The sequence below is a fragment of the Actinomadura rudentiformis genome (genome assembly GCF_008923185.1).
Taxonomy (GTDB): domain Bacteria; phylum Actinomycetota; class Actinomycetes; order Streptosporangiales; family Streptosporangiaceae; genus Spirillospora; species Spirillospora rudentiformis.
Map to the genome: position 1 here is coordinate 223,286 of NZ_WBMT01000012.1, position 54,665 is coordinate 277,950.

Genomic DNA, 54,665 nt, shown 5'->3' on the forward strand with positions numbered 1-54,665 from the left:
GCGCAACCACTCGGCGGCCATCGGGTGCGGGACCGCGGCGGTGCTCCTGCCGCTGATGTCCGAGCGTTCGACCCCGGGGAACGCGCTGCTCCTCGGCCTCCTCGTCGCCGGAGTCACCGCGCTGATCGCCTCGATCGACGTGTGGGCGGACCCGTCCTCACCGGCCGTCCTCGGCGCGCTGGTCGTGCCCGCGGTCCTCGGCGGGCACGGCCTGCTGACCGCCAAGGGCGACACCGGCACCCGCGATCGGGTCACCGAGCCGCTCGAAAACCTCTGGGTCTATGTCGCCCTGCTCCTGCTCGCCGCAGCCTCGATGGCCGTGCTGGCATTTCTGGAGACCAGGGCCCGGGCTCGCCCGACTTCCGTCCCGGCCTGATCCGGCGGCGCGTCCGGCAGGACGGCTCTAGGCTGCGGTCATGGGGGATGAGACGGAGCTGCTCGAAGCGGGACGCCGTGGCGATGAGGAGGCGTTCGGCCGGCTCGTGGCGCCCTACCGGTCCGAGCTCCACGCGCACTGCTACCGGATGCTCGGCTCGGTCCAGGACGCGGAGGACGCCCTCCAGGAGGCGTTGCTCGGGGCGTGGCGAGGGCTGGCGACGTTCGAGGGGCGCAGCTCGTTGCGCACGTGGCTCTACCGGATCACCACGAACGCCTGCCTGCGGTTCCAGGACAAGCGGCCCCGGCGCATCCTCTCCGCCGACTACGGCCCTGCCATCCCGCCTGACGGCGACCTCGGCGAGCCCGTCACAGGTCCGGTGTGGGTGGAGGCCTATCCCAACGACGAACTCTCCTCAGAGACGCGATACGAGCTGCGGGAGAGCGTGGAGCTCGCGTTCGTCGCCGCGCTCCAGCACCTGCCCGCCAACCAGCGCGCCGTGCTCATCCTGCGCGAGGTGCTCGTGTTCTCCGCCGGCGAGGTCGCCGAGTCCCTCGACACGAGCGTCGCCTCGGTCAACAGCGCGCTGCAGCGGGCCCGCAAGACCGTTGACGAACGGGTGCCTGCCCGGAGCCAGCAGGCGACGCTGCGCGCTCTCGGCGAAGAGGCCGAACGCGAGTTCGTCGGCGCCATGGTGGCCGCGTGGGAACGCGCGGACGTGGACACGATCCTCGGCATGCTCGCGCGGGACGCCAGGTTCACGATGCCGCCGCTGCCCGCGTGGTTCGACGGCCGGGACGACATCGGCGTCTTCCTCAGAGAACGTGTGTTCGCCACGCCCTGGCGGATGGTCCCCACGCGGGCGAACGGTCAGCTCGCGCTGCTCTGCTACCAGGGTGACAAGGACGGCCGCTTCAATCTCGGTGCTCTCAACGTGTTCACGCTGAACGAGGACAACCTGATCACCGAGATCACCGCGTTCCTCGACCCCGCGGTCGTCGGCCGCTTCGCTCACGGCTCCTGAGGGCCGCGGTAGGGGAACGTCTGGCTGTGGAAACCCTTCAGTCCGTGTGGATCACGTCGATAGCCTGACCGAGTGCTTCTTGGAGTGAACGTTCCGAACTTCGGTCCCGGTACCGACCCCGCCATGCTGCGCAGCTGGGCGCAGACGATCGAGGGTATGGGCTTCGGGCTGCTGATGGTCTCCGACCACGTCGCGGTGACGCCCGACGTGGCCGAGCAGTATCCGGCGCCCTTCTACGAGCCCTTCACGACCCTTTCCTACCTGGCCGGCGTCACCTCGCGGGTCCAGCTCGGCACCACCGTGCTGATCGTCCCGTACCGCCATCCGCTGCTCATCGCCCGCATGGCCGCCAACCTCAACCAGCTCAGCGGCGGCCGGCTGGTCCTCGGCGTGGGAGTCGGCTGGGCCCGGCAGGAGTTCGAGGCGCTCGGCGTGCCGTTCGAGCGGCGTGGACGGCTGACCGACGAGCACCTCCAGGCCGTGCGCGCGGCCTGGGACGACGAGTACGACTACCGCAGCGGGCCGCTTCCGATCTGGGTCGGCGGCAACAGCGACGCGGCACTGCGCCGCGCGGTCCGGCTCGGTGACGCCTGGCACCCGCTGCGCTTCACCCTGCCCTGGCTGGACGAGGCGCTGGAGCGGCTGGAGGCCATCGCGGGCGAGGAGGGAAAGCCCGTCCCGCCGCTGGCGCCCCGCATCTGCCTGCGGCTCACCGGCACGCCGGTCACCGGCGCCGACCGGAAGGCCGGTGAGGGCACGATCGACCAGGTCATGGACGACCTGGAGCACCTGCGCCGCCTCGGCGCCCGGACCGTCCTGCTCGACCCGTTCAACGGCGACCCGGACGAGACCCTCCACCCCGAACACGCCTGGCAGGCCCTCGCGACCGTGGCCGCCAACGTACGAACGGACACCAAGTGATCGACGAGAAGCTGCTCCGGAGGGCCATCGCGCTCGCCGCCGAGGCCCGCGCGTCCGGCAACCCCCCGTTCGGCTCGCTCCTCGCGGCGGTGGACGGCACGATCATCAAGGAAGAACGCAACTCGACCATCACCGACGCCGACATCAGCCTGCATCCCGAGCTGAAGCTGGCCAAGTGGGCGGCCCGCGAGCTCGACGCGGAGACCGCCGCGGCCACCACGATGTACACCAGCTGCCAGCCGTGCAACATGTGCACCGGCGCCATCGAACGTTCCGGCCTCGGCCGGGTCGTCTTCGCCCTGTCCAACGAGCAGCTCGCGACCCTCAAGCCCGGCGGCGGCTTCCCGCCCGTACCCCAGGAGGGCCCGGCCCTGCTCGACGAGGCCCGGGTGCCCGTCGAGGGTTACTACTGACCGGCCTCATCTAGGCCAGGAATCGGCCTATAGGCGTCATAGCGTGGAGACACGTTCACGACGCAGGAGGCATGGACATGTCGGTCAAGGCGATTCCCGAGGGCTACACCACCGTGACGCCGTGGATCATCTCCCGCGACTCCGCAGGGGTCATCGACTACCTGGAGCGGGCGTTCGGCGGGGAGGAACTGGGCCGCGTCGTGGATGCGCGCGGGGTCATCGGGCACGCGGAGGTCCGGATCGGCGACGCGATCGTGATGCTGTTCGACAGCGACCCGAGCTGGCCGCCGACCCCCGCGTTCCTCCGGCTGTACGTGCCGGACGCGCACGCGACGCACCGGCGGGCGGTCGAGGCGGGCGGCACCTCGATCACGGAGGTGACGCATCTGGCCTTCGGCGACCTGGTCGGGCGGGTGCGCGATCCGTTCGGGAACGTCTGGTGGATCCAGACGCGCATCGAGGACGTGACGGAGGAGGAGCTGGCGCGGCGCTGGACCGACCCGGAGTTCGTCAAGGCGATGGAGTACGTGCAGCGGCCCGAGACGGCCTTCTTCGCCGACCGTCAGTCGTAGGCGGCCGTCAGTCGTGGGCGGTGGCGTCCGGATGGACGGCGTCGCGGATGACCCGCAGGCCGGTGAGCAGGCCGTCGAGCTGCTCGGGGGTCAGCAGACCGGTGAACCACCGCTCGATCGTGGCCAGGTAGTCGGGGAGGATCTGCTCCAGCCGTTCGGCGCCGTCGGGCGTGAGGACGGCGTAGGTGGCGCGCCGGTCACCGGGGAACGACTCGCGGCGTACCAGCCCGGCGCGCTGGAGGCGGTCGACCAGGCGGGTGACGCCGCTGGTCGACAGCGCGGTCTGTGCGGCGAGGTCGCTCATGCGCAACCGCTGCCCGGGTGAGCGGCTGAGCCGCATCATCGCGTTCAGGTCCAGTCCCGACAGCCCGTACTTCTGCCAGACGGGCTCCAACTTGGCCACCAGCCCCTCATGTGCCTCGAACAGCAGGCCCATCGTGGTCAGGCGCGGATCGTCGAAGAGGTCCTCGGTCACGGCAGGAAGCCTACTTGATGCGCGGATAGTTGACACGAGGAATACCTCTGAGGTTTCATCTGTTCAGCCGATATTCCTCGCGTCAACTAACTGGAGGTTGGGATGTTCGCCATCACGCAGCGCTCGTTCGGCGGCCCGGAGGTGCTCGTCGGTACCGAGCTCGAACGCCCGCGGCCCGGACGAGGGGAGGTGCTGATCCGGGTGCGCGCGGCCGGGGTCAACCCGGTCGACCTGGCCGTCCGCGCCGGGTACTTCCCGCCCTTCCCCGAGCCGCCGTCCGTGCTCGGCTGGGATGTGGCCGGAACGGTCGAGGAGATCGGGGAGGGCGTCAGCCGGTTCGCGGTGGGCGATGAGGTCTTCGGCCTCGCGAGCTTCCCCGCGGAGGCAGGTGCGTACGCGGAGTACATGACGGCGCCGGCCGGGGACCTCGCGCCCAAGCCGCAGGCACTGTCGATGGCCGAGGCCGGGGGCCTGCCGCTGGCAGGGCTCACCGCCTGGCAGTCCCTGGTGGACATCGCGGGAGTCCAGCCTGGGCAGCGGGTCCTGATCCACGCCGCCGCCGGCGGGGTCGGTCACCTGGCCGTGCAGATCGCCAAGGTGCGCGGCGCCCACGTCATCGCCACCGCGCGCGAAGCCAATCACCCGTTCCTGAAGGACCTCGGCGCCGACGAGCTGATCGACTACACGGTGGCCGACTTCGCCGCCACGGCCGGCCCGGTGGACGTGGTCTTCGATCTGGTCGGCGGCGAGTACGCGCCGCGCTCGTTGCGCGTGCTCCGTCCCGGCGGCCTTCTCGTCACTGCCATCGGCCACAATCCGGGCCTGACGGCGGATGAGGCGGAGCGCCACGGAATGCGCTTCGAGACCGTGTCCGTCAAGGCCTCCGGCGCCGACATGGTCAGCCTCGGCGTGCTGGCGGAGGCGGGCAGCCTGCGCGTGCACGTCGAACGGGAGCTCCCGCTGGCCGAGGCCGCCAAGGCCCACACGCTCGCCGAGACCGAGAGCGCCAAGGGCAAGACCGTTCTGATTCCCTGAACGAACGAGCGCGGATGCCGGGTCGCCCTGAGGGCGGCCCGGCATCGGCCTCTCGCGAAAGAATCTCGCCGCACTAGTCTGGGACGGCTGTGAGCAGGGAGAACGAGCATGAACGAGAAACCCGCCGAGTCCCTGGAGGATCTGCTGCGGCGCCTCGCGCCCCAGGTCCTCGGCGCGCTGATGCGGCGGTACGGGCGGTTCGACACCGCTGAGGACGCCGTCCAGGAGGCCCTGCTCGCAGCCGCCACCCAATGGCCGGCGGAGGGCGTCCCGGACAATCCGTACGGCTGGCTGGTCACCGCCGCGACCCGGCGGTTCATCGACTGGGTGCGCAGTGACGCCGCGCGGCGGCGGCGCGAGGACGCCGACGTGGCGGCAGTCCCGCCGTCGGAGTTCGTCGTGCCCGGCGCCGACGAGGCACCGGCCGGCGACCAGGACGACAGCCTCAAGCTCCTGTTCCTGTGCTGCCATCCCTCGCTGTCGACGCCCTCGCAGATCGCGCTGACGTCGCGCGCGGTCGGCGGGCTGACCACGGCCGAGATCGCGCACGCGTTCTTCGTGCCCGAGTCGACCATGGCGCAGCGGATCAGCCGCGCCAAGCAGAGCATCCGCAAGGCCGGCGCGACGTTCGACCTCCCGCCCGCCGGTGAACGCGCCGAGCGGCTGAAGGCCGTCCTGCACGTGCTCTACCTGATGTTCAACGAGGGTTATACCGTGACCGCCGGTCCCGACCTGCAGCGCGACGATCTGACCGCCGACGCCCTGCGGCTGACCAGGCTCGTCCACCGGTTGCTCCCGGAGGACGGTGAGGTGGCGGGCCTGCTGGCGCTCATGCTGCTCACCGAGGCGCGGGCCCGCACCCGCGAGCTGGGGCCGTACCAGATCCAGGCCGCGATCGCCGCCGTGCACGACGAGGCCGCCCGGGTCGAGGACACCGACTGGCCTCAGGTCCTGGCGCTGTACGGGCTGCTCGAACGGATCGCGCCCAACCCCATGGTGACGCTCAGCAAGGCCGTCGCCGACGCCATGGTCAGCGGCCCCGGCGCCGGGCTCGCGATCGTCGCCGAGCTGGAGGCCGACGACCGCATGGCCCGCCATCACCGGCTCGACGCCGTACGGGCGCATCTGCTGGAGATGGCCGACCGCCGCCAGGACGCTCTCACCAGCTACCGCACCGCATCCCGCTACGCGACGAGCGTCCCGGAGAAGCGCTACCTCGACACCAGGGCCGCCAAGCTCGCCGACGCGGATCCCGCCGGGCTTCGCTAGGCGCGTTCTAGAACGCGGCGATCGTCTCGGGTGCTCGTTCGGCCCGGCTGAGCGCGCGCAGCACGGGGGTGAGGCCGTGCCTGCGCACCGCCAGCCGGGTCAGGAGCACCGCCACCGCGTCGGCGGCCTCGGGGGACGCGGGTGGTGTCGGCACGCCGATGCTGACCGCGAGGTCGTCGGAGTGGACGGTGAGCTCCATGGTCCGGGTGACGAGGAAGTCGTCGAGGAGCAACGACCAGCCGGTCCACGGTAGGTGCACCGCGCGGTCGGCGGGCTCGTCCGCCAGGACGGTCCGGAGCTCCGCCACCGTGTCCCGGGCGTGTGCGGTCGTCCGCTCCGCGCCCTCGGCGGCGAGTTCCTCGCCTCTCCTGCGGAGCGCCACGTTCGGCTCGTCATCCAGACCGGCGTCCACCCAGGCCGCACGGGCGTAGTGGTCCAGCAGCCCGATCGGCTCCTCGCCGGAGGACGCCTCTGCCAGGACGGACGGCACGCAGAAGATCTGGAACGCCAGGTGCGCGGCGAGGCCGCCCACCGTGAAGTCCGCCAGCGCGCTCGGCTCTTTCCACGCCGCGGCGACCGCCGGGTCGGCCAGCAGGCCGACGGCGCTCTCCGCGGCCCCGAGATAGCTCTCTCTGATCGTCATCATCGTCCAGAAGTGTTAGGGAGGGGGTATGAGCAGAGTACTGCTGCCAAGATCGGTGGCCCGGTTCAACAAGGTCGTCACCAACCGCGTCCAGGGGATCTGGGCGCCCTACCTGCCGCCATGGGCGGTCATCGTGCACCGGGGCCGCCGGTCCGGGCGCGAGTACCGGACACCGGTCAACGCGTTCCGCAGCGGCGACCGGCTCGTGGTCGGCCTGCCGTACGGCGCCGACAGCGACTGGGTGCGCAACCTGATCGCGGAAGGGCACGGCGGGGTCGAACGCATGGGGCGCGTCAGCCGCATCAGCAACCCGCGGGTGCTCGGCGAGTCCGGCGCCGACGAGCTTCCGGGACCTGCCCGGTGCGCCGTCCGCTACATGGACGTACTCGTCGCCGACATCGACCGGGCTATTTGATCGGCGCGTAGAGCGGCCGGAGACCGGCGATGAGCTGGCGTATCACCGGACGCTGCTCGGCGGGCGTACGGCCGCGCAGGTCCATGATCGGGTCGAGCCCGTCGTAGTAGGGCGCCAGCGCCAGGAAGGGCAGTGCCATCAGCATCAACGTCGCCATCACGTCCAGGTCGGCGTCCGCGCGGATGTCGCCGCGTTCCTGCCAGAGCTCGAACGTCGGGTGCAGGACCTGGAGGTAGTGCTGGTTGGCCGTGTCGCGCACGACCGACCGCACCGCGTTGTCCAGCTCGAAGTTGGTGGCGGCGGTGACGGCCCGTTCGAGCGGATGGTCGGCCATGTACTCGGTCCACTCGCACAGCACGTCGAACAGCCACTCCTCGAAGGACTGGTCGAAGTCCAGGTCGGCGATCCGCCGTTCCATCTCCTCCCGGATCCGCCGGGAGGTCTCGTCGCAGACGAACGCGAAGAACTCCAGCTTGTCGGAGAAGTACTGGAACAACGAGCCCTTGGCGATGCCGGCCTCACGGGCGATCGTGTTGAGGCTTCCGGTCGAGTAGCCGTGGTCCCCGAACTCGCGCATCGCGACTTCGAGCACGCGTTCCCGTTTGGCGACGTTGAGACGGAACCAGGTGGACGTCGGCATGGGAGCGGGGGTTCTCCGTTGGTGTGAGGGCGTTGCGTTCCTGTGAGAGCGTTGCTGTGAGAGTGCTGAGCCGTACCGTGTCAGGGGAGCTGTCAGTACGAGAGTACGAGCCTAGCGCGCGAGACGGATCAAGATACGGCAGACCTCGTCAATGATTTCCGTCGCCTCCCCCTCGTCGTCCGCCAGCGCGATCTCGCGTCCGGCCTCGCCGATGACCGTCGTGAGCACCTGGCTCAGCACCTGCGTGGCACGGTCACCGTCATGGCCCCGCAGGAGTTTGGTGTTCTGCCCGATCCACTGGCGCGCGCGGCCGCGGCGCATCAGCGAAAACCCGGACGGCCCCTCACCGCCGTGGAAGAGCCGGGCCGCCTCCCGCTGCTCCCAGCAGACCTCCAGGTACGCGCGTGCCCCGGCGATGAACAGCGTGATCGGGTCGCTCTCGCCCTCCTTGCGGGCGGCGGCCACCGCGCTCGCGGCGCGGCTCTCCTGCTCGCGGGTGAGCTCTTCCCACAGCGCGAGGTAGAGCCCGGCCTTGCCGCCGTAGTGGTGGTAGAGGCTGCCGACGCTGATCCCCGAACGTTCGACGATCTCGGCTATCCCGGCGTCGGCGTAGCCACGGTCGGCGAAGACCTCCTGCGCCGCGGCCAGCAGCGCCTGCCGGGTCGCGTCCGCCCGTGCCCACTGCCGCCCGCCGGACGCCTCAGCCGGCCCGTTCGGCTGGCCCGTCTTGCTGGTCCGCATCTCTCCATCGTCTCGCATGAACGGCGAAATCAGCGCCACATCCGGCGTGGCCCTGTCAGTACGAGTGGCCCTGTCAGTACGAGCGCGTCAGTACGAGCGCGTCAGTACCAGTTGTGCGACTGCCAGAAGGCCCAGGCACCGCACGGGTCCTTGTAGCGGGCCTTGATGTACCCCAGGCCCCAGGCGATCTGGGTGGGGGAACTGGTGCGCCAGTCGGGACCCGCGCTGGCCATCTTGTCTCCGGGGAGGGCCTGGGGGATGCCCCACGCGCCGCTGGACGGGTTCACGGCGCGCTCGTTCCAGTTGCTCTCGTGCTCCCAGAGCGTCTTGAGCGAGGGCCAGCAACGATCCCAGCCCTTGAGCGCGTTCATCTTCTTGCCGTAGGCGCGGTTCTGGGCGGCGCTGGGGTTGGCCTTGGCGAGCCGTTCGCGCTCCCGCTGCGCCTCCAGCTTCTTGCGGGCGGCGGCGTCGCGTTTGGCCTTCTCCTTCAGTTCCTTGAGCTCCTTCTGCTGCTGTTCGTACGCGCGCTTCTTGGCCATGGCGATCGCGTCGGCGGCGATCGGGTCCATGTCGGAAGAGCTCAGCTTGGCGAGCATGTCGTTGGCGGTCAGGCCGTCGGCTGCCCCTTTCGGGGTGCTCTTGCGGCCGCTCAGCTCTTCGAGGTCGACCAGCAGCACCGCCGCGAAGATGACGCCGAGGGCCACCACGGTGATCGTGATGTTGCTGGTGAGCATGCGGCGGAGCATGCCCGGACCCCGGGGCTCCGAGGGCTTCGGCTGGGAGCGCCGCCGCCGGGAGGAGGACGCGGGGGGCCGTCCACGGGTGCGGTGACTCTGAGGCATGGGAATAGAGTGCCTTATCGCCGGAAATGTGATGCCATCGTCGACCTGATACGCATGCCAGGTCACGCACGGTTCACACCCGGACCGGCCCCGGAGCCCGGCCCTAGAGCTCGGAGTCTCCGATCGCGAGGCGTGCCGGTTGCAGCGCGGTGAAGACGTCCTCGTGCATCCCCCCGAGCGCGGCGAGTGCGCCGTCGGGCGCCTCCAGTGCCTTGTTGACCGCGCCCGCGCGGTCGAGGCCGGCGTCGGTGATCTGGACCAGCGTGGCGCGGCGGTCACGCGGGTGCCGGGCGCGGGTGACCAGGCCCGCGGCCTCCAGCTGGTCGACGGTCAGCTTCACCGATGTCGGGTGCATCATCAGGATCCGGCCGAGCGAGCTCAGCCGGGCCCGGCCGTTGGTGGTGAGCGCCAGGGTCGTGAGCAGGAAGTAGCCGGTCCTGCTCAGATCCAGCTTCTTCAGCTCGGTGTCCAGGGCCTTTTTCACGAGCTGGTTCAGGCGGCTGAGCGAGCAGATCGCCATGAAGGCCCAGGGTTCTCCGGGGAGGCCCTGGCCTTCCCAGCGGTCATGTATGCCCTCTACCAGGGGATCTGCGTGTCCTCGTGTCTCGGTGCGCACCGGCTGATCGTAGCTTCGGACAAATCAGGATGTAAGTACTCGCTTCCTAGACCTTATTCCAATAGAGTGCTCCAGATCACAGGCAGCGCCTGAAGTAGTCAAGCGATGCCCAAGTGCGGCCTGTGGTAATCGGATGGGCGCCAACGTCCGAGACAGAAGGAGGCTGGAGTGACCCTTCCACCTGCCCCCACCGGGGAGGGTTCCGGCTGATGGCCCCGCCTGCTGTTAAGCAGAGCCCCGTTAGGCAGAGCCTCGGTAAGGCCCCGGACCTGGCACGCAGACGTGTCGAGCGGACGCTCGACGAGACCGGCCTGCTCGCCGTCACCTTCCTGGAGGGCATCCGCAGGACCTGGGACATCCGCCAGTGGTGGGGCGAGTTCATCGAGCAGTGCTGGTTCCTCGCCCGGGTCACGAGCGTCCCGGTCATGCTGATCGCCGTCCCCCTGGGCGCCACCATCTCGCTTCAGGTGGGCGACATCGCCCGCCAGCTGGGTGCCGCCTCCGGCACCGGCGCGCTGCTGGTCGCCGCGATGATCCAGCAGGTCGCCCCGCTCGCCGCCGCGCTGCTGGTGTCGGGCGTCGGCGGCTCGGCCATCACCTCCGACATGGGAGCCCGCAACATCCGCGACGAGCTCGCCGCGATGGAGGTCATGGGCATCAACCCCGTCCACCGCCTGGTGACCCCCCGGCTGTGGGCGGCGAGCACGGTCTCGATGTTGCTCTGCTCGGTCGTGATCCTGGCCGGGGTCATGGGCGGCTACTACTTCAACGTCATCCAGCAGGGCGTCAGCCCGGGCGCCTTCTTCGACGGCGCCACCTCCCTGCTGCAGTTCTCGGACCTGATGATCACCCTGTTCAAGGCCTGGATCTTCGGCTTCATCGCCGCGGCGGTGGCCTGCTACATGGGCATGAACTGCGACTACGGCCCGGTCGGCGTCGGGCGCGCGGTCAACCAGGCGGTGGTGGTCACGTCGATCGTGGTGTTCGCGACGAACTACGTGCTCACCATGATCTACCAGGTCCTCTTCCCCCCGAGGTTTTGATGGTCGCCATTTCCCCCGTACGCAAGCTCGGCCGGGCGGTCTCGAACCGGTCGGCGGGCCTGATCGCCTCGGCCAACCTCCCGATCTTCCTTGGCCGGGTGCTCTACCACCTGTTCTTCGACATCATCCTGCGGCGCAAGTACGGCAAGACGCTGGTGAAGCACGTCAGCGACATCACCATCGGCGTCGGCGCACTGGTGATCGGCGGCGGCATGATCTTCGTCGTCTCGACGATGTCGCTGGCCACCGGGGCGATGGTCGGCCTGCAGGGTTATCCGGGCCTGGAACGCATCGGCGCGGAGGCGTTCACCGGGCTTGTGGCGAGCTACTCCAACGTCCGCGAGGTGACCCCGATCATCGCCGGGGTCGCGCTCGTCGCCCAGGTCGGCACCGGATTCACCGCCGAGCTCGGCGCGATGAGGATCTCCGAGGAGATCGACGCGCTGGAGGTCATGGGCATCAACTCCCTGGCCTACCTGGTGTGCACCCGCGTCGCAGCGGGCGTCATCGCGCTGGTGCCGCTCTACCTGGTCTCGCTGTTCATGGCCTTCTGGGCCACCCGGTTCATCACCATCCAGTACTTCGGCCTCTCACCCGGTATCTACGACTACTACTTCCACCTCTACCTGCCGCCGATCGACGTGTTCTACAGCGTCATCAAGGTCGCGGTGTTCGCGTTCATCATCATGTTCGTCCACTGCTACCGCGGCTACTACGCGGCGGGCGGGCCAGTGGGCGTCGGAGTCGCCGCGGGCCGGGCGATCCGCGAGTCGACCATCCTCATGATCCTCATGAACCTCGTCCTCTCGTACATCTTCTGGGGGCACGGCAGCACGGTGAGGTTGACGGGATGAGCGAGGAGAACGCATGAGCGAGGAAGCACTCTCCAACACCTCCCGCCTGGTCTTCGGCCTTGTCGGCGCGGGCGTCATCGCCGCCGGCGCCGTCTTCGTGGCCGTCGGCTCGCAGCCCGACACCGGCGGCTCCACCCGCTACACCGCGACCTTCGGCCGGGCCGGGCAGGGCCTGGACCCCGGCAAGTCGGACGTGAAGATCCGCGGTATCACGGTCGGCACCGTGGAGAGCGTCCAGCTCGACCAGACCGGCAAGGTCGCCGTGCGGCTGCGGGTCGACAAGGGTGTCAAGATCGCCGACACCGCCAGCGCCCGCATCGAGCCGGTCTCGGTGTTCGGCCCCAAGGACCTGGCGCTGGACCTCGGCGCGCACGAGGTCAACGGACCCTACCTGCGCGACGGCGGCACGATCGCGCAGACCAAGGACCCCCAGGAGCTCTCCGACACCGCCTGGCCCGCGTACCGGCTCACCAAGGCGATCAACCCGCAGGAGGTCGCCACGATCGTGCGCACGTTCGGCGCCGGCTTGTCCGGGCAGGGGCCGGCGCTGCGCCGCACGATCGACAACGGCGGCGAGGTGATCGACGCGGCGCACGCCAACCGCGCGGTGATCCAGGGCCTGATCAACGACATCGGGCTGCTGGGCGGGACGCTCGGCGACAAGGGCGGCACCTGGACGACGTTCACCCGTGACTTCAACCAGCTCGCGCCCGCGCTCAACGGCCGGCCCGACAAGGTCTCGCAGCTCCTGGACCAGTCGGGCGAGCTCGCCGACCGGGTCGGCACGTTCGCCGACCAGCACGGCGGCAACCTGGGCTCCTTCATCGACGGGGCGAGTGACGCCGCGCGGGTGATGGCCCGGGAACGGCGCAACGTGCCGGTCCTGCTCGACAGCCTGAACGGGTTCTTCGGCCTGCTGGGGCAGATCATCCGGGTGCCCGGGCCGGAGGGCTCGCTGCTGGCGCAGGCCAGGACGTCGCTGCCCCTCGACCTGTGCGGGATCTTCGTGGACGTGTGCCCGCAGCGGCCGGCGAAGACCGCGTTCGACCAGAGAACGAACCCGAACGCGGACAACGGCAGGGCGAGGACGGGGGGCCGGCCATGAGCCTGTTCAGCCGTAAGACCGGGCGCGGCCCCCAGTGGGGCGTGACGGCCAAGTTCGCCGTCTTCGTCGTGTTCACCGGCCTGCTGACGTTCTTCATCGGCCAGCAGATCCTGGGCACGAGCTTCAACGAGCGCTACAAGCTGACCGCGACCTTCGACGACGTCACGGGGCTGCTGGAGGGCGACATCGTCAAGGTGGCCGGCACCCCGGTCGGCCAGGTCAAGAGCATCAAGGTCGAACGGGGCAAGGCGGTCGTCGGAATGGAGATCGACGACGACGTCCGGGTGCCCGACGACTCGACCGCCGCGATCCGCTGGCGCAACGTGATGGGGCAGCGGATCGTCTACCTCGAACCGGGCAGCAGCCAGGCCAAGCTGACCCACGGCGCGCGAGTGCCGAAGACACGGTCGGTGGTGGACCTCGGCGACATCGTCAACAGCCTCGGCCCGATCACGCGCAACCTCGACCCGGTCCAGATCAACAAGATCCTCTTCGCGTTCTCCCAGGCGCTGGACGGCAACGAGCAGAACATCAACCTGATGATCCAGAACCTGGACGGCCTGCTGAAGACGTTCGCCGCCCGCAAGGCGACCATCCGGTCGATGATCAAGGACTACGAGACGGTCAGCGACGCGGTGGCCGTGCGCGACCGCCAGATCGCCGCGAGCGTCGACAACCTCGCCGAGCTGGCGAAGGTGTTCGCGAACAACCACAAGCTGCTGGAGAACGCGGTCGTCGAGATCGGCGGCGTCACCACCAACCTCAACCAGGTGCTCGGCGGCAACGACGCGCAGCTCTCCCGGATCGTGGGCAACCTGGGCAAGTTCGCCGAGACGTTCCGGATCAACGTCGACAACCTGGAAAAGATGGTGCAGAACCTCCCGCTGACGCTGCGCCAGCTGTTCGCCGCCGCCAACGGCGGGCACTACCTGCGCACGAACGCGCTGTGCCTCAACATCGTGCAGGGACCATGTCCCTTCCCGATGCAGTTCCCCAAGTCGGATACGGGCTCTCAATCGCAAGGCCCATCCCAGGCGGACCTGGCCAAGCTCAAGGCCATGCTCCAGGGCAAGGGGGGCAGCTGATGGCGCTCAAGTCCCTCCGCGACGTCAACCAGAAGGTCGTCGCCATCGTTTCGCTGTCGGTGCTGGCCGCGGCCTGCGTGTTCGCATTCGCCGTCGGGCAGCTGCACCTGTTCGAACGCGGCTACACGATGAGTGCGGTGTTCGCCGACACCGCCGGCCTGAAGAAGGGCCAGGACGTCCGGGTCGCCGGCGTCAAGGCCGGCCGGGTCACCTCGGTCGAGCCGGACTTCAAGAACGGCAACGTGATCGTGACGTGGCACGTGAACGCCGGGATCGACCTCGGCCAGGCCACCCAGGCTGAGATCGCGACCACCACCCTGCTGGGCGGCCGGTACCTTCGGCTCAGCGGCCCCGTGGCCAAGCCGTACATGGCCGATGTGCCCGAGCCGCGGCGGCGGATCCCGCTCAACCGCACCAAAGTCCCGTTCACCGTGCCGGACGCCCTGGAGGGCGCGCAGAACATCGTCGGCAAGCTCGACCAGAAGAGCATCGACAAGCTGCTCACCGAGATCACGAAGATCCAGTCGCCGAGCGCGCCGAAGCTCCGGCAGATGCTGGTCAACGTGCAGTCCCTCAGCCGCACCCTGAACGACGCGACGCCCGAGATCCAGAAGCTGATCGAGAACAGCAAGAACATCACGGGCGTGCTGGCGGCCAAGGACGAGAAGCTCAGGCAGATCATCACCGACAGCCAGATCCTGCTGCGGACGCTGATCGAGCGGCGCAACGAGCTGGCGGCCACGATCGGGCAGGGCAGCAGCACGGTCCGCACGCTGTCGAACGTGATCTCCAAGCACCAGACCGACCTCAACAGGCTGCTGGACAACCTGCACCTGCTGACCACCCGGATGGCGCCCAACATGGACGCGCTCAACACCGACTTCTCGCTGCTGGGCCCGACGTTCATCCAGGTCGCCAACCTCAAGGGCAACGGCCGCTGGATCGAGGGCCTGCTCACCGGGCTCGGACCGATCCAGCCGCCGGGGCCGATCTCCACCCGGCGCGGTTCGGGCGGCCAGGGCGGAGGCAACTGATGAGAGTCCGCGTGCCCTACTGTTCGAGGGGGGACGACCCCCCACGCCCCCCGGCGCGGCTCCGCCGCATCCTTGGGATCGTGGGGGTGTGCACGGCCCTGGCGATCTCGCTCGGCGGCTGCTCGATCATCCCCGACGCCGCCGGCGGCGACCGGAAGATGACCGTCTACCTGCCCAAGGCCCGGTCCTTCTACAAGGACTCCAAGGTCAAGGTGATGGGCGCCGACGTCGGCCTGGTCGACTCGGTCGAAAACCAGGGCGACAAGGTCAAGGTCACCTTCCACATCCGCGGCGACGTCCCGCTCCCGCAGGGCGTCCAGGCCTCGGTGGTGCCGCTCAACCTGGTCGGCGAGCGCAACCTGGTGCTGCATCCGGCGTGGAAGCCGGGGCAGCCCAAGGAGACCTCGAACGAGATCCCGATCACCCGTACCAGCGTGCCCATCGAGGTGGACGACGCGCTCACCTCGTTCACCAACCTGGCGAACGCGCTGGACCCGACCAAGATGCAGGAGGCGCTCGGCCAGACGGCGGACACGTTCCGGGGCAACGGCAAGGAGTTCAACGCGACGCTGGAACAGAGCGCGCGGCTCGTGGAGAACGTCGCTGGACAGGACAAGCAGCTCATCGAGGTCGCGCAGAACCTCGACCGGCTCGCCGGCGTGGTCCGCGGCCGGGAGCAGGTGCTCGGCCAGCTCATCCGCAACTTCGGCGAGGCGACCCGGGTGCTGAGCGCCGAACGCGGCGAGATCCAGGACCTCATCACCGGGATCCTGGAGCTGTCGCAGAACGGCGACAAGCTCATCCAGAAGTACAAGGGCCAGTTGCCGTACGACCTGGCGGTGCTCACCAAGGTCGCGCTCGTGCTCAAGGGCAACTCCAAGCAGCTGGCGCTCCTGCTCAAGGCCCTTCCGGGGATCGGTGAGGCGCTCATCGGCGGCTACAACCCTGGCAACAAGTCGCTGCAGATCCGCTTCGCCACCGACGCGTTCCTGCGCACCTGGCTCAAGGGTCTGCTGAAGACGGACGACGTGGACTGCCCGCTGCCCAGACCCAACTCGAACTGTCCATGGCAGAACGGACAGCAGCAGAACGGGCAACAGCAGAACGGGCAGCAGCGGAACGGAGGCAACTGATGAGGCGGCCGCTGACACGCAGGTTGCCGTTCGTCGTGCTCGCCGCCGTGCTGGTGCTGACGGGCTGCTCGTACAAGACGGCCGGCGCGCCCGGCGGCGGGCTCACCCTGCACGCCACGTTCACCGACGTCCAGGGTCTGGTAGCCGGGCACAGCGTGCAGATGGCGGACGTCAAGGTCGGCAGCGTCACCAAGGTCGAGCTCGACAAGGCGACCTACCGGTCCCGCGTCACCCTGTCCCTCAAGGAGGGCATCCAGGTCCCGCGGAACGTCAACGCCGAAATCAAGGTCACCTCCCTGCTCGGCGAGAACTACGTCGACCTGCAGCTGCCGCCGGGCGGCCGGCTGGACCAGGGCCCGTTCCTGGCCAGCGGCAACGCCATCGGCCGGACCAGCGTCCAGCCCGCGTTCGAAGAGGTCGTCGGGCAGGCCGGTCCACTGCTCAAGGAGCTGGCCGGCAACGACGTCGCGGCCGTGGTCAACGCTGGAGCGACCGCGCTGGACGGCAAGGGCCAGAGGCTCAACACCCTCATCGCCAAGTCGGGAGACCTGCTGAAGGTCTTCGCCGACCAGCGGCAGCAGCTGGGCTCGGCGGTCGACCAGTTCGCCAAGCTCGGCAACTCGCTGGCCAAGGGCAGCAACGATCTCGACCGGGCGCCAGTGGAGCTGGAGAAGACCACCCGGCTGCTGCGCGAGAACAAGGAGAAGATCCTCAGCGTCGTGGCGAAGCTGACGCGGATGGCCCGCGAGCTCAACGACAAGGTCCTCGAAGGGCGCGTACTGCGGCTCAAGGGCCTGCTGCGCGACCTGGACCCGGTGCTGGCCCAGCTGGGCAACAACCGCAAGCGGCTGACCGACCTCGTCAACGGCCTCGTCGTCTTCACCGACAAGCTCCCCAAGGCGAGCTATGACGGCCAGCTGCTGCTCTATCCGCTGCTGCGGCTCGTGTGGCCGGACGGGAGCCCGGTCATTCCGGGACTGCCCGGCAACAACGAGAACACCGGGGCGACCAAGGTGCCCAAGGAACTGCGGGGCGCCCTGCCGGACCTCGACAAGATGCTGAGGACGCCGCGATGAACAGACGCCTCACGATCAACCTCGGCGTGTTCGCCCTCCTCGCCGTCGTCATGGTGGTCTGGGCGTTCAACAACGTCATCCGCTTCGACTTCATCGACCGGCCGTACCACATCACCGTCGAGTTCCAGTCCTCACCCGGCCTGCACCCCAACTTCGAGGTCGACTACCTCGGCACCCGGATCGGCAAGATCGACTCGGTCAGGCTGCAGAAGGACAAGGTCGTCGTCAAGCTCGACATCGAGAAGGGCGTCGAGATCCCGCTGGGCGCCACGGCGCAGGCGGCGCGCAAGTCGGCCGTCGGCGAGCCCGTCGTCGAGCTCACGCCGCCACCCGGGGTCAATCCTGGCGGGCCGAAGATGAAGGCCGGCACCGTCATCCCGGTGTCGCAGACGAAGGTCCCGCCCAAGTACAGCGACCTCTTCGGCGCGGTCATCGACACGCTGAAGGCCATCAAACCCGAAGACGCCCAGGTCCTCACGCACGAGCTGGCCGAGGGCTGGTCCGGCCGGGAGAGCTCGCTCCGCCAGATCATCGCCGGCAGCGACCAGCTCTCCGCCACGTTCGCGGAGAACAGCGAGCTCCTGGACGGCCTCACCAAGGACCTCGGCAGGGTCACCCGCGTGCTCGCGCAGAACCGCGGCAGCCTGGGCGCCGGCATCGACAACGTCGCCGCACTGACCGCCGCCCTCAAGGAGGTCCGCGGCGAGCTCACCCAGTTGCGCGACGACGGTCCGCAGCTGCTCAACACCGTCAACGCCCTGCTGGACGAGTCGGGCAGCGACCTCGAATGCGCCGTCGACTCGCTGGGTACGCTCGGGATCACCAAGCACAACCCCAACGTGCTCCCCGACCTGCGCGACACCCTGCGCCAGGCGCCCGCGCTCAAGAACGTGCTCGACAACATCATCGGCACCGACCAGGGCAAGCCGGTGCTCAACGTGGTCTTCCTGGTCACCCTCCGGAAGACGGCCACGCTGGAGTACAGGTACCCGCTGCCGCAACCCACCACGAACACGATCCCCAACTGCCCGGACGGGCGGGACCCGATCAAGGTCAAGCAGAAGCCGTACAAGTCCAAGAACCCCGGCCAGACCATCCCGACCCATGACCCGTCGGTGCAGAAGGCGGCGGAGATGAAGGCAAAGAATGCCGCGAATCAGTCGGCGGACTCTGACGGCGGGCCGCCCGCTTGGCTAATCTACGTCCCCCCGCTCCTTGCGCTCCTGGTGCTGATCAAGGTCATGATGGGCTCGGTGCCCGTCGTGGCCCGCATCGGCAGACTGCGCCGCCGCCGCGGCGACGAGGATGACTGACCGGACGACAGACCCGACGACCGACCCCCACCCCGAGGAGTACCTGAAGTGACAGCCAAGACCTCCAAGGACGTCACCGAGGAGACCGACGGCACCGGGGCGGACGAGACCGTGGCCGACGAGGTCGAGGAGACCGAGGAGCCCACCCCCAAGCCGGCCGCCAAGCGCAAGCGCCGCGTGCGGGTCATCGAGGTGCTCGAGGACGAGGATCTGGACGAGGTGCTCGAGTCCCTCGAGAACGAGGACGAGGACGAGGACGAGGACGAAGAGCCCGCCCCCAGAAAGAAGCCCGTCGCCAAGAAGGCGGCCACCGCAAAGCAGGCGACACCGGCCAAGAGGGCGACAGCGGCCAAGAAGGCCAAGCCGCCGGTCGAGATCATCGAAGCGGAGGACGAGGAGGACGAGGAGGAACCCGAGCCCGGGCCCGCCCGGCGCACCTCGGCGGCGGCGAGCAGCGCTCAGCCGACCCTCCTGGGCCTTCCCCGCAATGCCGCGATCGTGGTCGTCGTCCTGGTGGCGTTGCTGGCGAGCGCGGCCATCTGGCAGTGGCGCAGCGCGAGCGGCGCCGCGGGCGAGAAGGACGAGCGCGCGGCCGTCGTCGCCCGGGCATCGGCCTTCGGGGACCTCGCGACGTCCTACAACGCCACCAACTACCAGAGCCAGATGGACAAGATCCAGAAGCTCATGGCGGGCGACCTGCTGGAGAGGTACAAGAGCTCGACGGCCCAGACCCTGCCGCAGGCGTTCAAGACCAGTCCCCAGGCCGCCCTCACGTCCAAGACCAAGCAGGTCTACGTGGGGAACATCGACGGAAAGTTCGCGACCGTCGTGGTCGCCGTCGACATCGCGGTGAGCGATGGCAAGAGCCAGAACTCGGCCCCGCAGAGCCTCATCCGGCTGTCCCTCGTCAAGGAGGGCGACGAGTGGAAGGTCAGCCAGATGAACGCCTCGGGCGACGACGGCTCCGGAGCCGGGTCGCTCCCCGGCGTGCCCAGCGGGCAGCAGACCCAGCAGCCCAAGAGCGAACAGAGCGAGAAGCCCAAGAACTGATCGCCCTGCGCGGCGAGTTCTGACGCCGAAGCGGCGCCCCGTACGGCTTGACTGGAAGCCGCACGGGGCGTTCGCGCGTTTCGCTCAAGGGGGTTGCGGATGGAGAGCGGTCGGTGGGACCCCGTGGTCCACGAGTTCGGCGAGCTCTTGGGCGCCGCATCGGCGCTGGAGCGGATCGCGGGCCGGGAGCTCGAACGGCGCTGCGGGCTCAGGCACGCCGCGTTCGAAGTGCTCCTGAACCTGTCCAGAACGAGCTCGAATCACCCCACGATGGGTGAGCTGGCCGACCGGTTGATCCTGACCAGCGGTGGCATGACACGGCTGATCGACCGCATGGAGAACGCGGGCCTCGTCCACCGGTACACCGCGCCGGACGACCGCCGCCGCCAGCTGGTAGGCCTGACCGAGGCCGGGCAGGCCAAACTCGCCGAGGCGGTGGCCGTCCACACCGAGACGCTCCGGCGGCACTTCTCAGGTCCGCTGGACGACGACGCCCACCGCCAGCTGGTCGAGGCCCTTGCCATCCTCCGCAGCCACGCGCGTGAAGAACTCGGCACCCTGCACTGAGCCTGGCTGATTACAGGTAGCGAGCTGCGGCGGGTTCGGCAGGGGCGTCGTCGCCGGTGACGCCGCCGGGGCCGGTCGGGACGCCGCTGTCGATGTCCGTGGGGGCCATGAAGGTGACGCGGTGCATCTTGCGGCGCTGGGTGTAGTCGGCAACGGCGTAGTGCTGGGTGGGCCGGTTGTCCCAGAAGGCGAGTGTGCCGACGCGCCACTTGAGGCGCACCTGGAACTGGGGGTCGCGGACGGCGTCGAACAGCAGGGGCAGGATCGCCTCGTTCTCGCGGCGCGACAGCCCGATCAGGCGGGTCACCGAGGAGCGGTTGACGTACAGCGCCTTGCGGCCGGTCTCCGGGTGGACGCGGACGACCGGATGGATCTGCGGCGGGTTCTTGTCCTGCATCTCGCGCAGGTCGAAGCGGTGGCCCTTGTCGATGGCCTTGGTGATGGACATCGTCAGGTCGTGCTCGGCGTACAGCTCGTCGCAGAGGCGCTGGAGCCAGGGGGCGAGCGAGTCGTAGACCATGTACATGTTGGCCCAGTTGGTGTCGCCGCCGACCTCGGGCAGGATGACCGCGCGCAGCAGGGAACCGGTGGGCGGGCGCTTCATGAAGGTGTTGTCGGAGTGCCACTGGTCGCCGCCCTCGCCCTTGGGTGCGGTCTGGTCCAGCACGTGGATGGCACCACCGTCGATGTTCATCTTCGGGATGTCGAGCGTCCCGAAGTTCATCGCGAACGCCTCGTGCTGCGCGTCGTTGATGTGCTGGTCGCGGAAGAACAGCACGTAGTTGTCGAGCAGCCCCTGCCGGATGATCTGAACCTGCTCCTCATCGAGGGGCTTGGTCAGGTCGACGCCGGTGACCTCGGCTCCGATGTTCGCGGTGACGCGGTGGAATTCGATCATTGTCCTGGGGCCTCCATCGGGTGCAGCCAAGCAATCGCTAGGTTGATGCTAACCGATGGAGCCACCCACTTCACCCCCACCCAACAGCCCTGTCATCGGACGAGCTTCGCTCGGCGGCCCCCTGTCCAGGCCCCCAGACGATGCTTTCAGCGGGAGTAGTGCTCGACCACGAGCTGCTCGTCGCAGATCACCGGGATCTCTGAGCGCTCCGGCAGCCGGGTGAACTGAGCGGCGAGGGCGTCGTGGCGCACGTCGAGGTAGCCCGGCACCTTCTCGCTGTGAACGCCGGTCGCGGCGACCTGGAAGGGCTCCATGGAGCGGCTGCGCTCGGCGATCGTGATGACGTCGCCCGGGCGCAGGCGGTACGAGGGGCGGTCCACCCGGCGGCCGTTCACCAGGATGTGCCGGTGCACGACGAACTGGCGGGCCTGGTAGATCGTGCGGGCGAAGCCGGCGCGCAGCACCAGCGAGTCCAGGCGGCGCTCCAGGTCGACGATCAATGCCTCGCCGGTCTTGGCGCCCTTGACCTTGGTGGCCTTGGCGAACGCGTTGCGCAGCTGCGCCTCGCGGATGTTGTACTGCGCGCGCAGGCGCTGCTTCTCGCGCAGGCGGACCTTGTAGTCGGACTCGTTCTTGCGGGCCCGGCCGTGCACGCCGGGCGGGTACGGGCGGGCCTCGAAGTACTTGACGCTCTTCGGGGTCAGCGGGATGCCGAGGGCACGGGACAGCCGGACCTTCGGGCGGGGGTTGTTCATTGTCCTCCTTTGATGGTTAGGTACACCTTAGTTAGGTAAGCCTAACCTACAACAGCACGTCATTCAGAGGCAGGGAGGCGCGGTGAAACGCTCGATGGGACGGCCGGGCGCAGCGGAGAGGGCGCGAACGCTGGCCTACGGGGTGGCCGACGGGGTGCTGGCGGTGCCCGGCGTGCCGTATGCGCCGGTCACGGCGCACGTCACCGATGAGAACGGCCGTCCGCTGCTGCTCATTCCCGCGAACTCGCCGGTCGCCGTGGCGTTGCAGGGAGAGCAGGACCTGCCCGCGACCCTTCGGATCTCCGACGTCGCTCCGGTGGCGCTGCCCGACCGTGTGCGCGGCCGGGCATGGCTGCACGGCTGGCTCACCGAGATCCCCGCGGAGGGGCGCCGGGACGCGGCGCTCATCCTGTCCAGGCTGCACCCCCGCTCGGAGCTCCTCGATCTGGCCGGTAACAAGGAGTGGACCGTCCTGGCCCTGGAGGTCGCCGAGGTCGAGATCGACGACCCGTGGGGGACCGCGACCCTGGAGCCGGAGGAGTACGAGGCCGCCGCGCCCGATCCGTTCGTCGCGATCGAGGCGGGCATCCTCGAGCACCTCGACGAGGCGCACCGGCCCGAGCTCGCGGCCCTGGTCGGCGACCGGGTCGGCGACCAGGCCGGCACCCGGATCGGCACCGGCGGGCCGGCGCCCGTCATCCGGCCGCTCGCGCTGGACTCCTACGGGATGTGGCTCCGGTGTACGTATGCCGCCCGCCCGGCCGCCGGCGAGCCGTTCGATCTGCGCGTGGTCTTCCCCGAGCCTGTCCGGGACCTCCACACCCTCCGATGCGTTTACCGCAGGATGCTCGCGCCCCAGGCGTCGTGAACGCAGCCGGACGGTGGTCCGGTTCCGTGGTGCGGTGCCGTGGTCTCCCGGATGTGAGGACGGCCCGTTCCGGGTGATGCTCGGGTTTCGGCCGTGGGCCGCCTCTGCTGCGGGGTGCGGAGGCGGCCCCGGTCCCGTTTCAAGCCACATTCCCGAATTGGCCCTGTGCGGGTCCACTGGCCTGGCCGAGGGTGGACCCATGGACACCGAACACCCCGCACCTGCCGCCGAACACCCCGCGCCTGCCGCCGAACACCCCGCGCCTGCCGTCGAACACGTCGAGACCCGCGTCGTCCACACGCCCGTCGTCCACCCCGCCGGCAGCCGTCCGCTGAGCGTGCCGATCTACCAGGGTCACCTGTTCGCCTTCGACTCCGCCGACGACATGGCCGCCGCGTTCGACGGGCCGCAGGGAGCCTTCTTCTACAGCCGCCTGGGCAACCCCACCGTCCGCGCGTTCGAGGACGCCGTCGCCGAGCTGGAGGGCGGCGCGGGCGCACTGGCCGCCGCGTCCGGGATGGGTGCGATCAACGCCGTCCTGATGTCGTTGCTGCGGTCCGGTGACCACGTGATCGCGCAGTCGTGCGTGTACGGGGGCACCTTCGCGCTCCTGAAGGACCTCACCGAGCGCTGGGGCATCGAGGTCACCTACGTGACCGGCGAGGACCCCGCCGAGGTACGGGCGGCGCTGCGGCCCGAGACACGGATGCTCTACCTGGAGACGATCGCCAACCCGACCACCCAGGTCGCGGACCTGCCCGCACTGATCGCCGAGGTGCGCGACGCCGCGGACGTGCGCACGGTCGTCGACAACACGTTCGCCACCCCGCTGCTGTGCCGTCCGATCGAGCACGGCGCGGACATCGTCGTCCACTCCGCCACCAAGTTCCTGGGTGGTCACTCCGACATCGTCGGCGGGGTCGCGGTCTTCGCCGACTCCGCTGTGCACCGCCGGGTCTGGGACCACGCCACCGAGCTGGGCGCCACCGCCGACCCGTTCGCCGCCTGGCTGGCGATCCGCGGCCTGGCCACCGTGGCGCTGCGCGTCACGCGGCAGAACGAGACAGCGCTGGAGCTGTCCCGCCGCCTCTCGGGCCACCGCGCGGTGACCCGGGTCAACTACCCGGGCCTGCCCGAGCACCCGCAGCACGACGTGGCGCAGCGGCTGCTGGGCGGACGCGGCGGCGGAGTGCTGTCGTTCGAGCTCGCCGGCGGGCGCGAGGCCGGCCGTACGTTCATCGAGGCCGTCCGGCTGGCGTCGCTCACGCCCTCACTCGGCGACGTCAAGACGCTGGTGATGCACCCGGCCAGCACCTCGCACCGGCAGCTCGACGCCGAGGCACTGGCCGCCGCCGGGATCGGCGAGGGGACGGTACGGATGGCCGTCGGCATCGAGCACGCCGACGACCTGTGGTCCGACATCGAGCAGGCCCTCGCCAAGCTGGGGTGATCCGCGGATCCGGAGAGAAACCGGTCAGAGATGGAAACCGGTCAGAGATGGAAACCGGTCAGAGATAGAAGCCGGTCGCGGTGGTGGGAGCGCTCTCGGTGACGGGGCGCTTCTCACCCTTGCGCAGCGCGACCAGCTCGGCCAGGGTCGCACCGCCGCTGCCGATCTCCGCCGCACGGTCGGCGTCGTCGTCACCGAGCCAGGAGACGGACTCGGCCTGTGTCAGCGGCCCGACCTCGATCTGCGCGAGGCAGCGTCCGGGACGGACGACCGCCGGGTGCAGCCGCGCCAGGTCCTCGTTGGTGGTGATGGCCACCAGCACGTCGCGGCCCTGGCCGAGCATGCCGTCGGTGAGGTTGAGCAGCCGGGACAGGCCCTGCCCGGCCGCGTCCTTGGCCTCGCCGCGGATCAGCTCGTCGCAGTCCTCCAGGATGAGCAGCCGCCACCGCCGGTTGTCCTCGTCCTCGTCGTAGCCGACGGCGACCTGCATCAGGTAGCTGGGCGTGCCGAACAGCGCCTCGGGGTCGAGCACGCAGTCGGCCTGGCACCACTCGTCCCAGGACCGCGCCAGCGCCCGCAGCGCGGTGGTCTTGCCGGTGCCGGGCGGGCCGTGCAGCAGCAGGAGCCGGCCTGCGACCTCGTCCCGGCGCAGGCTCATCACCTGGTCGAACGCCTCGGCCACCCGGCGGGTGTAGTTGACCCGGATGTCCTCCCAGCGGTCGGCCGAGATCGCCCGCTCGGTACGGACCGGGCCGCGCTGCGACGTGTGCCAGAAACCCATCTGCACGTTGGTGTCGTCGGTCTTGGGCGGCTCGGTGGCGTCGAGCGTGCACTCGTCCATGATCGACTCGGCCAGCTCGGCGGAGACGGCGGAGACGGCGAGGTAGGCGGAGCCGTGCTTCCACCGGTTGGTGAGCAGCGTCCAGCCGTCACCCTCGTACAGCACGGACTCCTTGCCCTTCTCGTGGGCGACGCGGATCACCTTGCCCCCGGCGGCGGGGCGCAGCGGTGCGTCGGCCTTGACGTGGTCCAGCTGGAGGGACCGCGACCAGGGCTGCTCGCCGGACGCGAACGGGCGCAGCGACAGCACGTCCATGACGTCGGCGGGCGAGTTGCTGTCAGAGAGGTTGAGGACCACGGGCAGCGTGAGGTCGGCCCCCGGGTCGGTGTGCTCCTCGTGGGGCTCGACGAGATGCAGGATCTCCTGTGGCCTCTCCCGCGACGTGGTCATGCATCGATGATCAGGCGCGGGGGAGGCGCGCGTCCAACGAATTACCCGTCGTTCAGGAACCGGACTTCTCGGGCTTCCCCTTGGGGTCGCCCGCCTCGGCGGCCTTCTGCGCCTCGCGGGCCTCGCGGGCGGCCTGCCGTTCGGCGGCCTCCTGGGCGTCGAGCTCGGCGGCCTTCTCCGGAGTGGGGGCCGAGCCTCCCAGGTAGGCCGGCTGCCACCACGACTCTTCGGCCTTGGGGACCTCGGGGTACTCGCGCTGCGCCTTCTCCAGGAGCTCGGACATCCGGGCCCGCAGCTCTTCGGTGACCTTGTCGTAGTCGTCGCCGCGCTTGGGGTACATCGGCTCGCCGATGAGGATCGTGACGTGCACGCCGCGCTGGAACAGCCGCTTCTTGTGGCCCTTGGTCCACAGCCGCTGCGGCCCCCAGATGGCGATCGGGATCAGGGGCACGTTGGAGGCGACCGCCATCCGTACCGCGCCGCTCTTGATGTCCTTGACCGTGAACGACCGGCTGATCGTGGCCTCGGCGAAGACACCGATGATCTCGCCGCTCTTGAGCGCGGTCAGCGCCGCCTTGTAGGAGGCGGCCCCGGCCTGCCGGTCGACCGGGATGTGGTGCATGCCGCGCATCAGCGGCCCGGCGATCCTGTTGTCGAAGATCTCCTTCTTCGCCATGAAGCGGACCAGCCGGCCCGCCGGGTGGGTCGCCAGCCCGGCGAAGATGAAGTCGAGGTAGCTGACGTGGTTGCTGACCAGCACCGCACCACCGGTGCTCGGGATCTTCTCGGTCCCCTCGAGGCGGAACTTCAGATTCAGCGCCTTGAACAGGCCCAGCGCCGCCTTGATCACCGGTGGATACACGATTTCGGACATGGATGAACCGTACCCGTGCACACGATGATCAGCGAGCAGGCGCGATGCATCCCACATCGGGCCCGATCTCTGAGAGGCTTAGCCCTGGGAACGTGCCGTGAGGTGAGCTCCCCGGCGAAGCCGGTCCTTTGAAAGGGTGGATGGGCGGGGCTGTGGGACGGCGATCCGGTGAGGAGAGGGGATGAGCATGGAACCGTTGGATGCGGCCGTGGACGTGCACGCGCTCATCCGGGACCTTCTGCCGGTGGTGGCGCCGAGCGCCTGGTTCGACCCGGGCACCTCCGAGGTCGTGCTGCCGGTGGGCCGGTCGGAAGCACGCGCGTCCAGCTGGACCGTGCTGGAACGGTGTGCCCGGGAGCCGCGCGAGATCTGGCCCCGGGTGGTCGACGACTGGCTGCGCGAGGTCGGCGACCGTGCCTTCCTGGCGGTCGGCGAGATGGAGCTGTTCGGTGACGTGCGCGAGCTGCTGCGGCTGCGCATCGTGCCCAAGCTCGCCCCGCGCGACCGCGAGGGCCTGGTGGTGGTCCCGGCGGGCGACCACTTCGACGCGATGGTCATGATCGAGCACCCGCGCTACGGCGGCCCGCTCACCAAGGCCCGCGCGGGCCTGCTGGGCCTGCGCAAGCTGGGCTATGTGATGACCAACACGCACGACCGCGAGCTGGCCGACGTCGAGGTCCGCGACCAGCCGCTGCTGCCCGGTGAGAACGTGCGGGTCGTGGCCAAGCCGGGCAGCCGGTACGTGTCGGCGCTGCTCAGCGAGGTCGAGCAGTTCCTGCCCCGCCACAATGAGAACGGCGCGCTCGTGGGGGTGCCCTGCCACAGCACGCTGCTGCTGTACCCCATCACGTCCACCGCCGTCCGCGACGTCCTGCCCATCTTCGCCGACGTGGTCGCCGAGATGCACGCCGACGCCGAAGACCCGTGCGCGAACGGCGTCTACTGGAGCCACGGCGAGCGCAGGCTCACCCCGCTGCCGCCCCTGGAGCAAACGAACGGCTCAGGCGAGTTCGCAGCGTTGCTCCGCCGCCTCCCTGAGGCGTGAGCGAGTTAGCGCGGTTTCCACACCGGGCTAAGGCAATTTCCAGTCGACCGGCGGGGCGCCCTGCTGCTCCAAGAGCTGGTTGGCGCGGCTGAACGGGCGGGAGCCGAAGAAGCCGCGGTCGGCCGACATCGGGCTCGGGTGCGCGGACTCGATGCACGGGACGGCGCCCAGCATGGGCTTGAGGTTGCGGGCGTCACGGCCCCACAGGATCGCCACCAGCGGGCGGCCGCGGGCCGCGAGGGCACGGATGGCCTGCTCGGTGACCTCCTCCCAGCCCTTGCCACGGTGCGAGCCGGGCTTGCGCGGCGCCACGGTCAGCGACCTGTTGAGCAGGAGCACGCCCTGCTCGGTCCAGGGGGTCAGGTCGCCGTTGGACGGCTCGGGGTGGCCGAGGTCGGCGCAGTACTCCCGGTAGATGTTGATGAGGCTGCCGGGCAGCGGCCGCACGTCGGGCGCCACCGAGAAGCTGAGCCCGACCGGGTGCCCGGGGGTGGGGTAGGGGTCCTGGCCGACGATCAGCACCCGCACGTCGTCGAAGGGCTGGGTGAAGGCCCGCAGGATGCGGTCCCCGGCGGGGAGGTAGCGGCGGCCTGCCGCGATCTCGCCGCGCAGGAAGTCGCCCGCGGCGGCGATCCGGTCGGCCACGGGCTCCAGCGCCGTCGCCCAGCCGGCCTCGACGATCTCCGAGAGTGGTCGTCCCGTCATGGACGTCCACCCTAGTGCTGCGATCTTGATGACGTTCACGGAACGGAGTCCGTTCCAGATGATGGAAGGTCATTGACCACAAGCGGACGGTAAGTGGGGAAAGCTTCCAACGTTCCACCAATGGGCCGTGCTGATGACGGCGGTGAAACGCCCTGTTAAGTCGCAGTTACTTCCTTACAGCCCGCATTGACCTACTTCACGGTATTTCGTAACTCCTTGGGGGAGAGGCAGCGCAGGCAGAGCAGAATGGGGACGGACGAGCATGACACAGCTGACCGCGATGGACGCCAACTTCCTCTACGCGGAGACGAGCACCACGCATGTGCATATCGCCGGGCTGGGGATCGTGGACGCGAGCGCGTGCCCCGGTGGGCGGCTGACCGTCGACGCCGTGGTCGAGCTGATCAGGGACCGTTCGCACCTCGCCGCGCGGCCGCTGCGCCAGCGGCTGGTGGAGGTGCCCCTCGGCCTGGACCGCCCGTACTGGGAGGACGACCCGGACTTCGACCCGCACCGGCACATCTTCGAGATCGCCCTGCCGGCCCCGGGCGACGACCACCAGCTCGCGGACGCGGTGGGCCGCCTGCACGAGCAACCGCTGGACCGGAACCGTCCCCTCTGGGAACTGGTCATCATCCAGGGATTGTCGGGCGGCCGCACGGCCGTCTACGTCAAGGCCCATCACGCGGCGATCGACGGCGTGATGGCCGCCGAGACCCTCGCCGCCCTCCTCGACCTCACGCCGGAACCGCGCGACCTCCCTGCCGACGACCTCGAACCCGCCCGCGCGCCCGGCCGGATGAGCATGCTCAGCACCAGCCTCCTCAAGACCGCGATGTACCCCGTTCGCAGTGCCCTGTCGATGGCCCGGACCGCCCCGTACCTCGACGAGATCCCGGGCGTCTCGGCGATCCCCGGTGTCGGCCTCATGACGCAGGTCGTCCAGGGCGCGCTGCGGCGGGACGACGTGCCCAGGGCGCCGCGTACGAGCGCGCCGCCCACCTCGTTCAACCTGCCGATCGGGCGGCACCGCTCGGTGGCCTACGGCGACCTGCCGCTCGCGGAGGTCAAGGAGATCCGCCGCGTCCTGGGCGGCAGCGTCAACGACGTGGTCATGGCCCTCTGCGCCACCGCCCTGCGGCAGTGGCTCGACAAGCGCGGCGAGCTCCCCGAGCGGCCGCTCGCGGTGGGGGTGCCGGTGTCGCTTCGCAAGGGTGAGGACGTCGGCGACCCGGGCAACCAGGTCTCGCTGATGGCCGCGCCGCTGGCGGTCCACGTGGCCGATCCCGCCGAACGCTACGCCGCCGTGCGGAGGGACATGGACCTGGTCAAGCGCCGGTTCGTGGCGTCGTCCGGCAACTGGGTGCAGGAGCTGAGCGGCATCATCCCGACCCCGGTGGCGGGCACCCTCACGCGGCTGGCGATGAGCGCCCTGCCGGCGCTGCAGTCGGTCCCCAACGTCAGCGTGCGGCCGATCAACCTGATCATCTCGAACGTGCCGGGCCCGCAGTTCCCGCTCTACCTGTGCGGGACCAAGGTGCTCGGCTACTACCCGATCTCGGCGATCTCCGATCTGAGCGGCGGCCTCAACATCACCGTCTTCTCGTACGACGGCCGGGTCTGTGTCGGCGTAGTGGCCTGCCGCGACCTCGTCCCGGCCCCCTCCGAGATCATCGACCATCTCACGGACGCCCTGGCGGAGCTGAAGGACCTCGCCAGGCCCGTCGTCATCCCGGAGCCGGAGCTCAGCCCCGTCTGAGCAGCGCGTGCCGGTGCCGCCACGCCAGTTCGAGAGCGGCGGCACCGGCCGGCTGCATCGGCTGCGGCACCGTCCCGTCGAACGAGGCCATCGACACCGTGCCCTCGTCGTTCTCCCGGACCAGCTCACCGAAGAGCCGGTCGAACGTCCGCGGTTCGATGACCACCACGGTGAGCAGGTCGAGGGCGAACGTCAGCGGGTCCACACCGAGGCCGAGGGCGTAGGGCCGCACCGCCCCCGACTCCCGGGCCGCGTCGAAGGCCGTGGCGAACGACGCGAATCCCGGCTCGTGCCAGTCGAGGACCTCGTCGCCTCCAAGGAACTCCTCGCGGTACTCGCGTTGCATGGAGCGCCAGAGATCGAGATCGCCCACCGCGTCGGCCAGCGGCTGGAAGACCCCGACCGGCATGACCTGGTGGAGCCCGCCCGCGTGCGCGACCTTCGCCGGGTCACGCCAGTGCAGCACGTACGACGCCGGATCCCCGTCCCGGATCGTGAGCGTCGTGATCGCGACCAGGGTGGTGCGGCGGCTGAGATCGCACGGATCGCCTACGCGCGCCCTCAACGGCAGCTCCGCGATGTCCGCGACGTTCGCAATGTCCGCGACGTTCGCGGCCAGCTCGTGTGCCACCGCCTCGCCCACGTTGACTCCGTCGAAGTAATGCGCCGGGCCGAAGCGGAGCACCTGCCTGTCGGCGTCGAGCAGCCGGTAGGCCGGGCGGTTCTCGAAGACCGCCGGTGGCGCGAGAGCGGCCATGGCCTCCGCGTACGTCCGGAAGCCCTCGGGAAGCCCCTCCACCGGGTCGGCCACGGCCGGCGGCTCCGGTTCGGGCTCCCACTCCAGCCGTACGGAATCCAGCGGGACCGGCTCGGCCATGACCCAGCCGGGCTTCGTCAGCAGCGCGGTCGACCCGATCCTGCACGCCTGCGGATAGAGGCCGACGGCGACCTCGCCCAGCTCGGCGCGGCTCGCGTTCAGCCTCTTCCGCACGTCCACCCACATGGACCCAGCCTAGGAGCCCTCATGAGTTCCGCGATCAAGCCGTGCGGAGCTCCAGGGTGCAGCACTTGGGGCCGCCGCCCGCCTTGCGCAACTCCGAAAGGTCCACCGGGACGGGACGGTGGCCGCGCTCGTCCAGGAGCTTGATCAACCCTGTGGCCTCGGCGTTGACGACGACGTTGAGGCCGTCGCTGACCGCGTTGAGGCCCAGCACCTCGGCGTCCTGCTCGTCGGCGATGATCGCGTCCGGGAACAGCCGCTCCAGCACCGCGCGGCTCCCGGGAGAGAAGGCGCCGGGGTAGTACGCGACGTTGTCGCCGTCGAGCGGGAAGAGGGCGGTGTCCAGGTGGTAGAAGCGCGGGTCGACCAGCCGCAGCGTCACCACGGGCCTGCCGAGGTACTCCTGGGCCTCCTGGTGGGCGGCCAGGTCCGTACGGAAGCCGGTGCCGGCCAGGATCACGTGGTCGAGCGTGAGGAAGTCGCCTTCGCCCTCGTTGGTGTGGGTGGGCTCAAGCAGCTCGGGGAACCCGTTGGCGCGCAGCCACGACGCGTACGCCGGACCCTCCGCCGCGCGTTCGGCGTGGGTGAATCGTGCCCCGTACACCCGGCCGCCGACCACCAGCGCGCCGTTCGCCGCGAACACCATGTCGGGCAGACCCGGGAGCGGGTCGATCAGCTCGACCTCGTGGCCGAGTGCGAGATACGCCGACCGCAGTGCCTCCCACTGCTCGACCGCCCGCGCCGCGTCGGCGCCCGCAGCGGGGTCCATCCACGGGTTGATCGCGTACGTGACGGCGAAGTGCTCCGGGCGGCACATGAGGTAACGGCGCCGCAAGGCCTCCCGCGCCGGGATCTGCCGGACGGCGCCGGCAGTGGTGGGAGCGGTCGGCTCGATGGCCGGGGACACGGTCATGCGTTCTCCTGAAGAGGCTTCCCAAGGGGTGATCGGTGATCGAAAGCCTAGGAAGTGACGACCGTGCAACCAAGAGGCCGACCTTGCACTGACCTGGTGTTCTGTTGCTTCTTCAAGGCTGGTTTCAGCGAATCGTTGCGCGTTCATCCGCCCGAAACAGCGGCGCCCGCGAACATCCCCGGGGACGAGGGGACCCGGGAACGCCGAAGCCCCCGTTCCGTCGCCAGAACGGGGGCCTCGCCGGTGGTCAGAGGTTGATCATGTGGCCGGCCAGGCCGTGCACGGCCTCCTTCATGGCCTCGCCGAGCGTGGGGTGGGCGTGCACGTTGCGCGCGACCTCCTCCACGGTCAGGTCCCACTGCTGGGCCAGCGTCAGCTCCGGCAGCAGCTCGGTCACCTCGGGGCCGATCATGTGCGCGCCGAGGATCTCGCCGTACTTGGCGTCGCTGATGACCTTCACGAAGCCGTCGCCCTCGCCCATGCCCAGCGCCTTGCCGTTCGCGCTGTAGGGGAACTTGGCGACCTTGACGTCGAAGCCCTGCTCCCTGGCCTGCGCCTCGGTCCAGCCGAAGCTGGCGATCTGCGGCTGGCAGTACGTGGCGCGCGGGATCATGACGAATTCGATCTCCATCGTCTCAGCCTCGGCGATGGTCTCGGCGGCGATGATGCCCATCGCCTCGGCCGCGTGCGCCAGCATCAGCTTGGCGGTCACGTCGCCGATGGCGAAGATGTGCGGGACCGAGGTCCGGCCGCGGCCGTCCACGTCGATGGCGCCGCGCTCGGTCAGCCGCACGCCGGTCTTCTCCAGGCCGTAGCCCTCCACGTTCGGCGCGAACCCGATCGCCTGCAGCACCTTGTCGGCCTCCAGGACATTCTGGGCGCCGTCCTTGCCGGTCACGGTCACCTTGACCTTGTCGCCGGAGTCGTCGATGGCGTCGACCCGGGTCGAGGTCAGCACGTCGATGCCGAGCTTGCGGTAACGCTTGGCGAGCTCCTTGGAGACGTCGGCGTCCTCGTTCGGCACCATCCGGTCCAGGAACTCGACGATCGTCACCTTGACGCCGTAGTTGTGGAGCACGTAGGCGAACTCGACGCCGATCGCGCCGGCGCCCGCGATCACGATGCTGCCCGGCAGCTCGGCGCTGAGGATCTGCTCCTCGTACGTCACGACGCGCTCGGAAAGGGAGGTGCCCGGCAGCAGCTTGGTGTGCGCGCCCGCGGCGATGATGCAGGAGTCGAACGTGACGGACTCGGTCGAGCCGTCCTCCTTCGCCACCTGCAGGGTGTTGGGGTCGGTGAACGTGCCACGCCCGTTGAAGGACGTGATCTTGTTCTTCTTCATCAGGAACTGCACGCCCTTGACGAGCTTCTCCGACACCTCACGGCTGCGCTGGAACGCCTTGCCGTAGTCGAAGGAGACCTGTCCCTCGACCTTGATCCCGTACTTCTCCTGTTCGGTGGTGAAGATGTGCGCCAGCTCGGCGTTCCTCAGCAGTGCCTTCGAGGGGATGCACCCGACGTTGAGACACACGCCGCCCCAGTACTTCTCCTCGATGATCGCCGTCTTCAGCCCGAGCTGCGCGGCCCGGATCGCAGCGACATATCCACCAGGGCCGGAGCCCAGGACCACGGTGTCAAAGTGAGTGCTCATAATCAATGACGATATTCGGCGCCGGGGCGTGCTCGCATCCCGCCCCTACCTGCGGGTCGATACCGTTCGGTAGCAGGTACGGGGCGTGACGGTGAGGGGTTCCGTTCGAACGTTCCTGTGACTGCCTGTTATGGTTTGAGGTCCTTCCTGGCGGCTACCACTGGGATACGACAGACGCGCGGAGTGACAGAGACCTCGGCGCCTCCCGGAACAATCTGAGTCGCCCGCGTCGTTAGTTGCCACGTCGCTACCAATGTCGGTGTCGCCGCCCATGTCGATACCGACCCCGCCGGTCCGGGCCGGGCCGTGGTGATCAAGGAGAGGGACGAGTGCGGATTCCCAAGCGCGTCAACGCGGCTCTGGACTGGGCGGAGAAGCACTTCGGCGCACTTGCGGTGGTCGTCACCTTGATCGCCGCCGCGGCGGCGGCGCTGCTCGCGCCGCTGGCGATCGGACTGCCCGTGGCGGGCTTCATCCTCGGGCTCGCGGCCGGCGGCTTCGCGGTGCACATGCGCATGGTCAAGCGCATCGCCCGGGTGCGGGCCGAGGTGGACGACCTGCTGCGGGAGAACGGCGCGCTCCGGCACCGCAACATCGTGCTCAGCAGCGGCGTGATCACGCGCGAGTCGCAGGTGACCCAGGCGCTGGTCGCCATCCCCGAGGAACCGCCCGAGGACGACCCGCAGCGCACGGAGCAACTCCCGGAGCTCCCCGACTCCCACGCCGACGCCACCGACTCCCACGCCGCCGAGACCGGTGAGACCGGCGGCCCAGCCGACCAGACTCAGCCCACGAACGAGACTCAGCCCACGAACGAGACTCAGCCCACGAGCGACGTCCAGCCGGTCAACCAGACCCAGCCGCTGGACGACGCTCTTGTCGAGCAGGCCCGCTCGGCGGGCGAGGGCTCCGGCAAGACCGTGGGCACCGGCGGCGCCAAGGCCGTGGGCCCCAAGCCCGGCGGTGCCAAGCCCGGCGGCCCCAAGCCGGGCGGCACCAAGCCCGGCCGGGCCGGGGGCAAGACGGGCACCGGCAAGGCGGCCGGTTCCAAGGCCAGGACGCCGGGCAACTCCCCAGGCAAGAACGCCTGACCCGTGTCTCGGGCCAGGCGTCCGATGCGCCCGCGCCGGTCAGCTGACCGTGATGAGCTCGTACATGCCCTGCGCCGCGTGCATGTGCCCGGTGCGGTAGTCCGGTAGCCACGTGACCAGGGCGTAGTTCCCGGCCGGAAGATCGATGGACAGGACGGCGGACCGTCCCGGCGACATCGGTACGGTGCCGAGCGGACCTCCGGTGAACGGGTACGGCGCGCGTTCGCCACGGTCCATGGCGGCGAAGAACGCGCCGATGTCCGCCCGGGTCGTGCCCGGCTTGACCGGCATCAGGATCGCCTCATTGAACTGCGACGACAGGTTGGTCACCCGTATGGGTGCCCCGCCACGCACCTTGGCGGGCACACGGAAGCGAGCACCGTCCGGAGTGGCGACCTGGAGGATCTGAGCCGCCGCCCGTGGCCGCACGGAGGGGCGGGCCGAGGGGAGCACACGCAATGGACGGACCTTGTCCGCGAGACCGGGCCGGCCGACGTCCTTGAAGTCGACCAGGTAGTACGAGCCCGGGGTCAACACCGTGGTGGTGGACACGGGGGTGCCGGGCAGTACCGCCGCACCTCCGTACATCACCACGTCGCGTTCCACGGCCTTGCCCGCTGCGGGGTCCTTCTGGCCGTACGCGCGCTGTAGGTCGTCGAGGTAACGCGCGAGGGTCGCCCCTGGCCTGAGCCGGACCAACCCGATGTAGGCACCGTCCGGGTCGCTCGCGCTGACGCGGAACGTGGTGGCTCCCTCGCGGACAGCGGCCGGGGCGGTGAAACCGTCGGCGCTGACAACGATGTCGGCGACCTGTGCCGGGGAAGCGGCCTGTGTTGCGGAAGTGACCTGGCCGGGCCCCAGGGTGGCGGCCATTGCAGTGCCCGTGGTCGACAGTGTGCCGGTCATTGGCAGAGCCACGGCGGCGGTCGTGAGGGTCAGGGCGAGGGCGGTCGTCATCAGTGTTCGCATGGGGAACACCCTGGTCCGCCGATCATCGCCGCCACATCAGGCCGGAGATGTCACCGTAAAGCGCCCATCCGCGACCGGGGGTGTAGCCGTCCGGGCTCTGGTCGGCCTACCGGTGTAGCGGCCGCTACACCGGGGTCCGCGGACGTCTCGCCCGGTCGGAGTGTGGCGGAACGGTTGCAGAAGGTAATGCCGAGGTAAGCCTAGTCTCATATTGCGATCATATGACTACGCTATGTAATCTCGCTCCCGAGTGAGGGCGAGTTAATGAAAGGAGCTGCGGACCGGAAATGCCGGCGCCCTTTTCGGGTACCTCCATTCACTTTTTCATTTCCTGAAGTCGGCTTCTCCCGGGTGACACGAAAAACCGATTGGTGGTGTGTGGATCGTGACTGAGCAGCAGCTGAGCCTCGGTACGGCCGCGGCGCGCAATCTCGCGACGACGACCAAGTCCGTTCCCCAGATGCAAGGCATCTCCTCCCGTTGGCTGCTGAAACTCCTGCCGTGGGTGCAGGCGTCCGGCGGCGCGTACCGCGTCAACCGGCGGCTGACCTACACGGTCGGGGACGGGCGCGTCACGTTCGTCAACACCGGCGCCGACATCCAGGTCATCCCGCGTGAGCTGGGCGAACTGCCGGCGCTGCGCGGCTTCGACGACGAGGAGGTGCTGTCGGCGCTGGCCGGACGGTTCGAGCAGCGGGAGTACCGGCCCGGCGACGTGATCGTCGAGGCGGGCCAGCCGGTCGACCGCGTCTACCTGGTCGCGCACGGCAAGCTCAACGAGATCGGCCAGGGCGAATTCGGTGACGAGACCGTGCTGCGGGTGCTCGCGAACGGCTCGTTTTTCGGCCACGAGGCACTGGTCGACTCCAGCCGGGAATGGGACCAGTCGCTGCGCGCGGTCACGGCCTGCACGCTGCTGGTCATGCCGGCGGCGCAATTCAGGGAGGTGGCCGATCGCTCCGACGAATTGCAGGCCCACCTGGCGGAGTTCCGCAGCCGGCCCGAACGCGCCCAGAACCCGCACGGCGAGGCCGCCATCGAGGTCGCGTCCGGGCACGCGGGCGAGCCCGACCTGCCCGGGACGTACGTCGACTACGAGGGCGCGCCACGCGAGTACGAGCTGAGTGTGGCGCAGACCGTCCTGCGAGTGCACTCGCGCGTCGCCGACCTCTACAACGAGCCGATGGACCAGGTCGAGCAGCAGCTCCGGCTGACCATCGAGGCCCTGCGCGAGCGCCAGGAGCACGAGCTCATCAACAACCGGGAGTTCGGCCTCCTCCACAACGCCGACCTCTCCCAGCGCATCCACACCCGCACCGGCGCGCCCACCCCCGACGACATGGACGAGCTGTTGTCCATGGTGTGGAAGGACCCGGCGTTCTTCCTCGCCCATCCGCGGACGATCGCCGCGTTCGGCCGCGAGTGCAGCAGCCGCGGCGTCTACCCGGACTCGATCGAGACGCAGGGCCACCGGCTGCCGGCCTGGCGCGGCGTGCCCATCTACCCGTGCAACAAGATCCCGATCAGCCCGACCCGGACCAGCTCGATCCTGCTGATGCGCACCGGCGAGTCCGCGCAGGGCGTGATCGGCCTGCACCAGACGGGCATCCCGGACGAGTTCCAGCCGAGCCTGTCGGTGCGGTTCATGGGCATCGACGAAAAGGCGATCATCTCGTACCTGGTCAGCGCCTACTACTCCGCCGCCGTCATGGTCCCGGACGCTCTCGGCATCCTGGACAGCGTCGAGATCGCCCAGGGTGGTGACCGTGCCTGAGGGCCCCGACACGCCGGATTCCGCGCGCACGCAGAATTCCACGCGCACGCAGAATTCCACGCAGGCCCCGCTGAGCCTCGGTACGGCGGCGGCGCGCAATCTCGCGACGACGACCAAGTCCGTCCCGCAGATGCAGGAGATCTCGCCGCGCTGGTTGCTGCGGATGCTCCCGTGGGTCCAGACGAAGGGCGCCTACCGGGTCAACCGCCGGCTGACCTACCAGCTCGGCGACGGGCGGGTGACGTTCGTGGCCAATGGCGCCGAGGTGCGGGTGATCCCGCAGGAGCTGAGGGAGCTGCCGCCGTTGCGCGGCCTGGACGACGACGCGACGCTGGAGGCGCTGGCCGACCGGTTCGTCCAGCGCGAGTACCGGCCGGGGGATCTGCTCGTCGAAGGCGGGCGGCCTGCGGACGAGGTCGTCCTGATCGCGCACGGCAAGGCCGCCAAGCTGGGGGCGGGGGAGTTCGGCGGCGACACCGAGCTGGCGGTGCTGGACGGCGGCGACTTCGTGGGCGCCCACCTGCTGGCGCATCCGCCCGGCGCGGACCCGCCGGCCGACTGGGAGTTCGGGCTCAAGGCGCTCACCCCGTGCACGGTCCTGGCGCTGTCCCTCGAGGCGGCGGGCGAGCTCATCGAGCGCAACGAGAAGCTGAGCGCCCATCTGGAGGCGTTCCGGTCGGCTCCCGTCCACCCGAGCAACCGGCACGGCGAGGCGTCGATCGACCTTTCGGCCGGGCATGAGGGCGAGGCGGAGCTCCCGGGCACCTTCGTGGACTACGAGGCCGCGCCGAGGGAGTACGAGCTCAGCCTCACCCAGACCCTCCTGCGGGTGCACACGCGCATCGCCGACATCTACAACGGCCCGATGAACCAGCTGGAGCAGCAGCTCCGGCTGACCATCGAGGCGGTACGCGAGCGGCAGGAGCACGAGCTCCTCAACAACCGGGAGTTCGGCCTCCTCCACAACGCCGATCTCAAGCAGCGCATCCAGACCCGGGGCGGCCCGCCCACTCCCGACGACATGGACGACCTGCTGTGCCGGCGCCGGGGCACGAAGCTCTTTCTCGCCCATCCCCGCACCATCGCCGCGTTCGGCCGCGAGTGCACCCGCCGCGGCGTCTACCCGGCCACGACCGAGGTGGACGGGCGGCGCGTGCACGCCTGGCGCGGCGTGCCGTTCCTGCCGAGCGACAAGGTGCCGATCAGCTCCACCGGCACCACGTCCATCCTGGCGATGCGCACCGGCGAGCAGGACAACGGCGTCGTGGGGCTGCACCGCACCGGGATCCCGGACGAGGTCCGGCCCGGCCTGTCCGTCCGGTTCAACGGGATCAACGAGAAGGCGATCCTCTCGTACCTGGTCAGCGCCTACTACTCCGCAGCCGTACTGGTCCCCGACGCCCTCGGCGTCCTCGAGAACGTGGAGATCGCACGACGATGACCGCCGCACAGGAGGAGACCGTGTCCGCCCGGAGCGCGACCGAGGTGCTGGCCTGGAGCCGTTGCCTGGTCGAACCCGCGCTCCGCGACGCCATCGCGGAGCTGCCGGGCGGCATGCGGCGCATCGCCGCCTACCACTTCGGCTGGGAGGACGAGGAGGGCAGACCGATCCGGTCGGGCGGCGGCAAGACCATCCGGCCGGCGCTCACCCTGCTCGCCGCCGAGGCGGTCGGCGGCGCGGCGGCCACCGCGATGCCGGCCGCTCTCGCGGTCGAGCTGGCGCACAACTTCTCCCTCCTGCACGACGACGTGATGGACGGCGACCACACGCGGCGGCACCGCGCGACCGCCTGGCGGGTCTTCGGCGCCAACTTCGCCATACTGGGCGGCGACGCCCTGCTGGCGTTCGCGTTCGAGATCCTCGCCGCCGATGCCCACCCCGCCTCCCTGCTCGCCGTCGCCGACCTCTCGCGGGCCATCGTGCAGGTCGTGGAGGGGCAGAGCCGGGACATGGACTTCGAACGCCGCGCCGACGTCGACCTCCCCGAATGCGTCGACATGGCCGAGCGCAAGACCGCCGCCCTCCTGGGCGCCGCCTGTGCCCTCGGCGCCACCTACGGCGAGGGCACACCCGACCAGGTCGACCGGCTGCGGCGTTTCGGCGAACGCCTCGGGCTGGCCTTCCAGCTCGTCGACGACCTCCTCGGCATCTGGGGAGATCCGGCGGTCACCGGCAAACCCGTCTACTCCGACCTCTTCAACCGCAAGAAGTCCCTGCCCGTCGTCGCCGCGCTGACCTCCGGCACCCCCGCCGGCGCCGAGCTGTCCGCGCTCTACCACCGGAGCCGCCCCCTGACCGAGGACGAGGCCGCCCTCGCCGCGGGTCTGATCGAGGTCGCGGGCGGCCGGTCCTGGACGGTCCGCCGGGCCGAGAAGGCCCTCGCCGAGGCCCTCACCGAACTGGACGCCGCCGTCCCCGTCCTCCAGGCGGGCGCCGAACTCCGCTCCCTCGCGCACCTGGTGACCCACCGCGACCACTGACGCCGGCATGCCCGGGCGTCCACGGTGGCGGGGATTCTTCTCGATCATCTGTTCGAGTAGAGTCGGATCGTGCAGACCGAACGGGCGGGGCACACCCGCGATCACGTGCCGTTCCTGTGCCCGCAGGGGCATCGGCTGGAGGCGGGGCGCGTCATCGTCGGCTGGTCCCCCTGCACCTGCCCGCCGTGTGCCGGGCAGGGCCGGGGACTGCGGGGGCACCGCACCTACCTATGCCTGACCTGCAAGGACGAGCATGTGACGACCATGTGCTACCTGCCCTATCACGTTCCCTCCAAGGGATCCGACTACCGGTGGCCGTGATGGGCCAGGGCCGGGCTGTCTCAAAAGACAGTCTCAAAAGGGCAGCCTGCGCCCCGAAGGTGTTCGCAAGTCGAGCGTGTCGTGACGGTGGCGGCGGGTGCCGGGGCGTCGACGGATCTGAACGCGGCTCTGGCCCTGGTCCTTCATGGCGTTCCCCTCTCGATGTTCCCTGGTGCGCTCGGTGTTCCCCGGCACGCTCGACGTTCGCTAGTACTGGTACGGATGCATCGGTTGATTTCGCCTGAACCAACGATGACCGCCCCCGGCCCGTCGTACATCGGTCCAGGGGCGGCACTCGGCCTCGGTCTTTCGGCGCAGTCCTCACGCCGGGCCGTACCTCCTCAGCTGTAGACCGACCGCCAGAACTCGTAGCCGTGGTCGCCCGCGAAGTCCATCGGCCGCACGCCACCCCTGCCGGGCGCCAGGCTCTGCGCGGTGTCGCCGCTGGTCGGACGCCAGCGCGGCGAGCCGGGGCCGTTCGGGTCGCCGGTCCGGGCGAAGCGCGTCCAGTAGCGGGTCATCTGGTCGGCGAGTCGTTCCTGCGAGGGAGAGAGCCGGCGCCCGGCGAAGTAGTCGGTGTCGAACTGGTACTGCAGCTCGGCCGCGTGGAACGCGCCGACGGGGAAGGACGGCTGCGGGGAGTTCGCCACCCAGGGGGCCTTGTCGTCGGCGAACTCGTAGGCGTACGTGGGCACCTGCCCGGCGAGGGTCCGGCTGACGTCGCTCATCGAGCGGGCGAAGTTGGCGTCGGTGACGACGGCGGACCAGGCTTCGCTGAACGAGCCGTAGTTCGCGGCGGGGTAGCGCGCCAGCACCTTCGGCGCCTTCTCCTTGCCGACGTAGGCGACGATCCGGCGGGCGTACTCGGCCTCGTCCTTGATCGGAGGCACCCCGTAGATCTGCTGCGCCGCCTCGAACGTCCGGTACTCGTGTCGTGTCATGCCGTGCATCACCGGGACCTTGTTGAACCGCCCGGTGGCCATCGCCTCCGCCGGTGACAAGGGCAGGACGCCGCCGCCCCCGTACACCGGTGCGAACCCGTACTCCGACTTCTTCAGCACCGTCTCGGCCGGGAGATCGCGCAGGCACGCCGCCGCCGTGGCCGGCTCGGCGCAGCCGAGTTCGGCGGCCACCGACAGACCCCGCTTCTCCGCCATCGGGCGCGGGCGCGGCAGCCAGGCGCCTGTCGGCTCGACCGTGCCGTCCCAGTCGGGCCAGTTCCTGACCGTGCAGGGCCCGCTCTGCACGATCGCCCGCTGGAAGAGCCCGGCGGCGGCCGGGGAGGTCAGCTGCGAGCAGGCACTGACACCGCCCGCCGACTCGCCGAAGACGGTGACGTTCCGCGGGTCGCCGCCGAACGCGGTGGCGTTGCGCTGGACCCAGCGGAGCGCGGCCTGCTGGTCCTCCAGCCCGAAGTTGCCCGAACGCTTCGTCGCCGTCCCCCCGTCGAGCGCCGGATGACCGAGGAACCCGAAGATCCCGAGCCGGTAGTTGACCGTCACCACGACCACGTCGCCGCGTTTCACCAGGTCGTACGGCCGATAGAGCGCGCCCGAGCCGTTCCGGAAACCGCTGCCGTGGATCCACACCATGACCGGCAGCCTCCCGGCCCGCCGCGGGCTCGTGACGTTGACGAACAGGCAGTCCTCGCTGACACTGCGCTTCTCGCCGAAGATCCCCTCGTTCTGCGCGCACGAGGCACCGGGTCTCGTCGCGTCGCGCACACCGCCCCACGCCTGGGCCGGTCGTGGCGATCCCCACCGGTACTCGCCCACCGGCGGCGCCGCGTACGGGATCCCCTCGAACTCCCGGACGCCCTTGGTCACCTTGCCGCGCACCGCGCCCTTGTCGGTCACGACCACCGGCCCGCCCGCCGCCGACGCCGACCCGGTCAACCCGGTCGCGATCAACCCGGCTCCGGCCGTCACGGCGAGCGCCGCACCCAGCGCCCGCCCCTTGCTCCTGCTGCTGCCCATGACGCTCTCTTTTCGTTGGAGTGGCCTGGCTCCAACGATTCCGGTGCGCCGCCCCGCGCTCACTGGGCCTTTCTCTAGAGCGCGAGTGGGCTTTCCCCTACCCCTGTGTCAGTGACCGCCGCCCGGCACGGCACGAAGGAGCAGGTCGCGCAGGGTGCCCTGCTCCTCCTGGGACAGGCCGGCGAGAGGCGACTCCTGAGTGAGCAACTCCAGGAGCCGCTCGCGGAGCGCCTCGCCCTCGGGCGTGAGAACGAGCTGCTTGGCGCGGCGGTCGCTCGGGTGCGCGCGGCGCTCGACCAGACCGCGCTTTTCGAGCTTGTCGATGACGAACGTCGCGTTCGACGGCTCGCAGCTCATGCGCTCGGCGAGCTCCCGCATGGTCATCGGGCCGGTCAGCTCGCGGAGCGCGGTGGCCTGCGGCCCGGTCAGGTCCAGCTTGGTGGCGCGGACCCGGACGTGCTCCTCGATCTGCCGGGACAGCCCGTTCACCAGCCCGCACAGCTGGCGTTCGGCGATCACGAGCTCGTCTTCGGCGGAGGTCATGGCTCGATCCTGCGACATCCCGGACCACGCGCGAAGGTGAACTCCGGTCCATCCAGCTCGGTGAGCTCAAGGTCAGCTATGTCCCCGACGGGGTCGTGCGCTTGAACGCGTTGCGCTGGCTGCCCAGCTCCACTGCGGAGTTCTGGGCGGCGAACGCCGAATATGTCGACGATGCCGGCGACCTGATCGCGAGCATCGGCGGGCTCCTGGTCGAGCACGGCGACCGGGCGCTGCTGATCGACGCAGGGTTCGGCCCGCGGTCGTTCTCGGCGGAGCCCGGCAACGCCCACGGCGCGATCAGGGGCGGGGCGCTGCTCGACAACCTCGCCACGCTGGGCCGCACGCCGGACGACATCGAGGCCGTGGCCATCACCCACCTGCACATCGATCACCTTGGCTGGCTCTGGCGGGACGCCGAAGACGAAGGCCGGCCTCCCTTCGCCAAGGCGGACATCCTCATCACCGAACCGGAGTGGGGTGCTCCCGAACTCGCCGCCGAGCAGGGCACCGGTCCCGAGATCCTGAAGGCGATGGCACCCCAGGTGCGGACGACCACGGACGGCGAGGAGATCTTTCCGGGGGTACGGGTGCGGCTGATCCCCGGCCACACCGCCGGGCACGCCGCGTACAGCATCACCTCGGGCGGGCAGCGGCTCCTCGCGTTCGGCGACGCACTGCACACCCCCGCCCAGGTCGGCCATCCGGAGCTGTCCGCCGCCCCTGACCTCGACTCCGCCCGTTCCGCCGCGTTCCGCCGTGGTCTCGTCGCCGAACTCGCGGACGCGCCGGACACGATCGGCTTCGGCGGGCACTTCGCCGACGTCGTTTTCGGCCGTGTCCGCCGCGATGGTGAACGTGCCGTGTGGGTGCCGGAACCCGAGTGAGGTCAGGCGGGCCAGGCGGGGGAGCGGCCCAGGTGCGTGAGGATCCGGTCGAGCGGGGTCTCACCGCTGGTGGGAAGGGCAGGCCGGAAGGCGGCGCCGGGCTTGCGGAACCGCTCGTCGTCCGGGACCGCGAGCGCGATTTCCAGAGCGGTGTCGGCCAGCTCCTCGGCGAGTTCGAAGGGCCGGCCGAGCGCGCGGGCCATGTCCCAGCCGTGAACGACGTAGTCGATGAAGTGGAAGCTCATCGCCATCGGAGCGGGGAAGGCTTGGCCTCCGAACTCGGCGAGCGTGAACGTGCGGTCGAGCGCGCCCGGCTCGGCGAAGGCGGCGATGACCGTTTCGGCGGCTTCGGCGTAGGCCTTCACCGGGTCGTCGGCGAGCGGCTGGACGGCCCACACGGCGAGGTCGCCGCCCTCGCCGTGTGAGGCCGCCGCGAAGCCGTGGTGCTGGACGGTCATGTGCGCGAGCAGGTCGCGCACCGTCCAGCCCTCGCACGGCGTGGGGCGGTCGAGGTCGGGGGCGGTCAGCGTGGAGACGATGTCCACGCTGGTCAGCACCGCCTGGCGGTCGAGCTCCCGGATGTCTGTCATGACCAGATCATACGCACACGCCTATCGTAGGCACAAGCTTATTATTTACGGGCGCGTATCTTTATGCCGTGAGCGATGAACGGCCCGACCTGGCGGCGATGATGGTTCCGCTCGGTCGCACTCTGATGGCGGCCGAGGAACCGGTGCTGGCGGCCCATGATCTGTCGATGTGGGCGTACGTGGTGCTGCACGCCCTGGACGAACGCCCCGTTCGCAACCAGAGCGCGCTCGCCCAGGCCATCGGCGCCGACAAGACCCGCATCATCGGCGTTCTGGACGGCCTGCAAGAACGCGGGCTGATCCGCCGCGAACCCGACCCGGCCGACCGGCGGGCTCACCTGCTCTCCCTGACGCCGGAGGGCCGGCGCGTGCGTGACGCGGTCCGCGCCGGGATTCAGGAACGCGAGAACCGGCTCCTCGAACGCCTGCCCGAAGGTGAACGCCAGGCCTTCCTCCGGGCCCTGCAGACCCTCCACGCCATCCCGCGCGAAGAGATCCTCCGCGAGCCGTGAAGAGGCTAGGGCGTGGCCTCGGGGAGGACGAAGGTGCGGTTGCGTGCGTACGGGCGGAATCCCACCGACATGTAGGTCGCACGGGCTGACGGATAGGCGTCGTCGCCGCGGGCGCAGACGCGCGCGTTCTCGGCGCCCAGGTCGCGGGCGGTGCGGAGGGCCCCGAGGATGGCGGCGCTCGCGAGCCCGAGCCGGCGGTGGCCGGGATCGGTGCCGACCGGCTCGAGGATGGCGATCTTGTTGCGTTCGTCCAGCCAGACCAGGCAGGACGCGGCGGGCGTGCCGTCGGGTGCCGTCACGAACCAGTCGAGTTCGGACCGGTAGGGCCAGGCACGCATGATGGCGCGGTAGCTCTCGGTGGTGACCCTGGAGGGTGGCCCGCCGGGCAGGGTGAACGCGGCGCGGTGCACGGCCGCGCGGGCCTCGGCGTCGTCCTCTGACCGTACGGGGCGGAGCGTGTAGCCGCCGGGCACCGCGGGTTCGGGCAGCGGGTCGGCGAGAGAGCGGGAGAGGTGGATGAAGAAGGGCCCCTCGGTCCACTCGCGGTAACCGTGGCGGCGAAGGGCTTCGATCATGGCCGTTTCGTCCTCCAGGACCGTGACCGACTGGCCACCGGTCTCGGCGAACCATGCCAGGATCTCGTCCGCCAGCTCGGGGTGGGCCGGGTCGAGCTGGAGGTCGAGCGTGCCGTTGGGGAGGTTCGCCCAGGCCCAGGCGACCGTCTGTCCTCCTCGTTCCCACAGGGCGGTGCGCCGCTCCGACTCACGTCCGGTGTGCTGGAACCACATCCAGGCCATGTCGCCGATGTGCCAGCGGGAGGGCCAGAGACGCCGGGTCAGCTCTTGCATGTCGCGCAGCATCAGTCGTTCGCCCCCAGGATCCACCTGTTTCCGCTCGCAGCGGTGCACCACTCTCCCGCGCTGATCGTCACGACCCTATCCCGGGTGATCAGGAAACGGACGATCATGTCGATGGCCGTGAACCGCCTTCGCGGCGAGCAGGGGCGCGTTGGACTAATGCCCTCATTCGGTCAATATCGGGGTGAGTCGGGTAAATGGTGCAACACTGAGGGTGATGGGTCATCGTCCCCAGGGGGTGGACATGCTCGCTTTCGACTTTCCTCGTGTCATCCGGCCGGCCGTGCCCCGGCGGCTCATCCGCACGTCCGACGGCGACACCCCGGTGGTGGAGCAGCCGATCCGCATGGTGTCGGTCGACACCCCGGAGAAGGCGGGATACGCCGGGCTGCCGACGACCGCCCAGCTCAAGCTCGACCGGACACGAACGCGGCTCACCGACGGCACGTTCGACGACCTGATACCGGAGGGCCTGCGGGATCATCTCCTGTCGCGGCTGACCGCCGACGCGGCCGAACGGCACATCGCCGCGGGCAACCGGGCCACCGTGTTCTTCGAGGCGCTGCAGGAACGCAGGCTCACCAAGCCGGGCGGCACCCGTCGCCGGACCGCCGTGATCCCCACCGGTGAGCTCATCGACCGGTACGGGCGGCTGCTGGCGTATCTCGCGCCGTGGTTCGACGGAGACGGAGATCCGCTGCCGCCGCGCGACCACCCCGACCGGCGCACGTTCAACCTGGACATGGTCGCCGCGGGCTGGGGTGCGATGTTCCTCGTCTACCCGTCCCTGCCGCGCGACCCGGACCTGAAGCTGCTCGTCCAGGACGCGGAGACCGCGTGGAACGAACGGCGCGGCGCGTGGGCCGAGTTCGGCGAGAACCTGCTGCTGGCGTACGAGTACCGCGCCTGCATCAAGCTCGGAGACCGGAAGCTCGCGGATCCCAAGGCCGCCGTGGCGGACGCGTACCAGCGGATCTGCGTCGACCTGCGGGACCTGCGCGTGGTCGGGGAGTTCGGCTACCACGAGGTGCCGCCCTCCCGCCGCCTGTGGATCTGGAAGGACGACCTCAACCAGGCACGCGAAGACCTCAAGCTGCCCGACTAGCCCGGGCCCTTGCTGCCGGACGTGCATTCTGTCGATCATTTCGCTACTCTGCGTGATGTCAGTGGCGATGCGTGTCACGTCACTGAAGGTCAATCGCAAATGAGTGCCTGCAGTTGGAACGACTGAAGCCCGTCCGGTGACGAACCGGACGGGCTTCAGGAACACCTGATCGTTCTGAGTCGCCTGTGATTACTCTGGGTCGCCTTCGGGCTTGGCCGTGACGGTTCCGGTGGACTGGTCGTCCTGCGCCGGTTCCTGGTCCACCGGCCGGGAGGGCCAGGCGTCGAGCTGGGTACGGCGGGGGTTGGCCAGAGAGTCGCTCATCTTCGGTGTTGTCCTCCTGCGGGCGGCCTGCGCGGCCGAAGAAATCCCAAAGCGGCTGTCACGCCGCGGTAGGGAGAGATCTTCTCTGATACCCCGCCCCAGTTCCAACATGGTCTATACCTCTTGATCACTGGCTTGATCATGTTGGTGTCCGCCGGCCGGCTCGCCGGGCTTGTGCCGCCGGTAGTAGCGGGCGACGCGCGCGCGGTTGCCGCATCGGGCGGGGGAGCACCAGCGGCGGCGCGGGTGGGCGGGCAGGAAGACCATCACGCAGTCCTCTGCCTCGCACTGGCGGACCTTGCCCAGCGCGGGATCGGTCAGCAGGTCCGCGGCCGCCTCGGCCAGGATCGCTGCCAGCCGGGTGCCCGGAGGGCCTTCACGGCGTGGCATGGCGACGACTCCGGCCCCGTTCCATGACAGCTCCCGTACGGCGGGGGCCGCGCGTTGCGCGTCGTTCAGACTTCGCAGCGCCTTGGCCGGCGGAGCCTCATCGTGCAGGACGGCGTGCACGGCGGCTGTGATCTGCTCCCGTACGGCCTGAACGGCGGCGACGTCCGCGTCGGTGATCTCCGCCTCCGTCTCCTCCGCAGGGAGCCGGCCGGCCTGAAGTGCGAGCCAGGCCTTCAGCCGCGCGGGGGTGTCGAGCAGGTCGCCGGTGGACGGCCGGGTGTTGACCAGGTCCAGCGCCAGCGGCTCGCCGGTCAGCGGCGTCGTGTCGCTCATGGCCCTAATGCTACATGCAGGGATTGACGCATTAGATATGGACGAGTAAAACTAATGCATCATCACGGCAGAGAGGCATGTGAAAATGACGTTCCCGATGGTCGCCCGCACAGTCCACCGCCACGTCGAGGTCGACGGGGTGAAGGTCTTCTACCGGGAGTCGGAGCCCGCCCGTGACGACGCCCCCGTGTTGTTGCTGCTGCACGGCTTCCCGTCCGCGTCGCACCAGTTCCGGCGTCTGATCGACGTGCTCGGCGCGCGGTACCGGCTGATCGCGCCCGACTATCCGGGCTTCGGGCACACCGAGGCCCCCGCGGACTTCGACTACCGCTTCGACCGCCTCGCCGACATCACCGAGGGCTTCGTCGAGCGGCTCGGGTTGACGCGCTTCGTGATGTACGTCTTCGACTTCGGCGCCCCGGTCGGTTTCCGGCTCGCCACGCGGCACCCCGAGTGGATCGCCGGCCTCGTCGTTCAGAACGGCAACGCGTACGAGGAGGGCCTGTCGGACGGGGCGCGCGACTTCATCGCCCTGCGACCGGAGGTCGAGGGCGCGGAGGAGACGATCCGTGGCCTGCTGACCCTGGAGGGCACGCGGGGCCAGTACGAAGGCGGAACGAGCCGCTCCGAACTCGTCGCACCCGACGGCTGGACCCTCGACCAGCACTTCCTTGACGTGCCAGGACGCAAGGAGGCTCAAGTCGCACTGGCCTTCGACTACCACTCCAACGTCGAGTTGTACGGGGAGTGGCACGAGTGGCTGCGCAAGCACAGCCCGGCGACTCTCATCACCTGGGGGAGCAACGACCCGTTCTTCCCCGAGCCCGGCGCGCATGCCTACCTGCGCGACGTTCCCCAGGCGGAGTTGCATGTCTTCGAGACCGGCCACTTCGCCCTGGAGGAGAAACTCCCCGAGATCGCCCCGCTCATCGCCGGATTCCTGGACAGGGTCTGGCCCTCCTGATTATCTCTGACTAAAGTCAGAGATGTGACCTCGGCGATCGACCAGGTGCGGCGCTTCAACCGCACGGTCACCCAGCGGATCGGTGCGCTCGACGACTCGTTCCTGTCCCGGTCCCGTCCACTGGGTCAGGCGCGGCTGCTCTGGGAGATCGGCGCCGGCGACCGGCAGCGGGTGCGGGAGCTGCGGTCCCGGCTCGATCTCGACTCCGGTTATCTGAGCCGTCTGCTCCGCGCTCTGGAAGCCGACGGACTGATCGTGGTCGAGCCCGACCCGTCCGACGCGCGCGTTCGCACCGCCCGGTTGACGCCGGCCGGGCTGACCGAACGCGCCGAGCTCGACCGGCGTTCGGACGAACTCGCCACCGCGATTCTCGGCCCGCTCAGCGACCGCCAGCGCGAGCGGCTCGTCACGGCGATGGGCGAGGTGGAACGGCTGCTGACCGCGTCGATGGTCGACATCGCCGTCACCGACCCCCGCCACCCGCACGCCCGTCATTGCGAGGCGGCGTACTTCGCCGAGCTGGCCGAACGTTTCGAGGGCGGCTTCGACCCCGGCGCGTACGTGGCGGCCGAGGACGACGGCGGCCTGCTGTTGGTGGCGACACTGCATGACGAACCGGTGGCCTGCGGAGCCTTGAAACCCGGCCCCGACGCCACCGTGAGGATCAGGCGCATGTGGGTGTCGCCTTCCGTCCGGGGGCTGGGGCTGGGCCGCCGCCTCCTCGCCGAGCTGGAGTCGCGGGCCGCAGCCCAGGGAGCCGGAGTCGTTCGCCTGGAGACCAACAAGGCGTTGACCGAGGCGATCGGCCTCTACCGTGCGTCTGGCTATCGCGAGGTGGACGCTTTCAGCGATGAGCCGTACGCCCATCACTGGTTCGAAAAGACGCTGGGAGAGTAGTCCGCTGGGCCTGGTCGGCGTGGCCGCCGTGAGACTGCTGATCACGGCGGCCCGCCGGAATTACTGGCCGGGGTTACTGGCGGGGATTACTGCAGGTGGTAGCGGGCTGTGCTGGTGTCGGAGCTCCAGCGTTTGAAGCCCGCCTTTTCGAGGACGCGGACGGAGGGCGGGTTGGAAAGCTCCACGTTCGCGAACACGGTGTGAACGTCGGGTTCGGCGAGGGCGCGCTCGGCCAGAAGAGTCCGATCGAGCCGACGACGAGGCCGCCGGCGCGTTCGACGATCTGGCTCTGGCCGAGGGTCTCGGGGTGCTCGGCGAGGATGCCGGCGATCACGCGGTCACCTTCGGCGGGGAAGTCGTCCGCCCAGCCGGTGGATCGGGTGCCCTGGACGATGGCGGTGATGTCGTCCACGGGCCACGGGCCACGGGCGCAGGACGAGGCGCTCGGTCTTGAGAGAAATCACGGTCTTGAAGGAAGTCACGGTGAAGCTCCTGGTCGTTCAGGGACGACCGGGCCCGTGAAGGGCCCGGACAAGGGCATGCTGATGACGGCTCGTGGCAGCCATATTCATCGACCTCCCTTGTCCGGCCGCCGAGGTTAGTGATCGTCGGAGGGTTCGGCAACCTTGGGGGTGGCGCGCATGCCGACGTACACGCACCGGGTGCCGGTCGTGAGCGTGGAGAAGACCACGGGCATGTAGTCCTCGCTGAACGAGGGGCCCGCGCCGGAGGCGGCGAAGACGGCGTCGGTGACCGGGGTCAGTTCCATGTCGAGGGGCGGGGAGAGGTCCTTCATGCCGTCGACGAACTCGTACACCATGCGCGGTTTGCCGTCGCGTTCGCTGACCGTGATGACGACGCCTTCCCGCTTGTACGTGCCGATGTACGGAGTGACGTCCACGGCGACTGGGGGTGTCGCGGGGCCGAAGGGCTCGGGCATGCGGACTCCGGCCAGATCGTGGAGCAGTTCGCGGAAGAGCTCGGCGTAGAGCCGGCGGGCACCGCCGCCGTTGGTGAGCAGGACGACGGCCACGCCGGCGTGAGGAACGACGCGCAGGTAGCCGTACTGGCCGATCGCGGCTCCGTCGTGGCCGTAGCCGGCGATGCCGTCCCAGTCGTACAGCACCCACCCGAGGGCCTGGCCGTCGGCGCTGACCGTCCACTTGTCGGGGACGTCGACTTCCCGGCGCTGCATCTCCGTGACGGCTTCGGGGGACATGAGGCGGGTGCCGTCGGGGGCGGTGCCCGCGTTCAGGTGCAGCTGGGCGAGCCGGACCACGTCACCGGCCGACACGATGACGCGGCCGTACGGGCCTGCCGAACGGGGCATCATGTCCCAGATCGGCGCCGGGTCGGGGTCCTGGCCGGGCTCGCCGAGGTGACTCATCGCCACCGGGAACCGCAAAGCCTCCTCCGGGAGCGTCATCGTGCGTTCGAGGGCGAGGGGCGTCACGAGCATGTCGTGCAGCGCCTGGTCCCAGGTCTTTCCGGTCAGGACCTCGATGATCCGGCCCAGGACGACGTAGCCGACGCTGCCGTAGGAGACGGCTGTCCCCGGCGGGCAGTCCAGGGCCACGTCGCGGGCCTTCTCCACGTACTTGGCCAGGCAGTCGTCGCCGCGGCCGGTGTCGAGGGTGAAGTCGTTGGTCAGGCCGCCGGTGTGCGACAGGAGCCGGCGGGTCGTGATGACCTTGGTGGCCTCGGGGTCGGGCGTGGCGAACTCGGGAAGGACGTCCACCACGGGTGCGTCCAGGTCCAGCAGGCCCCGGTCCACGAGCTGCATGATCAGGGTGGCTGTGTAGATCTTGGCGATCGAGCCGGACAGGAAGACCGAGTCGGTGGTGACCTTCGCGCCGGTGGCCCGGTGCAGGACTCCGCTGGCGAGCTCGTGGATCTTGCCGTCGACCAGGATGGCCAGCTGAGCTCCGGGAACGTGGTGGGCGGCCCGCAGTTCGTCCAGGCGCGCCTGCCACCGGTGGAGGGAGAAGTCCCGGCCGGTCGAGGTCCTGGTGCCCCATGGGCCCTCGGCCGTCCAGTGGCCTTGGGCGTCCCACTTCTCCGTCATGATTCTCTCCTTGCAAACGTTGTCCTCGTTGTGCGAACACTGTACGCATCGCGACGCGCGTGCGCAACTGAGGACGGTGTTTGCGATTCAGGCGAGGCCGGCGTCGTGGGCCAGGAGGGCTATCTGGGTCCGGTTGTCGAGGTCGAGCTTGGTGAGCACCGAGGAGACGTGCGCCTTGACGGTGGCGACGCTCATGAACAGCTCGGCGGCGATCTCGGCGTTGGAACGACCCCGCGCCACGGCGAGGACCACCTCGTTCTCGCGCGGGCTGAGGGCCGCGAGCGCGGCCTGGGCGCGTTCGAACGCGTCGGCCTGCGTGGCGGCGCGGTCCATCAGACGCCGGGTGACCTGCGGGGACAGGATCGGCTCGCCGGCCGCGACCCGGCGGACCGCGGTGACGATCTCGGCGGGCGGGGTGTCCTTGAGCAGGAAGCCGCCGGCGCCCGCGCGCAGCGCGTGCAGGATGTTCTCGTCGGTGTCGAACGTGGTGAGGACGATGACCTCGGGCGGATCGTGGCGGCCGCGGAGCCGCCGGGTGGCGGTGATGCCGTCCACGCGCGGCATCCGCAGATCCATGAGCACGACATCCGGGACGTGCAGGTCGGCGGCCGCGGACACCTCGTCGCCGTCGGCGGCCTGACCCACCACGACGATCCCGTGGACGCCGTCGAGCATCATGGACAGCCCGGCGCGTACGAGTGCGTCGTCGTCCACGATGAGCACGCGCAGCTCGGAGCTCACGCCGGCCATGGTAGCCACGCGTGCAGGCGGAACTCGCCGCCGGTCGCCTCATGGTCGAGCCTCCCGCCGGCCAGCCGGACACGTTCGGTCAAGCCGACGAGCCCGGTGCCGGAGCCGAGCACGGCAGGGCCGGCGCTCCGGTCCACCGGCAGCGGATTACGGACGTCGATCACGAGGCGGTCGCCGGGGCGTCCCGTGAGCGTCACGTGGACCGGGCGGTCCGCGGCGTGCTTGCGCGCGTTCGTCAAGGCCTCCTGGACGACCCGGTAGGCGGTCCGGCCGGCGGCGGCCGGAAGAGCGGACGGCTGCGTCACCTCGTCGCGGACGTCCACCGGCGTCCCGGCGTCGCGGGACTCCTCGACCAGGCGGGGGATGTCGGCCAGCACGGGCTGCGGGCGGGATCCGGCGTCCTCCTCGTCGTCCCGGAGCAGGATGATCACGTCGCGGAGCTCGTCGAGCGCCTGGTGTGCGCCGGTCCGGATCACCCCGGCGGCACGGGCGAGCTGCTCGGGCGGGGCGTCCGGCCGGTACTCCAGCGCGCCCGCGTACGTGGCCAGCAGCGACAACCGGTGGGCCAGCACGTCGTGCATCTCGCGCGCGATCCGGGTGCGTTCGAGCATCCGGGCCTCGGCGACCCGCCGCCCCTGCTCGGCCTCGGCGCGGCGGGCCCGTTCGCGCAACGACTCCAGGAGCGCCCGGCGGGAGCGGGCGAGTGCGCCCCATCCGACCAGCGCCCCGTACGCGACGGTGATCAGGATGAACCACCAGCCGTAGGAGATGCCGCCGGTCGGCCGCCACCATCCCTGCACCGCGTGCGCCGCGACTCCCGCCGAGGCGACCGCGAGGGCGGCGGGGAGGCGGCGCCGCTGCGCGACCTGCAGCGCGCCCAGCGTGGCGGTCGGCGTGGCCGCGGCTGAGAGGCCCGCCAGCAGGCTCAGCGCCAGCGCGCCGGCGACGGGCCACCGCAGCAGAACGGGCAGCACGGCAAAACCCGCGACTCCGACGGTGATGTCCAGCCAAAGGAGATCGCCCGCCGCGCCATGCCGGCTCACGATCGTCAGCGCGACCAGAACCCCGACCGCGACCACGCCGAGGATCGTCTTCACGTCTCTGACCTCGCTGTTCACCGGGCCACAGTAGCCCCGGACCGCGCGCCGCCGCCCCCTACGAAAGTCGGTATCCACCTCGACCGCGGTCGGATCACCCGGCGCGACGGCGGAAGATCCTATGGCGTACGCTCGCGCGCATGTCGGAGTGCCACTGCATCCTGTGCGAGGACCACGGCGAACTCGATGACATCGACCGCCAGATGATCGAGAACGTGCGGACGCACGGGTGGGGCGTCATCAACGTCCCGGCCGACGACGTGGGGCCGGGCTGGTCGTTCAGCGTGGGGCTCTGGCACAGCCACCGGTCGCCGGAGCTGGCGATGTTCGGCCTGGACATGGACGTGACGCAGCCCGTCATCAACAACCTGGGCCGGGAGATCGCCGACGGTCGGGCCGCAGCGGACGGGCAGGAACGGCACGGGCTCATCAACGACTATCCGATCTTCCTCAAGCAGGTCGACCCCGGCTGGTACCGGACGTTCTTCGGGAGCGCGATGGCCTTCTACCAGCGACCGCCGCTGCCGGTGATCCAGCTGGTGTGGCCCGACCTGGACGGACGGTTCCCGTGGGACGCGGACACCGCCGAGGGTTACCAGGCGATGCAGCCGCAGGCCTGGCTGGCGCGGGACGCCCATCCGCCAGGAGTGTGGACCCAGGCGTGATCAGAGGTCGCAGCCGCTGACCGTCAAGCGGCCGGGGTCTGCGGAGTGGGGCGGGGGAGGAAGGCGACCAGTGCCGTGCCCGCCGCGGTGATGATCGCCGCGACCAGGAAGGCCGTGGCGTAACCGGCGGCCAGATCGGAGCCGGACTCGGCGGCGGCGGTGGCGAGGATCGTGAGGCCGATGGCGCCGCCGATCGTGCGCGAGGTGTTGACGATGCCCGCGACGGCTCCCGCCTCCGCGGCGGAGGCGCCGGCGGTGGACGCCTCCACCAGCGGCGTCATCAGCAGGCCGAAGCCGACGGCCATGGTCACGCCGGGACCGAGGATCGAGCCGAGGAACGTGCCGTCCGCGTGCAGGACCGCGCTCTGCCAGGCGAAGCCGCCCGCCGCGAGGAGGCCGCCGAACGCGGCGAGCAGCCGGGTGTCCATGCGGTTCATCAGCGTGGGAGCGAGCTTGGAACCGACGATGATGCCGATCGTGTGGGGCAGGAAGGACAGGCCCGTGCGTACCGCGCTGTAGTGCAGGACGTTCTGCATGTATAGCGACAGGAAGTACCAGAGGGCGAACCCGCCGAGCATGCTGACCATGGTGGCGAGGTTGCCGACCGCGACGCTGCGGAGACGGAAGAGCCGCAGGGGCACGAGCGGCTGCGGCGTACGGGCCTCGACGGCGACGAACGCCGCCAG

The 54,665-nt window shown here is 69.8% G+C and carries 59 protein-coding genes (2 of these 59 running past the window's edge); 33 read left to right on the plus strand and 26 right to left on the minus strand.

Features of this window, described 5'->3' with window-relative positions; translation table 11 throughout:
* From F8566_RS25660 to F8566_RS25680, 5 genes are all read left to right on the plus strand, one after another.
* Positions 1-376, plus strand: the end of a protein-coding gene (locus tag F8566_RS25660) for a hypothetical protein (RefSeq protein WP_151564232.1). The gene continues 989 nt to the left of window position 1, outside the view; 376 of the gene's 1,365 nt are visible here — the last part of the coding sequence; the start codon falls outside the window, past its left edge; its stop codon occupies positions 374-376.
* 40 nt (positions 377-416) lie between these two features.
* A complete protein-coding gene (locus tag F8566_RS25665; protein WP_151564234.1) occupies positions 417-1,400 on the plus strand; it encodes a sigma-70 family RNA polymerase sigma factor in 984 nt (327 codons plus the stop codon).
* A gap of 72 nt (positions 1,401-1,472) precedes the next feature.
* Positions 1,473-2,321: an LLM class flavin-dependent oxidoreductase gene (locus F8566_RS25670; RefSeq protein WP_151564237.1), complete on the plus strand. Its 849-nt coding sequence runs from the start codon at positions 1,473-1,475 to the stop codon at positions 2,319-2,321.
* Positions 2,318-2,734, plus strand: a complete 417-nt coding sequence (locus tag F8566_RS25675; RefSeq protein WP_225993516.1) for a nucleoside deaminase — start codon at positions 2,318-2,320, stop codon at positions 2,732-2,734. Before F8566_RS25670 ends, F8566_RS25675 begins: the two co-directional genes overlap by 4 nt.
* A gap of 77 nt (positions 2,735-2,811) precedes the next feature.
* Entirely contained in the window at positions 2,812-3,306 is a 495-nt protein-coding gene (locus F8566_RS25680) for a VOC family protein (protein ID WP_151564239.1), read from the plus strand.
* Between the two features lie 7 nt (positions 3,307-3,313).
* On the opposite strand, the gene F8566_RS25685 is transcribed toward F8566_RS25680, so the two are convergent.
* Positions 3,314-3,781: a MarR family winged helix-turn-helix transcriptional regulator gene (locus F8566_RS25685; RefSeq protein ID WP_151564241.1), complete on the minus strand. Its 468-nt coding sequence runs from the start codon at positions 3,779-3,781 to the stop codon at positions 3,314-3,316.
* A gap of 102 nt (positions 3,782-3,883) precedes the next feature.
* On the opposite strand from F8566_RS25685, the gene F8566_RS25690 reads away from it, so the two are divergent.
* Together F8566_RS25690 and F8566_RS25695 are read left to right on the plus strand one after the other, a co-directional pair.
* Positions 3,884-4,816, plus strand: coding sequence for an NADP-dependent oxidoreductase (locus tag F8566_RS25690; RefSeq protein WP_151564243.1), 933 nt, complete (start codon positions 3,884-3,886; stop codon positions 4,814-4,816).
* A gap of 108 nt (positions 4,817-4,924) precedes the next feature.
* Positions 4,925-6,085, plus strand: a complete 1,161-nt coding sequence (locus tag F8566_RS25695) for an RNA polymerase sigma factor (protein ID WP_151564245.1) — start codon at positions 4,925-4,927, stop codon at positions 6,083-6,085.
* 7 nt (positions 6,086-6,092) lie between these two features.
* Here the strand turns inward: F8566_RS25695 and F8566_RS25700 are convergent, their stop codons facing one another.
* Positions 6,093-6,731, minus strand: a complete 639-nt coding sequence (locus F8566_RS25700; protein ID WP_151564247.1) for a maleylpyruvate isomerase N-terminal domain-containing protein — start codon at positions 6,729-6,731, stop codon at positions 6,093-6,095.
* A 25-nt stretch (positions 6,732-6,756) separates the two neighbouring features.
* On the opposite strand from F8566_RS25700, the gene F8566_RS25705 reads away from it, so the two are divergent.
* Positions 6,757-7,143, plus strand: coding sequence for a nitroreductase family deazaflavin-dependent oxidoreductase (locus F8566_RS25705; RefSeq protein ID WP_151564250.1), 387 nt, complete (start codon positions 6,757-6,759; stop codon positions 7,141-7,143).
* On the opposite strand, the gene F8566_RS25710 is transcribed toward F8566_RS25705, so the two are convergent.
* The 4 genes from F8566_RS25710 to F8566_RS25725 form a co-directional block, all read right to left on the minus strand.
* Positions 7,136-7,783 (minus strand): TetR/AcrR family transcriptional regulator, encoded by a 648-nt coding sequence (locus F8566_RS25710; protein WP_151564252.1) that lies wholly within the window; start codon positions 7,781-7,783, stop codon positions 7,136-7,138. The two genes, F8566_RS25705 and F8566_RS25710, sit on opposite strands and share 8 nt — an antisense overlap.
* Before the next feature lie 111 nt (positions 7,784-7,894).
* Positions 7,895-8,524, minus strand: coding sequence for a TetR/AcrR family transcriptional regulator (locus F8566_RS25715; RefSeq protein ID WP_151564254.1), 630 nt, complete (start codon positions 8,522-8,524; stop codon positions 7,895-7,897).
* 101 nt (positions 8,525-8,625) lie between these two features.
* Positions 8,626-9,258, minus strand: coding sequence for an aggregation-promoting factor C-terminal-like domain-containing protein (locus tag F8566_RS25720; protein WP_225993517.1), 633 nt, complete (start codon positions 9,256-9,258; stop codon positions 8,626-8,628).
* A gap of 211 nt (positions 9,259-9,469) precedes the next feature.
* Positions 9,470-9,982 carry a MarR family winged helix-turn-helix transcriptional regulator gene (locus F8566_RS25725; RefSeq protein ID WP_225993518.1) on the minus strand — a complete coding sequence of 171 codons (513 nt, stop codon included), beginning with the start codon at positions 9,980-9,982 and terminating at the stop codon, positions 9,470-9,472.
* Positions 9,983-10,191: 209 nt separating this feature from the next.
* Between F8566_RS25725 and F8566_RS25730 the strand changes: the two genes are divergently transcribed.
* The 10 genes from F8566_RS25730 to F8566_RS25775 all read left to right on the plus strand — a co-directional run bounded on the left by F8566_RS25730 (position 10,192) and on the right by F8566_RS25775 (position 20,242).
* Positions 10,192-11,025, plus strand: coding sequence for an MlaE family ABC transporter permease (locus F8566_RS25730; RefSeq protein WP_151564258.1), 834 nt, complete (start codon positions 10,192-10,194; stop codon positions 11,023-11,025).
* Positions 11,025-11,879, plus strand: a complete 855-nt coding sequence (locus tag F8566_RS25735; RefSeq protein WP_151564260.1) for an ABC transporter permease — start codon at positions 11,025-11,027, stop codon at positions 11,877-11,879. Before F8566_RS25730 ends, F8566_RS25735 begins: the two co-directional genes overlap by 1 nt.
* 13 nt (positions 11,880-11,892) lie before the next feature.
* On the plus strand, positions 11,893-12,984 hold the full coding sequence (locus tag F8566_RS25740; protein ID WP_151564262.1) for an MlaD family protein: 1,092 nt from the start codon (positions 11,893-11,895) through the stop codon (positions 12,982-12,984).
* On the plus strand, positions 12,981-14,069 hold the full coding sequence (locus F8566_RS25745) for an MlaD family protein (RefSeq protein ID WP_151564264.1): 1,089 nt from the start codon (positions 12,981-12,983) through the stop codon (positions 14,067-14,069). Before F8566_RS25740 ends, F8566_RS25745 begins: the two co-directional genes overlap by 4 nt.
* A complete protein-coding gene (locus F8566_RS25750) occupies positions 14,069-15,103 on the plus strand; it encodes an MCE family protein (RefSeq protein WP_151564266.1) in 1,035 nt (344 codons plus the stop codon). The genes F8566_RS25745 and F8566_RS25750 overlap by 1 nt, the downstream gene beginning before the upstream one ends.
* An 80-nt stretch (positions 15,104-15,183) precedes the next feature.
* Complete coding sequence (locus tag F8566_RS25755; RefSeq protein WP_225993519.1) at positions 15,184-16,236, plus strand: MCE family protein; 1,053 nt, start codon at positions 15,184-15,186, stop codon at positions 16,234-16,236.
* Positions 16,236-17,312 carry an MCE family protein gene (locus tag F8566_RS25760; RefSeq protein WP_225993520.1) on the plus strand — a complete coding sequence of 359 codons (1,077 nt, stop codon included), beginning with the start codon at positions 16,236-16,238 and terminating at the stop codon, positions 17,310-17,312. The genes F8566_RS25755 and F8566_RS25760 overlap by 1 nt, the downstream gene beginning before the upstream one ends.
* The gene (locus F8566_RS25765; RefSeq protein ID WP_151564271.1) at positions 17,309-18,625 is read left to right on the plus strand and encodes an MCE family protein; all 1,317 of its coding nucleotides are present in this window, start codon (positions 17,309-17,311) and stop codon (positions 18,623-18,625) included. The genes F8566_RS25760 and F8566_RS25765 overlap by 4 nt, the downstream gene beginning before the upstream one ends.
* A 48-nt stretch (positions 18,626-18,673) precedes the next feature.
* Entirely contained in the window at positions 18,674-19,675 is a 1,002-nt protein-coding gene (locus F8566_RS25770) for a hypothetical protein (protein ID WP_151564273.1), read from the plus strand.
* A 99-nt stretch (positions 19,676-19,774) separates the two neighbouring features.
* Entirely contained in the window at positions 19,775-20,242 is a 468-nt protein-coding gene (locus F8566_RS25775) for a MarR family winged helix-turn-helix transcriptional regulator (protein ID WP_151564275.1), read from the plus strand.
* A 10-nt stretch (positions 20,243-20,252) separates the two neighbouring features.
* On the opposite strand, the gene F8566_RS25780 is transcribed toward F8566_RS25775, so the two are convergent.
* Positions 20,253-21,140: a TauD/TfdA dioxygenase family protein gene (locus tag F8566_RS25780; protein ID WP_151564277.1), complete on the minus strand. Its 888-nt coding sequence runs from the start codon at positions 21,138-21,140 to the stop codon at positions 20,253-20,255.
* 146 nt (positions 21,141-21,286) lie between these two features.
* Entirely contained in the window at positions 21,287-21,895 is a 609-nt protein-coding gene (gene rpsD / locus F8566_RS25785; RefSeq protein WP_151564280.1) for a 30S ribosomal protein S4, read from the minus strand.
* Positions 21,896-21,977: 82 nt separating this feature from the next.
* Between rpsD and F8566_RS25790 the strand changes: the two genes are divergently transcribed.
* Positions 21,978-22,763: a DUF2470 domain-containing protein gene (locus tag F8566_RS25790; protein WP_225993521.1), complete on the plus strand. Its 786-nt coding sequence runs from the start codon at positions 21,978-21,980 to the stop codon at positions 22,761-22,763.
* A 199-nt stretch (positions 22,764-22,962) separates the two neighbouring features.
* Positions 22,963-24,213, plus strand: a complete 1,251-nt coding sequence (locus F8566_RS25795; RefSeq protein ID WP_151564282.1) for a trans-sulfuration enzyme family protein — start codon at positions 22,963-22,965, stop codon at positions 24,211-24,213.
* A 58-nt stretch (positions 24,214-24,271) separates the two neighbouring features.
* On the opposite strand, the gene F8566_RS25800 is transcribed toward F8566_RS25795, so the two are convergent.
* Both F8566_RS25800 and F8566_RS25805 read right to left on the minus strand, forming a co-directional pair.
* On the minus strand, positions 24,272-25,444 hold the full coding sequence (locus F8566_RS25800) for a DUF5925 domain-containing protein (protein ID WP_151564284.1): 1,173 nt from the start codon (positions 25,442-25,444) through the stop codon (positions 24,272-24,274).
* A 52-nt stretch (positions 25,445-25,496) separates the two neighbouring features.
* Positions 25,497-26,318, minus strand: coding sequence for a lysophospholipid acyltransferase family protein (locus tag F8566_RS25805; protein ID WP_151564286.1), 822 nt, complete (start codon positions 26,316-26,318; stop codon positions 25,497-25,499).
* 187 nt (positions 26,319-26,505) lie between these two features.
* On the opposite strand from F8566_RS25805, the gene F8566_RS25810 reads away from it, so the two are divergent.
* Complete coding sequence (locus F8566_RS25810; protein WP_225993522.1) at positions 26,506-27,363, plus strand: hypothetical protein; 858 nt, start codon at positions 26,506-26,508, stop codon at positions 27,361-27,363.
* 27 nt (positions 27,364-27,390) lie between these two features.
* Here the strand turns inward: F8566_RS25810 and F8566_RS25815 are convergent, their stop codons facing one another.
* Positions 27,391-28,068 (minus strand): uracil-DNA glycosylase, encoded by a 678-nt coding sequence (locus F8566_RS25815; protein ID WP_151564291.1) that lies wholly within the window; start codon positions 28,066-28,068, stop codon positions 27,391-27,393.
* 262 nt (positions 28,069-28,330) lie between these two features.
* Between F8566_RS25815 and F8566_RS25820 the strand changes: the two genes are divergently transcribed.
* Positions 28,331-29,827, plus strand: a complete 1,497-nt coding sequence (locus tag F8566_RS25820; protein WP_151564293.1) for a WS/DGAT/MGAT family O-acyltransferase — start codon at positions 28,331-28,333, stop codon at positions 29,825-29,827.
* Here F8566_RS25820 and F8566_RS25825 read toward each other — a convergent pair.
* The 3 genes from F8566_RS25825 to lpdA all read right to left on the minus strand — a co-directional run bounded on the left by F8566_RS25825 (position 29,814) and on the right by lpdA (position 33,391).
* The gene (locus F8566_RS25825) at positions 29,814-30,830 is read right to left on the minus strand and encodes a transcriptional regulator (RefSeq protein ID WP_151564295.1); all 1,017 of its coding nucleotides are present in this window, start codon (positions 30,828-30,830) and stop codon (positions 29,814-29,816) included. The genes F8566_RS25820 and F8566_RS25825 overlap by 14 nt on opposite strands.
* Before the next feature lie 34 nt (positions 30,831-30,864).
* Entirely contained in the window at positions 30,865-31,740 is an 876-nt protein-coding gene (gene ddaH / locus F8566_RS25830; protein ID WP_151564297.1) for a dimethylargininase, read from the minus strand.
* Positions 31,741-31,987: 247 nt separating this feature from the next.
* Positions 31,988-33,391, minus strand: a complete 1,404-nt coding sequence (gene lpdA, locus F8566_RS25835) for a dihydrolipoyl dehydrogenase (protein WP_151564298.1) — start codon at positions 33,389-33,391, stop codon at positions 31,988-31,990.
* 329 nt (positions 33,392-33,720) lie between these two features.
* Between lpdA and F8566_RS25840 the strand changes: the two genes are divergently transcribed.
* Positions 33,721-34,482 carry a hypothetical protein gene (locus F8566_RS25840; protein WP_151564300.1) on the plus strand — a complete coding sequence of 254 codons (762 nt, stop codon included), beginning with the start codon at positions 33,721-33,723 and terminating at the stop codon, positions 34,480-34,482.
* Positions 34,483-34,521: 39 nt separating this feature from the next.
* Here F8566_RS25840 and F8566_RS25845 read toward each other — a convergent pair whose 3' ends face one another.
* On the minus strand, positions 34,522-35,451 hold the full coding sequence (locus tag F8566_RS25845; RefSeq protein WP_151564301.1) for a hypothetical protein: 930 nt from the start codon (positions 35,449-35,451) through the stop codon (positions 34,522-34,524).
* A gap of 385 nt (positions 35,452-35,836) precedes the next feature.
* Between F8566_RS25845 and F8566_RS25850 the strand changes: the two genes are divergently transcribed.
* The 4 genes from F8566_RS25850 to F8566_RS25865 all read left to right on the plus strand — a co-directional run bounded on the left by F8566_RS25850 (position 35,837) and on the right by F8566_RS25865 (position 40,027).
* Positions 35,837-37,225, plus strand: a complete 1,389-nt coding sequence (locus tag F8566_RS25850) for a family 2B encapsulin nanocompartment shell protein (RefSeq protein WP_225993523.1) — start codon at positions 35,837-35,839, stop codon at positions 37,223-37,225.
* Between the two features lie 70 nt (positions 37,226-37,295).
* The gene (locus F8566_RS25855; protein WP_225993538.1) at positions 37,296-38,666 is read left to right on the plus strand and encodes a family 2B encapsulin nanocompartment shell protein; all 1,371 of its coding nucleotides are present in this window, start codon (positions 37,296-37,298) and stop codon (positions 38,664-38,666) included.
* Positions 38,663-39,706, plus strand: a complete 1,044-nt coding sequence (locus tag F8566_RS25860; RefSeq protein WP_151564302.1) for a family 2 encapsulin nanocompartment cargo protein polyprenyl transferase — start codon at positions 38,663-38,665, stop codon at positions 39,704-39,706. The genes F8566_RS25855 and F8566_RS25860 overlap by 4 nt, the downstream gene beginning before the upstream one ends.
* Positions 39,707-39,775: 69 nt before the next feature.
* Positions 39,776-40,027: a hypothetical protein gene (locus tag F8566_RS25865; protein ID WP_151564303.1), complete on the plus strand. Its 252-nt coding sequence runs from the start codon at positions 39,776-39,778 to the stop codon at positions 40,025-40,027.
* A 341-nt stretch (positions 40,028-40,368) separates the two neighbouring features.
* Here F8566_RS25865 and F8566_RS25870 read toward each other — a convergent pair whose 3' ends face one another.
* Both F8566_RS25870 and F8566_RS25875 read right to left on the minus strand, forming a co-directional pair.
* The gene (locus F8566_RS25870) at positions 40,369-42,003 is read right to left on the minus strand and encodes a carboxylesterase/lipase family protein (RefSeq protein WP_151564304.1); all 1,635 of its coding nucleotides are present in this window, start codon (positions 42,001-42,003) and stop codon (positions 40,369-40,371) included.
* 108 nt (positions 42,004-42,111) lie between these two features.
* Positions 42,112-42,546, minus strand: a complete 435-nt coding sequence (locus F8566_RS25875; RefSeq protein WP_151564305.1) for a MarR family winged helix-turn-helix transcriptional regulator — start codon at positions 42,544-42,546, stop codon at positions 42,112-42,114.
* Between the two features lie 95 nt (positions 42,547-42,641).
* Here F8566_RS25875 and F8566_RS25880 point away from each other — a divergent pair, with 95 nt between their 5' ends.
* The gene (locus F8566_RS25880) at positions 42,642-43,430 is read left to right on the plus strand and encodes an MBL fold metallo-hydrolase (RefSeq protein WP_318836441.1); all 789 of its coding nucleotides are present in this window, start codon (positions 42,642-42,644) and stop codon (positions 43,428-43,430) included.
* Between the two features lie 2 nt (positions 43,431-43,432).
* Here F8566_RS25880 and F8566_RS25885 read toward each other — a convergent pair whose 3' ends face one another.
* Positions 43,433-44,020, minus strand: coding sequence for a TIGR03086 family metal-binding protein (locus tag F8566_RS25885; protein WP_151564307.1), 588 nt, complete (start codon positions 44,018-44,020; stop codon positions 43,433-43,435).
* Between the two features lie 68 nt (positions 44,021-44,088).
* On the opposite strand from F8566_RS25885, the gene F8566_RS25890 reads away from it, so the two are divergent.
* Complete coding sequence (locus F8566_RS25890) at positions 44,089-44,532, plus strand: MarR family winged helix-turn-helix transcriptional regulator (protein WP_225993525.1); 444 nt, start codon at positions 44,089-44,091, stop codon at positions 44,530-44,532.
* 5 nt (positions 44,533-44,537) lie between these two features.
* Here the strand turns inward: F8566_RS25890 and F8566_RS25895 are convergent, their stop codons facing one another.
* A complete protein-coding gene (locus F8566_RS25895; RefSeq protein WP_192809860.1) occupies positions 44,538-45,380 on the minus strand; it encodes a GNAT family N-acetyltransferase in 843 nt (280 codons plus the stop codon).
* A gap of 226 nt (positions 45,381-45,606) precedes the next feature.
* Here F8566_RS25895 and F8566_RS25900 point away from each other — a divergent pair, with 226 nt between their 5' ends.
* Positions 45,607-46,494: a thermonuclease family protein gene (locus F8566_RS25900; RefSeq protein WP_151564309.1), complete on the plus strand. Its 888-nt coding sequence runs from the start codon at positions 45,607-45,609 to the stop codon at positions 46,492-46,494.
* A 189-nt stretch (positions 46,495-46,683) separates the two neighbouring features.
* Here the strand turns inward: F8566_RS25900 and F8566_RS52360 are convergent, their stop codons facing one another.
* Together F8566_RS52360 and F8566_RS25905 are read right to left on the minus strand one after the other, a co-directional pair.
* Positions 46,684-46,818, minus strand: coding sequence for a hypothetical protein (locus F8566_RS52360; protein ID WP_264159423.1), 135 nt, complete (start codon positions 46,816-46,818; stop codon positions 46,684-46,686).
* Positions 46,819-46,932: 114 nt separating this feature from the next.
* Positions 46,933-47,541 carry a CGNR zinc finger domain-containing protein gene (locus F8566_RS25905; protein ID WP_151564310.1) on the minus strand — a complete coding sequence of 203 codons (609 nt, stop codon included), beginning with the start codon at positions 47,539-47,541 and terminating at the stop codon, positions 46,933-46,935.
* 97 nt (positions 47,542-47,638) lie between these two features.
* On the opposite strand from F8566_RS25905, the gene F8566_RS25910 reads away from it, so the two are divergent.
* Positions 47,639-48,505: an alpha/beta fold hydrolase gene (locus F8566_RS25910; RefSeq protein ID WP_225993526.1), complete on the plus strand. Its 867-nt coding sequence runs from the start codon at positions 47,639-47,641 to the stop codon at positions 48,503-48,505.
* A 24-nt stretch (positions 48,506-48,529) separates the two neighbouring features.
* Positions 48,530-49,402: a MarR family winged helix-turn-helix transcriptional regulator gene (locus F8566_RS25915; RefSeq protein WP_151564312.1), complete on the plus strand. Its 873-nt coding sequence runs from the start codon at positions 48,530-48,532 to the stop codon at positions 49,400-49,402.
* Between the two features lie 86 nt (positions 49,403-49,488).
* On the opposite strand, the gene F8566_RS51515 is transcribed toward F8566_RS25915, so the two are convergent.
* The 4 genes from F8566_RS51515 to F8566_RS25935 form a co-directional block, all read right to left on the minus strand.
* Entirely contained in the window at positions 49,489-49,599 is a 111-nt protein-coding gene (locus F8566_RS51515) for a GNAT family N-acetyltransferase (protein ID WP_225993527.1), read from the minus strand.
* A gap of 401 nt (positions 49,600-50,000) precedes the next feature.
* Positions 50,001-51,467: a serine hydrolase domain-containing protein gene (locus F8566_RS25925; RefSeq protein WP_151564313.1), complete on the minus strand. Its 1,467-nt coding sequence runs from the start codon at positions 51,465-51,467 to the stop codon at positions 50,001-50,003.
* An 87-nt stretch (positions 51,468-51,554) separates the two neighbouring features.
* Positions 51,555-52,217, minus strand: coding sequence for a response regulator transcription factor (locus F8566_RS25930; protein WP_151564377.1), 663 nt, complete (start codon positions 52,215-52,217; stop codon positions 51,555-51,557).
* Positions 52,205-53,335 carry a sensor histidine kinase gene (locus tag F8566_RS25935; RefSeq protein WP_225993528.1) on the minus strand — a complete coding sequence of 377 codons (1,131 nt, stop codon included), beginning with the start codon at positions 53,333-53,335 and terminating at the stop codon, positions 52,205-52,207. The genes F8566_RS25930 and F8566_RS25935 overlap by 13 nt, the downstream gene beginning before the upstream one ends.
* A 119-nt stretch (positions 53,336-53,454) precedes the next feature.
* Here F8566_RS25935 and F8566_RS25940 point away from each other — a divergent pair, with 119 nt between their 5' ends.
* Positions 53,455-53,979, plus strand: a complete 525-nt coding sequence (locus F8566_RS25940; protein WP_225993529.1) for a DUF4262 domain-containing protein — start codon at positions 53,455-53,457, stop codon at positions 53,977-53,979.
* 23 nt (positions 53,980-54,002) lie between these two features.
* On the opposite strand, the gene F8566_RS25945 is transcribed toward F8566_RS25940, so the two are convergent.
* Positions 54,003-54,665, minus strand: partial view of a DHA2 family efflux MFS transporter permease subunit gene (locus tag F8566_RS25945; RefSeq protein ID WP_225993530.1) — the final stretch only. It continues 810 nt past the right edge of the window; only the last 663 of its 1,473 coding nucleotides appear in the window; its start codon lies off the right edge, out of view; its stop codon occupies positions 54,003-54,005.

What these genes read in the sequence shown, in the direction of transcription:
- F8566_RS25665 (WP_151564234.1), top strand. Translation starts at nt 417, where the DNA reads ATGGGGGATGAGACGGAGCTGCTCGAAGCGGGACGCCGTGGCGATGAG.
- F8566_RS25680 (WP_151564239.1), top strand. Translation starts at nt 2,812, where the DNA reads ATGTCGGTCAAGGCGATTCCCGAGGGCTACACCACCGTGACGCCGTGG.
- F8566_RS25690 (WP_151564243.1), top strand. Translation starts at nt 3,884, where the DNA reads ATGTTCGCCATCACGCAGCGCTCGTTCGGCGGCCCGGAGGTGCTCGTC.
- F8566_RS25695 (WP_151564245.1), top strand. Translation starts at nt 4,925, where the DNA reads ATGAACGAGAAACCCGCCGAGTCCCTGGAGGATCTGCTGCGGCGCCTC.
- F8566_RS25700 (WP_151564247.1), bottom strand. Translation starts at nt 6,731, where the DNA reads ATGATGACGATCAGAGAGAGCTATCTCGGGGCCGCGGAGAGCGCCGTC.
- F8566_RS25705 (WP_151564250.1), top strand. Translation starts at nt 6,757, where the DNA reads ATGAGCAGAGTACTGCTGCCAAGATCGGTGGCCCGGTTCAACAAGGTC.
- F8566_RS25710 (WP_151564252.1), bottom strand. Translation starts at nt 7,783, where the DNA reads ATGCCGACGTCCACCTGGTTCCGTCTCAACGTCGCCAAACGGGAACGC.
- F8566_RS25715 (WP_151564254.1), bottom strand. Translation starts at nt 8,524, where the DNA reads ATGCGGACCAGCAAGACGGGCCAGCCGAACGGGCCGGCTGAGGCGTCC.
- F8566_RS25720 (WP_225993517.1), bottom strand. Translation starts at nt 9,258, where the DNA reads ATGCTCACCAGCAACATCACGATCACCGTGGTGGCCCTCGGCGTCATC.
- F8566_RS25730 (WP_151564258.1), top strand. Translation starts at nt 10,192, where the DNA reads ATGGCCCCGCCTGCTGTTAAGCAGAGCCCCGTTAGGCAGAGCCTCGGT.
- F8566_RS25735 (WP_151564260.1), top strand. Translation starts at nt 11,025, where the DNA reads ATGGTCGCCATTTCCCCCGTACGCAAGCTCGGCCGGGCGGTCTCGAAC.
- F8566_RS25740 (WP_151564262.1), top strand. Translation starts at nt 11,893, where the DNA reads ATGAGCGAGGAAGCACTCTCCAACACCTCCCGCCTGGTCTTCGGCCTT.
- F8566_RS25745 (WP_151564264.1), top strand. Translation starts at nt 12,981, where the DNA reads ATGAGCCTGTTCAGCCGTAAGACCGGGCGCGGCCCCCAGTGGGGCGTG.
- F8566_RS25750 (WP_151564266.1), top strand. Translation starts at nt 14,069, where the DNA reads ATGGCGCTCAAGTCCCTCCGCGACGTCAACCAGAAGGTCGTCGCCATC.
- F8566_RS25760 (WP_225993520.1), top strand. Translation starts at nt 16,236, where the DNA reads ATGAGGCGGCCGCTGACACGCAGGTTGCCGTTCGTCGTGCTCGCCGCC.
- F8566_RS25765 (WP_151564271.1), top strand. Translation starts at nt 17,309, where the DNA reads ATGAACAGACGCCTCACGATCAACCTCGGCGTGTTCGCCCTCCTCGCC.
- F8566_RS25775 (WP_151564275.1), top strand. Translation starts at nt 19,775, where the DNA reads ATGGAGAGCGGTCGGTGGGACCCCGTGGTCCACGAGTTCGGCGAGCTC.
- F8566_RS25780 (WP_151564277.1), bottom strand. Translation starts at nt 21,140, where the DNA reads ATGATCGAATTCCACCGCGTCACCGCGAACATCGGAGCCGAGGTCACC.
- rpsD (WP_151564280.1), bottom strand. Translation starts at nt 21,895, where the DNA reads ATGAACAACCCCCGCCCGAAGGTCCGGCTGTCCCGTGCCCTCGGCATC.
- F8566_RS25795 (WP_151564282.1), top strand. Translation starts at nt 22,963, where the DNA reads ATGGACACCGAACACCCCGCACCTGCCGCCGAACACCCCGCGCCTGCC.
- F8566_RS25800 (WP_151564284.1), bottom strand. Translation starts at nt 25,444, where the DNA reads ATGACCACGTCGCGGGAGAGGCCACAGGAGATCCTGCATCTCGTCGAG.
- F8566_RS25805 (WP_151564286.1), bottom strand. Translation starts at nt 26,318, where the DNA reads ATGTCCGAAATCGTGTATCCACCGGTGATCAAGGCGGCGCTGGGCCTG.
- F8566_RS25810 (WP_225993522.1), top strand. Translation starts at nt 26,506, where the DNA reads ATGGAACCGTTGGATGCGGCCGTGGACGTGCACGCGCTCATCCGGGAC.
- F8566_RS25815 (WP_151564291.1), bottom strand. Translation starts at nt 28,068, where the DNA reads ATGACGGGACGACCACTCTCGGAGATCGTCGAGGCCGGCTGGGCGACG.
- F8566_RS25820 (WP_151564293.1), top strand. Translation starts at nt 28,331, where the DNA reads ATGACACAGCTGACCGCGATGGACGCCAACTTCCTCTACGCGGAGACG.
- F8566_RS25825 (WP_151564295.1), bottom strand. Translation starts at nt 30,830, where the DNA reads ATGTGGGTGGACGTGCGGAAGAGGCTGAACGCGAGCCGCGCCGAGCTG.
- ddaH (WP_151564297.1), bottom strand. Translation starts at nt 31,740, where the DNA reads ATGACCGTGTCCCCGGCCATCGAGCCGACCGCTCCCACCACTGCCGGC.
- lpdA (WP_151564298.1), bottom strand. Translation starts at nt 33,391, where the DNA reads ATGAGCACTCACTTTGACACCGTGGTCCTGGGCTCCGGCCCTGGTGGA.
- F8566_RS25845 (WP_151564301.1), bottom strand. Translation starts at nt 35,451, where the DNA reads ATGCGAACACTGATGACGACCGCCCTCGCCCTGACCCTCACGACCGCC.
- F8566_RS25860 (WP_151564302.1), top strand. Translation starts at nt 38,663, where the DNA reads ATGACCGCCGCACAGGAGGAGACCGTGTCCGCCCGGAGCGCGACCGAG.
- F8566_RS25870 (WP_151564304.1), bottom strand. Translation starts at nt 42,003, where the DNA reads ATGGGCAGCAGCAGGAGCAAGGGGCGGGCGCTGGGTGCGGCGCTCGCC.
- F8566_RS25875 (WP_151564305.1), bottom strand. Translation starts at nt 42,546, where the DNA reads ATGACCTCCGCCGAAGACGAGCTCGTGATCGCCGAACGCCAGCTGTGC.
- F8566_RS25885 (WP_151564307.1), bottom strand. Translation starts at nt 44,020, where the DNA reads ATGACAGACATCCGGGAGCTCGACCGCCAGGCGGTGCTGACCAGCGTG.
- F8566_RS25895 (WP_192809860.1), bottom strand. Translation starts at nt 45,380, where the DNA reads ATGCAAGAGCTGACCCGGCGTCTCTGGCCCTCCCGCTGGCACATCGGC.
- F8566_RS25900 (WP_151564309.1), top strand. Translation starts at nt 45,607, where the DNA reads ATGGGTCATCGTCCCCAGGGGGTGGACATGCTCGCTTTCGACTTTCCT.
- F8566_RS52360 (WP_264159423.1), bottom strand. Translation starts at nt 46,818, where the DNA reads ATGAGCGACTCTCTGGCCAACCCCCGCCGTACCCAGCTCGACGCCTGG.
- F8566_RS25905 (WP_151564310.1), bottom strand. Translation starts at nt 47,541, where the DNA reads ATGAGCGACACGACGCCGCTGACCGGCGAGCCGCTGGCGCTGGACCTG.
- F8566_RS25910 (WP_225993526.1), top strand. Translation starts at nt 47,639, where the DNA reads ATGGTCGCCCGCACAGTCCACCGCCACGTCGAGGTCGACGGGGTGAAG.
- F8566_RS25925 (WP_151564313.1), bottom strand. Translation starts at nt 51,467, where the DNA reads ATGACGGAGAAGTGGGACGCCCAAGGCCACTGGACGGCCGAGGGCCCA.
- F8566_RS25930 (WP_151564377.1), bottom strand. Translation starts at nt 52,217, where the DNA reads ATGGCCGGCGTGAGCTCCGAGCTGCGCGTGCTCATCGTGGACGACGAC.
- F8566_RS25940 (WP_225993529.1), top strand. Translation starts at nt 53,455, where the DNA reads ATGTCGGAGTGCCACTGCATCCTGTGCGAGGACCACGGCGAACTCGAT.